The organism is Streptomyces fildesensis (assembly GCF_016107395.1).
Taxonomy (GTDB): domain Bacteria; phylum Actinomycetota; class Actinomycetes; order Streptomycetales; family Streptomycetaceae; genus Actinacidiphila; species Actinacidiphila fildesensis.
Map to the genome: position 1 here is coordinate 56,955 of NZ_JAAIKO010000026.1, position 52,234 is coordinate 109,188.

Genomic DNA, 52,234 nt, shown 5'->3' on the forward strand with positions numbered 1-52,234 from the left:
ATCGCGCCGGACAGCCAGCCCGAGGCCAACGGACTCCACGCCAGCACCCCGAGCCCGTACTGCTCGGTCACGGGCAGCACGTGGGTCTCGATGCCGCGCTGCAGTATCGAGTAGCTGGGCTGTTCGGTGACGTAACGGCGCAGGTGGTACTCGCGAGCGGCCCACTGGGCCTGCACGATGCGGTACGCGGGAAACGTCGAGGAGCCGAAGTAACGGATCTTTCCCGCGCGCTGCAGGTCGGTCAACGCCGACAGCGTTTTCTCGTCATCGGTGCTCGGGTCCCACCGGTGGATCTGGTAGAGATCGACGTGGTCGACACCGAGACGGCGCAGACTGTTGTCCAGCTCGGTGACCAGCCAGCGGCGCGAACTGCCCTGACGGTTGCGCTCGTCACCCATCGGCAGGCTCGCCTTCGTGGCCAGCACGATGTCGTCGCGACGGCCGGCAATGGCCTTGCCGACCAGCTCTTCCGACTCGCCGCCGCTGTACGCGTCGGCGGTGTCGATGACGTTGATCCCGCCCTCAAGGGCGGCGTCGACGATGGCGGTGACCTCGTCCTGGGTGGTGCGCCCGATCCTGCCGAAGTTCATCGCGCCGAGTGCGAGGGAGCTGACCTGCACACCGGTGCGGCCCAAAGTGCGGTACTGCATGACCGTGTTCCTCCATTGCGGGTGAAGCGTGGTGGCAATACAGGGCTTGGCCGTCGGGCCGCTGCGGCCCCTGTGGCCTCCGCGGCCCCTGCTCCGACATCGTGAGCAAACGGAACCGCGTTCCGATTAACGATACGGAACGACGTTCCGCTTTGGCAAGCCGGCGGCCGGCCGAGGATGTGGCGCGGGGTACGGCGGCGACCGTGATGGGCGGCCGCTGGGCGCCCCACCGCAGTCGGGTCGCGTTCCTGCCGCGCACCCACGGACATGTGTCCGAGTGGCTCAACCCCGAGTGGCCGCGACGTGTGTCCGTGAGGCCGGCGTCAGCGGTGGGTCCTAGCCTCGTCCTCTAAGGACCAACGTCATCACCCGGAGGGCAGCACCATGGCCTCGATGCCGCAGAAGATCACCACCTTCCTCATGTTCGAAGGCAGGGCAGAGGAGGCGCTGACCCTCTACACGTCGCTGTTCGAGGACTCAGGCGTCGTCGACATCACCCGCTACGGGGCTGACGGCCCCGGTGAGGCGGGCACGGTTCAGCACGCCACGTTCTCGCTCGCCGGACAGCGGTTCATGTGCATCGACAGTTACGTCAAGCACGAATTCGGGTTCACCCCGGCGGTGTCGCTGTTCGTCAACTGCGACACCGAGGCCGAGCTCGACCGCCTCTACGCTGCCCTCGCCGACCAGGGCACGGAGCTCATGCCGCTGGGCTCGTACGGCTTCAGTACCAAGTTCGGCTGGGTGAACGACCGCTTCGGCGTCTCCTGGCAGCTGAATCTGCCCGAGGGGCAGTGACCTGGCGCGTGCTGTCCTCGTCAGGGGCGGGGCGGGTTGTCCTCGCCGTACAGCGCGGCGAACTCATCGCGCGCCTCCGGCGGCGATGAGTTCGCCGTGCTGCAGCGGGACGGCCATCGACCTCTATGGCGTACTCACGCGCCCTCGTCGTCCGGGGAGTGGGGGATGTCGAGTCCGGCCACATCATGACCGAGCTGCTGCAACCCGCGGGTGACGAGGTCTGCCTCGTGCCAGAGCCGGGCGTACTCCTTCCGCAGGTCCTCGAGACCGGTCACGTACAGACCGCTGGGCTTGTCGCCGACCTGGTCCCAGGCCGCCTGGGCGGTCGCCTCGGCGATGTGTTCGTCGGTGGTCCCGGTGACCTGCCATCGGCTCAGCTGGTCCGCAGCGCCCGACGTGCCGACCGCCACCTGCCGATCCAGGTACCCGCTGACCGCCGTTCGGGCGGCGGCGAGCGCGTCCGGCGGTCCGTTCGCGGCGTTCTGCGACGGATGCGTCATGCCTCCAGAATATCGGTGATTGTCCAGTAGTGCCTGGGCGGCGGCGCCACCGCGGGCCGCTGAAGCAGGCCATCGAACGCGGTGTCCGCAAGGCCTGGCGGCCAGGACCGCGGGTGGTGGCGATCAGCGTGGGGACACCTGGTCATCGGCTGCACGCCGATCGCTGCGCGCGAGCACCGAAGCCCGGCGCCCGGCCAGCTCGTTCCCGGCGGCCGAGTGCCTGTTTCCGATGCCGTCATGCCAGGACAGTCATGGTGATCAAGAGTTCGTTGCGCGCGCCTGTCGGCCGTGGTTGGCTCGCCGGATGGAGCTTCTGTTGACGTCGAGCGGGCTGCGCAACGAGACACTGCAGGATGCGCTGCGGGACACACTGGGAAAGCCGTTCGGGTCGGCGAACGTCGCATACATTCCCACGGCGTCCCTCGCCGAGCCCGGGGACCACGGGTCGCTCGTTGCGGACATGAGCAGGCTGCACGGTCTCGGCTGGCGGGAGTTCGACGTCCTGGAGCTGAACGGCCTGCCCCGGCGGATGGTGCTCGACCGGCTGCTCCACGCCGACGTCATCTATGTCGAGGGCGGCAATCACTACCACCTCGCGCGCAGCATCACCAACAACGACCTGGCCGGCGGCTTCCTGGAGGTGCTGGAGAGTCGGGTGTATGTGGGAGTGAGTGCCGGATCGATGATCTTCAGCCGGAATCTCACCGAGCACTCCGCCGACGTGATCGGGGACGCTGCTGACCTCCATGTGCTCGGCGCGACGACCGTGGACCCGCCGTTCGGTCTCTTCGACTGGTACCTGAAGCCGCACCTGAACTCGCCGGATTTCCCGGAACGGGACGAGGCCTGGGCTGATCGCATCGCCGCGCGGGCGGACTTCCCGATCTACCTCATCGACGACGAGACGGCTGTTCGCGTCAGTGACGACAAGGTGGACGTCATCTCCGAAGGCCGGTGGCGGTTTCATCCGTGACCCAACGCTTGGTGCGGAGCCTGGGGCACGGGGTGGTACGGCGCTCAGCGCCTGATCCTGAATCCGGCATGCAAGGACCGCTCGCGGGCCTCACCACGTGGTCTGGATCAAGGAGAACTGAATCTGACGCGGCAACCGCCGGGCGGTGTTCGTGGGGCCGTGCATGGTCCGTCCGGGCACTGACCCGGCACTTCACCGAGCAGCTGGGCATCAGCCCCGGACGCTGGCTGCTGGACCGGCGGATCGCCGCCACCCGGGCCCTGCTGGAGGAGACCGACCTGCCGGTGGAGACCATCGCGCGCCGGGTCGGCCTTTCCTCGGCCGTCAACCTGCGCCGGCGCTTCCACGAGGCCCTGCGCACCACGCCTGCCGCCTACCGGCGCGCCTTCCGCGTGGACAATGCCGGGTAGGGGGCTTGTTCGGGGCGGCGGACCGTTCTGGCTCGCCGCCGGGCACGACTCGGGTTCGCCCGCAAGCCAGGCAGGCCGGTCCCCAACTACCGTTGCCCCTCATGACAGCCACCGAGATGGACATCAACGGGGAATTGATCCGGGATCTGCTGCGTGAGCAGCATCCGGACCTGGCGGATCGCCCCTTGAAGCTCGGAGCGCGAGGCTGGGACAACCAAGTGTGGCGCCTCGGCGACGACCTCGCCGTCCGATTGCCCTGGGCGACACAGTCCGCGGACGCGCTGCTGCGCAAGGAGCACGCTTGGCTGCCCATCCTCGCCCCGCACCTTCCCCTGCAGATTCCCGTCCCGCAGCGCCTCGGTGAGCCGTCCGAACGGTTTCCGCGGCCCTGGCTCGTCACGACCTGGGTGCCGGGCGAGCCTGCCGACCGCGCCCCCGCCCCGCGCGCCACGGAAGCGGCCGTCACCCTGGCCGCCTTCTTGACAGCCCTGCACCGACCGGCCCCCGACGGGGCGCCCGCGGGCCGAAACCGCGGGGGATGTCCTGATCGTCTTCGCCTTCGCCCAGCGGCACTTCGTGGAAGGGCTCGCGCAGACAGGACTGAAGGGATGAGAGGCGGGTGCGCGTCGCGCCGGCCCGTTACTCCAGGCGGCGTCTGATCGTGCGCATGAGGTCGACGGCTTGGTCCTCGGTGACGGTCTCTCCGGGAGTGGTGGATACGAAGCTGGTCAGGCGCAGGCAGTGGTCCTTGTACGGGCCGCCGACTCTCACGACCCCGTCGCTCGTGCCCTTGTAGGCATTGACATCCAGTTCGTCGGCTATGCGCGTGCCCGGTTCACCGCACTGGGCTCTGCTCTTGTTGACCTTGAGCCACACCACCCAGGTGCTGAGGGCTTGAGGCTGCCGCCAGTGGCATTCATAGCCGTAACTGCCCTCGATGACATCCGATTTTACCTTGGCGCCGATCGCCTGCTCGACCTCTGCGGTGGTCAGCAGGTCGCACGGGCTCGTCCAGGCCACCGACGCCGAGTCGGAGTCCCCGCCCCCGCAACCGGCCAGCACCACCATCATGGAAGCGGCCAGGACCGCCATCGCTCTTCGCATACTGGATTTTGGCATCGTCGCTGTTCCCATGCGGTGCTTTCGACAAGCCCCGTCCGGGACGGTGGTGCGTCGTGCTGGTCAGTGGCGGTGGGCTGTGATGATCCAGGCACGGGAGTCGAAGTACACGCCGTTGCCGGTGTCGTGGGCGGCGAGGGTGGCGCGTAGCCGCGTGCGTGCCTGCTCAGCGGTCGCGGCGTCGAGGTCGGCCAGCAGGTCCTGGAATTTCAGCAGGCGCAGCACATTGTCGAAGGCGGTGACGGTGTCCGGGCCGTAGTAGACAGGCTCGTGCACGTCGGTGAAGGTGACGTCCGTGAAGCCGGCCGCCGTCAGGATGTCTTCCGTGCTGCCCGGGTCGGCGAGGGAGAACGCGTCCCGACCGGGGGCGGGCGGGATGGGTGCGGCGGTTGCGGCAGTGAGACTTTGGCGGATCGCTGACGCCCATTCATTGCGGTCGCGGTCCTGCCAGACCAGCAGCACGAGGCGCGCTGCGGGACGCAGAGCGCGCCCGATATTGGTGAACGCGGCGACCGGGTCGGCGAAGAACATCGTTCCGAACCTGCTGATACAGAGGTCGAAATGCGTCAGTGGGAAGGGGTGAACCTGGGCGTCCGCCAGTTGGTAGCTGACGTTGGGCAGTGCCTGCTCGTCACTGAGCTGACGGGCCCGTTCGAGCATGGGTGCGGAGACATCGACGCCCAGCGCGCTTCCGGCGACGGCGGCGCGGGCCGCCTCGCGCGTGGTCTGGCCCGTGCCACAGCCGATGTCGAGCACTCGGTCGTGGGAGCCGACCCGGGCAGCGGCGCGGAAGCGCTCGTTGTACAGCCGCAACTCCGCGTCGTAGTCGAAGAGTTCGGTAGCTCCGGTCGCGTGCTCACCCGCGGCCGGCTCGGAGCTCGGCGGTGTCTGGGTTCCCTGCTGGTCGGACATCACGGTCACCGTATCCTCTCGATACCGATTTCGACATGTTGTCGGTCGTGCGGATGTCGATGTCTCAAGGCTCTACCGGGCCGTCGCGCAGTACGCCTCGCACCTGGTCCAGCGACACCGTTTCCGGTGGGAACTCCGTCAGCCACCAGGTGGCTCCCGCTGTGGCGTAGGGCGTCGGATCGGCGCCGGGTGGGAGGGCGACGGCGATGTCGTACGGGGTCGTCCGTCCCCGGCGGAGCTCGGTGACGGTGGCGACGATGTCGGCGAGCTGGTCCGGGTGTTCGAGATTGACCGGGAAGAAGCCGTCGTGCCCGGCTGCGCGGCGCAGCGGTTTGACGTTGCCGGGAAGCCCCGCCACCCACACCGGCACGCCGGGCCGCTGCACCGGCCGGGGGAGGAAGGAGATGCCGTCGACGGTGTAGTGCCGGCTGTGGTGGTGCACCGGCTTGCCGGACCATGCGGCGGTGAGGATCTCCAGGGACTCGTCGACCATCTGCCCCCGCCGGCGGTCGTCGAGTTCCTCGCCGGTCGCGCGGAGCTCGTCGGCGAAGCGGTCGCTGCCGAGACCGACGCCGAGGGTGAGGCGGCCGCCGCTGAGCCGGTCCAGCGTCGCGGTCTCCCTGGCGACCTTGGGGGGCCTGCGGCGGGCTAGAGGGGTGACCATGGGGCCGAGCCGAAGGTCCTGGGTGGCGGTGGCGATCGCGGCCAGCGTGATCCAGGGGTCGGCCACCTGCCGGATCGGCGCCCGCCAGCGCAGGTGGTCCCATACGAACACGCCGTGCCAGCCGGCCTCCTCCGCCTCGGCGGCGAGATGTGCGACCACCATCGGTTCGGCGAGATCGTCGAAGATCGGCAGCCAGAGGGCCGAACGCAACCGGGTCATGTCCGGCCGCCTGTGGTGTGCCGGATCAGAGCGGGTACGAACACGTCCCACAGCGGCATCGGGAGGTCGTGCCCCGCGCCTTCCAGGACCAGCAGCTGAGCGCCGGGAACCGTGTCGCGCAGCGCCTGCCCGTGGGGGAGTGGGAGGAACGGGTCATGGTCGCCGTGCACCACCAGAGTGGGCGCCTTGATGTCGGCGAAGCCGTGGGACGGCCCGTCGAAGGTCATCGCGTAGTGGTTGGTCAGGGTGGACGCGATGTTGCGTGTGCGGGTCACGTCCCGCTCGACCAGCGCACGCGTGGCGGTTTCGTCGAAATAGGGCGAGCCGCCCGAGTACGCCTTTGCCGAGGCGAAGACGAAGTCCACCACCGCGGCGTGATCGGCGGGGTCCGGGTCGGCGGGGGTGTTGTCGGTGAGCTCGGCCGACGGCGGTGGGAGGTGGTCGTCGCCCGTGGACGTGGAGACGAACGTCAGTGACGCGACCCGGTCGCAGTGGCCCACTCCGAGAATGAGCCCGATTCCGCCGGACATGGACCGGCACACGATGTGGGCGCGCTCGATGTTCAGGGCGTCCAGGATGCCGAGTGCGTCCCCGGCCAGGTCGGTGAACGTGTAGCCCGGGTGCCCGGGCGGGTAGCTGGTGGATCTGCCGGTGTCCCGGTTGTCGTAGCGGATCACGAACCGGTCGCCGTGTGCGAGCTGTTCGCACAGTTCGGCTTCCCACCAGAGCATGGAGGCGGCCGCACCATCGATGAGGAGGACCGCCGGGTTCGCGGGGTTTCCGAAGGTCTCGACGCACAGCTCGATATCGCTGATTTCGACGAGCTTCTCGCCGTGGGAAAGGTTGTGGGTCATGAACCCCACGCTAGGCCAGGCCATCCATCGCGAAAAGCGATAGAATCCGATCGAAGCAATCACGATCAGCGATGTCTATGAGCTCCGAGGGGCCCCGTGCCTGACGTCGAACTGCGGCATCTCACCACGCTGGCCGCCGTCGCTGACGAGGGCTCGTTCGGGCGGGCCGCCGCGCGGCTGGGGTACACCCAGTCGACGGTGAGTCAGCAGATCGCGGCGTTGGAGAAAGCCGTCGGCGGTGCCGTGTTCGACCGGCCCGGCGGGCCGAAACCGGTGCGGATCACCCCGCTCGGCGCCGTGGTGCTGGCACACGGACGCGAGTTGCTGGCGAAGGCCCAGTCGATGGCAGCGGCCGTGGACCGGTTCAAGGCCGGCGACGGCCGGGTCGACATCGGCACCTTCCAGAGCGTGTCCAACGTGATCCTGCCGCTGGTCGTCCGCCGGCTCCGGGACGAGCACCCCGGCTGCGACATCAGGCTGTTCGAGGAGGAGACCGACCGGCCACACGTCGGTGAACTCGACCTGATGTTCTTCGACGGCCGTGTCGACGGCGACGTCGAACACCTCAAATTGCTCGACGATCCCTACTTGCTGGTGGCACGCCGCGGCACTTTCCCCGACGGACCGGTGGATCCGGCCGGACTCGACGCCGCACCGATGGTGGCGCACCCACCGATCTGCGACCAGGCCCGGCTGGAGCAGGCGCTCGCACACCGCGGCGTACGGCCGCGGATCGTGTTCCGCACCGCCGGCAACGAAACCGTGCTGTCGATGGTGCGCGCCGGCATGGGTGTGGCGGTACTGCCGCAGCTCGCCGTCGGCGGTGCCGACGTCGGCTCCGATGAGTCGCTGTCCATCCACGAACTCCGGCCGGCGCTCCCGCCACGCGAGATCTTCCTGCTGTGGCAGGCGGATCGGACCCACTCCCCACTCGCGGCACGGGCGATCGAGATCGCCGTAGACGTCGTAGGCATGATCGCCGAGCGCGCGTGAGCAGGGAGGGGAGCCGGTCATGACTCGGTGTGTGACAGGGCCGCGGGTGGCGCAGTCGCCCCGCGATGCTTGATGTTGACGGGTGAGGCCTTGGCCAGTGCAACCGGGTTCAAGAAGCGCAGCGGACCGATCAGGCGGGATGCGAACAGATGCATGTGCCGGGGCGCCGATTCATCGCGCGCTGCCGCCGAGAACATCAGCCGCTCCATGGGATAGAACGGACGGGCCTTGGCGAAGTCGGCGGCCAGAAACTGGTGGCCGCGCAGCCGGCGCCGGTGCCTGCGCGCGTACATCGCGAGTGACCTGTCGAGGTGGTCCTGGCCGGCTGCGGCTGGGGCGACCGCCTCTGCCAGCCATAGCGCGGACTGCAGGGCCCACCCGCATCCCCACAGGGGATCGCCGGTCAGGACGGCGTCGCCGATGAACGCGACGCCCGGTGCGGTCGGCTTGCGGCTGTGCAGCGGGTAGTTGCCCGTCAGGTGCGTGGGCAGTTGTCAAGAGAGTCGTGGATCGGGTGATGTCGCCGCGGAGCGCACTCGCGCTCATTGCGCAACAAGAGGTTGCGGATGGCCGGTGCCGCCACTAGAGTCATGTGCAACCAATGGTTGCCTATCGGAGGGTCCGTGATGGAGTTCGGAAAGTTGGAGCGCGAGATCCGGATCGACGCGGCACCGGAGATCGTGTTCGATGTGGTGAGTCGTCCCGAGCACATCAAGATGTGGTGGTCCGATGACGCGTCGTTCGAGCCTGCGCCAGGAGCGGTCGGCGAACTGGTGTGGGGCGACCGTGCCGGGGTCGAAGCGATCACGGTGGTCGACGTGGATCCGCCCCGCAGGTTCGCGTTCCGCTGGGTCGCTCCTGAGGGTCAGTTGCCCGATGCGGACAACTCTCTCCTGGTCACCTTCGAGCTCGAGCCCTCCGGAGACGGCACGGTCGTGCGCCTGACCGAGAGCGGCTGGCGGGAGAAGGGCTGGGAAGCCGCCGTGCTCGAGGAGTCCTTCCACGACCACGAGCGCGGCTGGGACCTGTTCCTGCCCAGGCTGCAGAGCTACGCCCCTTCCGCGGTGACGCAGTGACCGTCGCCGTCGACGACGAACTCTGGTCGGCGATCGGCGACCCGAGCAGGCGCCGCCTGCTCGACCTGCTGCTCGCGGAAGGAGTCGGTACGCCGACCAGCCTGAGCGAGCGTCTCCCGATCTCGCGCCAAGCGGTCACCAAGCACCTGGGCGTCCTCGATCGCGCAGGCCTCGTGCACGCGACACCGATGGGCCGCGAGCGGCGCTACGAGGTCGACGAGGCGCAGCTGGCCCGTGCCGTCCGGCAGCTGAATGAGGTCGGCAAGACGTGGGATGCGCGACTGAACCGCATCAAGCGCATCGCGGAAGAGATCCAGCGTCAGAGACGCGACTGACCGACAGGCCGCCGGAAGAGATCACACCGCGCTGCCTGCGTCATCATCCGGAAGAACCAGTCACCTGTGGAGGACACCATGAGTGGATTGCTGCTCGGCGACAAGAACGCCGTGATCTATGGAGGCGGGGGCGCCATCGGCGGCGCCGTCGCGCGGGTGTTCGCCCGGGAAGGCGCGAGGGTCTTCATCGCCGGGCGGACGCAGGCGAAGCTCGACGCCGTGGCGCGTGATATCGCCGCCACAGGTGGAAGGGTCGAGACCGCGCAGGTCGACGTTCTCGATCAACAGGCGGTCGAGAAGCACGCCGATGCGGTCGCGGCGACGGCCGGCACCATCGACATCGCCCTGAACGCCGTGAGTGTCATGCACGACCAGGGGACCTTGCTGGCGGACCTCTCGCTGGAAGAGTTCATGCGGCCGATCGATGGCTTTCTGCGGACGTTGTTCATCACCAGCAAGGCTGTGGCACGGCACATGGGCCGCGAGCGTCCTGGCGTCATCCTGACCCTGTCCGAGCCGGGTTCGAAACTGGCGGTGCGCGGCATCCTGGGGCACAGCGTGAGCGCGGCCGGCAAGGAGGCCTTCTCGCGGGTTCTGGCCGCGGAGCTGGCACCCGACAACATCCGGGTGATCTGCATCCGTCCACACGCTGTCGTCGATGCGCCGGCAGCCGGTTCCTACACCAAGGACCTCTTCAAGCAGACCGCGGCAGCGGCCGGGCAGTCGGTCCAGGAAATGCTCGAAGGCGGGGGGATGGTGCAGGGGACGCTTCTCAAGAGGCTGCCCACGCTCTCCCAAATCGCGGAGACAGCCGCGTTCCTGGCTTCGGATCGGGCTGGAGCCATGACCGGAACCATCGCCAATCTGTCCGCCGGCGCGCTGGTCGACTGAGGCCGCCATGTCCGGTGGCGATCGCTTGCGGTCCTCGGTCGGGCGACGTGCTCCTATGGTCAAATCCCACCCCTGTTGAGTAAGGTGCACTACGAACTAGCACCTATTACCCATCAGGGGGCGGGCGGCGATGCCGGACACCAGGATCAGTGAGCTCGTGCGGATGTGGATCAGCGGCTGGGTCGTCTCCCGCGGCAGCTCGGACCCGATCGACGAGCCGTGGGGGTGGACGATCGACGTCGGGCAGCCCCAGCACGTCGCCCGGCACGTGCTGCCGGAGCCCTCCGAAGCCGATGTGCGCAAGATCGTCGCCGCGACGAGCGCGCCCGGGACGTGGCTGAAGCTGTTCGCCGAGGAGCAGGCGGTCCTGCCCTGGGCCGGGCCGGGCTGGCGGTGCGACAGTCCCGGGTTTCTGATGACCTGCCACCTGGGACCGGAGCACCCTGAGGTGCCGGCCGGGTACACGCTCACCAGTTGGACCCGGGGTGGTGTCGGCCGAGTGCTGGTCCGCATGCCTGCCGGGCACTTCGCCGCCCGTGGACAGATCGCTCAGGCAGGCGCCCATGTCGTGGTCGACCAGGTCGAGACCGCCGCCGAGCACCGGCGCCAGGGGCTCGGCGGCCTGGTGATGCGCACGCTGCAGAGCACCGCGTACGAAGCCGGTGCAAGGACCGGCGTCCTGGTCGGTACGCCCGAGGGCCGGGCGCTCTACTCCTCGCTGGGCTGGACCATGCACTCCCCGATGACGAGCCTCTGCTACGAGCCGTCGGCTGCCGCTCGGTGAGATCGCTCTCCGGCCAGGCCTCGCCTTCGGAGAAGGCCCATGCCCGATGTGCCTGGAGCGGCTCTCCCTGAGGCGGTCCACGGTCTCAGGGCCGCTCCTCGGCGTTGCCGGCGGTGTCGGCACTGCCGAGGAGCGGTCTCCAGGGCAGGGCGTCGCGCCAGCGGCCGTCGTCGCGGGCCCAGCTCTTGACCACGTCGGCCACCACGTCATGGCCGTACATGTCGAACGGGGCGGCGACGTCGGCCTGGAAGTGGGCCTGGGGCCCGCCCTCGCGGTACTCGATCAGGCAGCTCAGGTCGTCGTTGAGGTGGACCTGGATGAAGTGTTCTCCCGGCAGTGGCGGATCGACGCGTTCGACGATGACGAATCGATGAAGCAGGTTCATCTCGCTGAGCAGGTCGTACAGCTGGTCCTCGTGGGGGTCGTCCCACGTGTCCCCGCTCCAGGTCCGCGCCCGCACCCGCGTCACGATCCGCTGCCCGCACCCGTCACGTTCTGCTCGGAGTACTTCAGCAATTCATCGATGGTGATCTCGCGCTTCCCAGAGGCCCCGGAAAGGGTCAGCGCTGTGTCCCACTCGGCCCGGGAGACCTCGCCGGCCGCGTTCTCCCATTCGACGTGACTGCCGGGCGCGTCTTCCAGCAGCGGCAGTTCGCGCAGCAGCCGGGACAGGGGTGCCAGAACGCGGTCGGGGCCCTTGCTGCCGCCCTGGGTGCGGGTGTTGGTGTAGCTCAGCTTCAGGAAGGGCACCTGCTCGCGCTCCAGCTTGGTGGGCTGCAGCATCTTCCTGAACCTTTCCCACGCCTCGTCCTCGGTCTCGGTCCCGGAGAATTCGTTCCGGTATCCGGGAAAGACCGCAAGCGTCGCCTGGTGGAGCTCGGGAAGCGCCTGGGAATGGTAGTCGTGCACGGCGGGACCCACCGCGACAATGGTGTCGAACTCCCAGCCGGGATACGAGAACCCCCCGACGGCGACCAGCGGCCGGTCCCCGGCGGCGAACTCCGCGCTGTGCTCACGGGCGAACTCCAGAACGGCGCGGGCCAGCCCCGCGTCGTACCGGCCCATGACGTTCATCTGCAACGACCGGCTCTTGTCCGGGGTGAGGACAGCGTCGAAGTTGAACACCGCGCGCGACCAGTGCCAGGCGTCCGGCAGCCCCTCGACCGGTGTGGCGCCCGGGAGCGCGGACACCGTGGATGTGAGGTCCATCGTCTGTCTCCTTCTCGTTGTCCCGCCCCGTTAGGTGCAGGAGTAGTTCGGCCCCGTGTCCTGGCGGTAATTGTCCATTTGAGAGCCGCCGCGCGAGTTCTCGCTGCGGGTCATGGGCTCCAGGTTATCGACGTCGTTGTAGAAATCGGCGCGCGCGGCGCGGTCGGTGTTGAAGCCGGTCTCGTTGTAGTGGTCGACACACGGGTGCAGGTGTTCGTAGGTCAGGATCTTCGGGTCGCCGGGAATGGACTCACCGCGGGAGTTGAACCAGTCGAGTTCGCTGCGCGGGATCCGCTGGCCCTTGTTGGGCCCGTCCAGGTAGACCGGCGTGCCGCCCTGCGCGATGCCCTGCTCGGTCCATTTCGCGGTCATCGCGTCATGGGTGCTCTGGCGGTAGCTGCTCGGGAACTCGCTGTCGCGGTTGTGTCCGACCGACGGCGGGGAGTTCGGGTCGCGCATCCACAGCCCTCCAGGGCCGTTGATCGAGGCGAGTCCGAGCGGGTCGCAGAAGGTGAACGGGTTGGTGACGTAGGCGTAGTCGTTGGGGTCCGGGGACAGGCCGAGCGGGTCCGGGGAGAGGTAGCGGGCCGTATCCGGGTCGTAGTGCCGGAAGTAGTTGTAGTGCCAGCCGGTCTCCGGGTCGGCGTACTGCCCGGGGAAGCGCAGCGGGCAGTCCACCTCGGCGCCCTCGGAGGAGCCGGGGAGGGGCGTGCCCCAGGTGGTGGTGCGCAGCTGCCAGGCCAGCCGGCCGTCGGGTGAGACGAGTTCGGCCGGGGCACCGGACAGGTCGGTGACGATGGCGTGGAAGCGGACGTCGGTCACGGAAGGGTCGGAACGGCCGGGTTCCCGGTCGAGCTGGGTCAGCGGCCGGTGGGTGCCGGAGGCGTAGTCCCAGGTGGTCGCGGCGCCCGTGCTGGTGATCTGCTCGGCCAGCCGGGTGCCGTCCCAGCTGAAGCGGGTCTCCTGCGCGACCGTGCCGTCCTCGGCGAGGCGCTGCTTGGCCGTGCGGCGGCCCGCCGGGTCGTAGTGATAGGCCCACCGGGTGCCGTCGGAGGTGACGGTGCCGGTCAGCCGGTCGTCGCTGTTCCAGGTGAAGGTGCTGGTACGGGTCTGTCCGTTCAGCAGCCGTGTGTGGCGGCGGATCAGCCGGCCCTGGGCGTCGTACTCGTAGGTGGTACGGCCCGACCGGCGCAGACGGTTGCCGGTGAACTCGCGGGTGGGATCCGGTGCGCCGGTCTCCGGATCGGTACCGGCGTGGGCGGGGGTGTCGGCGTGTGTGAGGTTTCCGGCGCTGTCGTAGGCGTAGGTCTCGGTCCACCCGTGGGCGTGCACCGCGGTGACGCGGCCCTCCGCGTCGAGGTCGAAGCGCCGGCTGCCGCTCGTCAGTTCCTGAATCCCGCCGAGGAAGCCGTCGGCGCGGTAGGCGTACTCACGCTGCTGCAGGATGGAGCCGGCGGCGCTCCCGCCGTGCGACACGGTCTGGGCGCTCAGCCGGCCACTGACGTCCCAGCTCTGGGTGAGCGAGAGATCGGGTCCCAGGGCGCGGGAGGTCTCCCGGTTCACCTCGTCGAAGTCGAAGTCGATCCGGTTGCCGTCGGTGTCCAGGGTCACGGGCCGGCCTGCGGCGTCGTACGTCCAGGTGGAGAGGGTGCCGGCCGGGGTGCGCCGCTGCGTGCGCCGTCCGAGGACGTCGTAGGCGTAGGTCGTCGTGCGGCCGTTGATGGTCTCCGAGAGCGTCTGTCCGAAGACGTCGTACTCGTGGTCCACGGTGGTGGTGGCATTGGCGGCGCGGAGCACGCCCCCGGCCGGGTCGTACGTGAAGGTGCTGGTCCCGTGGACCGAGTGCTCCTTCACCGGTCGTCCCAGGACGTCCCTGACGAAGGTGGTCGTCTCGCCCGCGCCGTTGGTCCGGGCGGTCAGCTGCCCGGTCGGGTCGGGCGTGTAGCGCAGGGTCCGGCCGGCGAAGTCCGTCTCCTGGACCAGCCGGCCCGCCGCGTCGTACTCGTAGTCCCAGGTCAGGCCGCGGGGATCGGTGACGGTGGCGAGCCGCGCCTCGGTGTCGTAGCCGAAGGTGTACCGCGTGCCGTCCGCGGTGGTGCGGGTGGCCGGGTGGTGGAAGTGGGTGAAGGTGTAGCGGGCCGTGTTCCCGATCCGGTCGGTGTGCGCGACCAGATTGCCCTCACCGTCCCACTCCCAGGTCTCCAGGGCGCCGTCCGGGGTCTCGCGCCAGGCGGGTTTGCTCTCGGTGGTCCAGCCGTAGCGTTCGACGCGCCCGAGGGCGTCGGAGACGGTGTGGACGCGGCCGAACGCGTCGCGTCGGGCGGTGGTGGTGTGGCCGAGCGGGTCGGTGAGCACGAGGGGCAGCCCGGCCGGGTCGGCGGTCACCCGCCGGGTGTGGCCCTGGGCATCGGTGGTCGAGGACGGGCAGCCCCGCTCGTCGTACGTGTAGCGCGTCGTGGCGCCGCCCGGGTCGACGACCGACAGCCGGTTGCCCCGCTCGTCGTATGTGTACCGCCAGGTCGCGCCGTCCACTTCGACGACCTCTACGGGCTGCGCCCGGTCGTTGAAGACGGCCCGCATGGTGTGTCCGTCGGGCCGGGTGAGGGAAGCGACGTTGCCGGCTTCGTCGTAGCCGTAGCTGACGGTGCGACCGAGGGCGTCGGTCACGGAGTCCAGGCGGTTGTCGGCGTTCCACTCGCGGATGGTGGTGTTGCCCTCGGCGTCCGTCCGGGCGGTGAGCTGACGCAGTTCGTTGTACCGGTAGGTGGTGGTGTGGCCCAGGGAGTCCGTGTACCGGTTGACGCGGTTCTCGGTGTCGTAGTCGATGACGCAGTCGAGGAAGCCGTCCGAGCCCGTACCGCGGACACAGCGGTCCGCGCTGTCGTACTCCCACCGGTACCAGCTGCCGTTGCGGTCGACGCGCTCGATGATCCGGCCGTCCGCGTCGTACGCGAGAAGTGCCGCGTGGCCCACCGCGTCGACGACGCGGGAGAGGTCACCGTTGACGTCGTAGGCGTAGCGGCGCAGGACGGTGCCCTCGGGGCCGTCATCGGTGTCGAGCAGACGCAGGGCGGTGATACGGCGCTCATGCGTCTCGACCGCGATCCGGTAGCCGCCGCTGTGCCGGACCTCGACGGGCGTGCCGTCCTCCAGCCGCTCGATGTCGATGCGGTGGCCGTTGCGGTCGGATATGCCACGCAGCGGCAGCGCCACCAGCCCGTTGAAGGCCCCGGGAGGCGGCTCGGCCAGGGTGAAGTGGCGGGTGTGGCCGGTCGCCGGATCGGTGATGCGTATCTCTCCGCCGGGGGTGCCGTCCCAGTGCAGCGGCCAGCGCGGGCCGTGGTGCGGCAGGACCGCCATGTCGGGGCGGGGCACGGAGTAGGCCAGCAGCATCCCGTCCTCGGCGGCGAGGACGAGCCCCTCGGCGTCGGCCTCCAGCCGCTGGTCGAGGGTGGAGGTCCATGACGGGCCGAACCAGACTCCGGAGCGGTACGACGAGATGTGGGTGCGCTCGATGACGAGCTGGAGCAGGCCGGGCAGCTCCACGTCCGTCTCGGAGAGGAGCATTTCACCGGAGACCATGTCGATCGGGTCGCCGCCCTTGCAGCGGCCCTCCATCGGCTTGCCCGCGCCGATTTCATCCTTGGCGCCCTTGCGCAGGGAGTTGTAGGCGTCCCGCAGGCCCTGGCCGCCCTTGCGGAGGCTGTTGGCGACGTTCTCCAGGGCCTTGCCGCTCTTGAGGAGCGCGGGCAGGTTCTTGGCCATCTTGGCGAGGCCGCCGAGGGTGGTCAGGCCCTTGAAGCCGGGGATGCAGTCCATCGCAGCGAAGAGCACGTCCCAGAGGCCGGCTTTGCCCTGCGCGTATTTGATGAGGGTGTCGGCGAGCACCACGAGGGCTGCGGCCAGCACGATCCAGGCGAGCGGCCCGCCGATGATCATCACGATGATGCCGAGGACGGCGACGATCACCTTGCAGACGGCGACGATCTCGTCCCAGTGGTCGGCGACCCAGTCGACCGCCTTCTCCCACCAGTGCTTGTTCTTGATGCCGGCGTCCGAGGCCTCGTGCAGGGCGTGTTCAGCGGTGCTTGCGGCGGTGTCCCGCAGATGGGCTGCCTGCGCGGCGAGTTCTTTCGCCGCGTCCAGGCGCTGCTGGGCGTCGTGGACGGCGGTGTTCGCGGACTTCTGGGCGTTGGAGGCGTCCAGAGCGTTACGGGTGGCGGTGCGGACCTCTTCTGCGGACGGCGGTTCCACGCCCGGCTTGGGGTCGGCCTGGTACTCCTTGGACTTGTCGCCGGCCCGCTTCACCCAGTCATTGGCGTTGGTCTGGGTGGCTTTGGCGGCATCGAGGTCCTGGCGGGCAGCACGACCTTGCGAGAGGGCCCGGTCGGCGTCGGCCTGTGCGGTCTCCAGCTTCGGCCAGTACGTCTCCAACGCCCCGGACGCCAGCCGGTAGGACTTCTCCAGTTTGTCCAGTTCGCCGGGCAGGTCGCCGAACTGCTCGCGATACGCGTCGGCTGCCAGGCCGGCCCAGTCCTGCACCGCGTTGTTACCGCTCAGCCCGCGGACGGACCGTAGGGCCGAGGACACGTCGTCGGCGAAGTCGCCCAGTTTGCGGGCGAGTTCCTTCACCTCGTACGGGTCCCCGGGGACCGGATCCCGGTCCAGGTCCAGCACATGCCAATCCGTCGGACGATTCGCCACTTTGTGCCCCCGTGCATCCATCACCGCCGAACGTTCGACGTTTTGCTTGAGCTTGACCTTATCGACATTCGGGTGGCGGAGGCACATCCGGAAGCGAAGCCTCCACCCGACCCCCACGTCCGAGGGTCCGGAAGGTGCGGTTGACGGTCAGGAAGACTGCCGGGGGCAGCAGTTCGGTTCCCGGTCCGGCGCGCCGGTGGGCATCGAGGCGCACGTCGGCCGCAGGGAAGGCCGCGGACGGGAGAGGAACCGCGCGGGCTGCCGTCATTCCTGCGGAGCTTGGTCCGGCGCGATGTTCACGTCTTTCGTCGTGGTGATCTGATCGATCTCCGAGGTTCGTACCGTGACATTCATCGTCCAACTGCCCGCCATGGGGAGCTTGACGCTCTCCGTGCCTCAGTAACCCCCACGGTTGACGATCTTGGAATCCAGCGGGCCGATACTCTGTTTGCGCAGCGTGAAGGTGATGCGTAGTTCTGGGACGGTTGCGATGCCGCCGTCCCCGGCGAAAATGACCGCCTGCAGCGTGTTGTCACCTACGCGCGCGGGTTCAAGGGTCACTTGTACCTGTCCACGCCCGCCGTGGGTGCCCATGTCGAAGGGGACCAGCACGGTGGCAATGCCCGGGACGGTTGTCGAGGCGGCTTCGGCGGACTGCTCGATGGTTGCTCGACCGGGTTGCGTTCCGGTGAGGGCGGTGGAGATCGCCAATACCGCGATGCCTATGGCAACTTCCGTTCCGACCGTGCGGAGCAGTCGGCGACGTGGGCTGGGAGAGGCAGCCGGCTCAGTGGGATCCGGGCCGGAGCCGACGGCGGGAGGGTCGTCGTCCGGTGCCGGGAGCGAGCGGCTGCCGCCTGCCTCGTGTGACACACCGACCAGTGCGCTCACATGGGCGGACGCTCTGCCCGCCAGGACACGCGGTTCACTGGAATCGCGGATCAGCTCGCCTGTCCACTTGCGGGAATAGGTCGCGGCGGCCAGCAGCCCGAGAACGACAAGGGTCTTGAGGGTCAGCCATCGTCCGTAGGACGTGCCGGTGAGGGCATCCCATGAGCCGAGCTGACGCCAGGACTGGTAGATGCCGGTGCCGAGGAGAGCCACGACCGAGGCGAACGCGATGCGTGAGAACCGGGAAATGGCAGTGACTGGTAGTGAAGAGTCCTGGGACGAGCGTCGGAGGGCGATGAACAATGCGGCCAGACCCCCCGTCCACAGGGCCATGGCCAGGAGGTGGACCATCGCGACCGGGATCGCCAACGGCACTTGAATGCCCACAGAGGCGTGTTCCGCTGCCGCCCAGGTCAGCGCGAGGGCGAGCGCCAGAACGACGCCTGTCACGATCAGAGTCCGGTGTCCTGCCCGCTCCGGCCACCAACCGGCCGTGGCGTTCTCTTTCCCGGGTGGGTCCCGAACCGGCGTGTGGCTCAGCGTCCTTGTGGTCAGGAAGAGGAAGATGCCCGCTACGGTGAGAAGCGCGATTCTCCCACCCAGCGCCGCGCCGGGCCTGGTGTCCAGGGTCCGACGCACCGCGGCGAGCTCGAAGCCGGAGCCAGGACTGCTGCCGGTTTCATACGGGCCGCGCAGGATGAGCATGGCCAGCGTCGAGACGAACAGGACGCACCAGCCGGCGACCGCGAGCCGTTGCAGCCGACGCTGCCCTGCGCCGGCCGGCCAGCACACCAGCACGAAGGCCGTTGCACCGACAAGCAGCGAAAACCCTAGGTAGGCAACGTATCTGCCGAGGTCGTAGAGACGCCCCGCGGCTGTGTCGCCGGCCGACGACCGGGGCACGATCGCCGACGTCGCCGAAGGCTCGCCGACCGAGAAGGTGAAGGCGCCGGAGATCGGGTGGCTGTCGGCGGACACGACGCGCCACGCGACCGTGAACGTACCCCTGGGCATGTTCCCGCGGAGCGTGGTCTGCACGGTGCCGGACTTCCCCGCGGCATGCCTGGGCCGTCCCTCGTTGACGCGCCGACCGCCAGGGTCGAGCACCCGGACGGAGTCATCGGAGACCGTGACTCCCTCGGTGAAGGTGAGGGTGACGACCGTCGGTGCTCTCTTGACGATGGCACCGTCCGCCGGGTCGCTCCCACGGAGTACCGCGTGCGAGGCGGCAGAGCCGGCCCCGCCGAGCAGGACCCCCACAGCGACGCACAACAACAGGAGGATGCGCCCCAGGCTTCTACCTCGCGTTGTCCTCTCATCGCGAAGCCGTGCCCGTACCGACCGCACGGGGCGAGCGGCAACACACTGCGCGGAGACACAGAGGGAGACAACTGCGGCGAGGAGCATGCCAAGGAGTACGCACTCCGGCCCTCATCTGCTCAGTAAGCCGAAGGAGGAGTGTCCTGCGGTCACTCAGGGTCCGCGTCAGAAAGGTCTGAGGTCCTCCGGGATCCGCACGGTGATCGTGGCGCGCTTCTCGGCGGAAGTGGCCCCCTTTCGGGCGGCCCATGGCTCGTCGGAGCGCATCCACGCGGGCAGACCCGGCGGCAGGTCGGCTTCGGGGATGGTGGCGAGGTCCGCGGCTGTCAGGGTGCTGCCGTAGCGGACCAACGGTCGGTCGGTGTCGGCGGTGACCGTGCCGTGGAGGGCGTCGAGCGCCGCGTTCCAGCTGGTGAGGAGCTTGGTCATCGCCTCGACCGGGTCGGCGCCGGATGCGGCGGCGCTGTCGGGGTAGGTGGGGTGGAGCACGTGCTGGTAGGCGCCGGTGAAGGCGGCGCCTGCCGGGGTCTTGCGCCAGGTGTGGAAGGCGGTGTCGGCGAGGCTGCCCAGCGCGATGACGGCCTGGATCGGGTTGTGCCCCGTCAGGGCGTCGAGCCAGGCGTGCCGGTGGAGGGCGATGTCCGGGTCGGTGGCGTGCGCGTTGCCGGCGTGCTGGCCGTACACGCTGTACAGATAGGTGTTGATCATGACGTAGCTGGTGTCGATGCCGAGCTTGCCCAGGAAGCCCTGGAAGCGGCGGCCGGCGGTGCCGACGAGGATGCGGCGGGCGATGGCTTCGTGGGCGGCGGGGTCCTGGCCGAGGACCAGGACGCGGGCGGTGCCGTCGAGCCGTCCACGGTGGAAGATCGGGCCCCACTCGATGCGGAAGTCCTCGGCCGGATAGACCTCCGGGCCCGGGTAGGAGCGCGCCAGGGTCGCATAGGGCTCGAGGGCGTAGCCCGGGTCGAATTCATGCACGTGGGGCTCCTACTCCAGGTGGGCGAATGGATATGCCAAATGGTGACATATCGGTAGGCGCACGGCATTCTGGAAGAGGGCCATGGTATTGGCCCGAACGCTTCGACGGTCGTCCCTTGTGGGCGCAGCGAAGGGACGCACCTATGCCGCCCCCAGCCAACGCCCCGGACACCTCACCGTTCGCACTGCGCGGGCGGCTTGTCACCCTCGACCCGCACAACACCGTCGTCGCCGATGGTGTTCTGTACATCAGGGACAGCGTGATAGAGGCGGTGCAGCCTGCCGGGGCGCCCGCACCGCCGGGGTTCGAGGACATCGGTCCGGTCGTCAGCGGCGGCACGATATACCCCGGTCTGATCGAACTGCACAACCATCTGCCCTACGACGTTCTGCAGTTGTGGCCGGTGCCCAAGAAGTACAGCAACCGGTCGCAGTGGGGCGGTAGCCGGAACCCCGACTACCACCGCCTGGTGACCGGACCGATGACGGTGCTCGGCGAGGATCCCCGGCTGATGCCCGCCGTGGTGCGGTACGTCGAGGCCAAGGCCCTGGTCAACGGGACGACGACGAGTCAGGGCATCGCTCTGTTCAGCAACGCCGGGGCGCGCCGGATGTATCGGGGGATCGTTCGCAACGTCGAGCAGACCGACGACCCCGCGCTGCCGGAGGCCGGCTCCCGGATAGCCGATGTCGAGGCGGTGGACGCGGCCCGGTTCCTGGCCCGGCTGCGGCAGCCGCACCGGCTCCTGCTGCATCTGGCCGAGGGCACCGACGCTGCCGCGCGTGCGCACTTCCAGGCTCTGGAGTTCCAGCCGGGCCAATGGGCCATCACGGAGAACCTGGTCGGCATCCACTGCACCGCGCTGACGGGCGAAGACTTCCGGATACTCGCCGACCACGGCGGCTCGATGGTGTGGTCGCCGCTGTCCAACCTGCTGCTGTACGGGAAGACCGCCGACATCGCGGCCGCCAAACAGGCCGGCGTTCTCATCGGACTGGGCTCGGACTGGGCCATCTCCGGAAGCAAAGGCCTGCTCGGTGAACTCAAAGCCGCCCGTCTGGCATCCGACGCGGCTGGGGGAGTGTTCTCCGACCGCGAACTGGTCGCCATGGCCACCCGGGACGCGGCCACGATTCTGCAGTGGGACCAAACCCTCGGCTCGCTGCGGCCCGGCATGCGCGCCGACCTGCTCACCATCTCCGGCGCTGCCGGCGATCCCTACGGATCCCTGATCGACGCCGGTGACGAGGACATCCGCCTCGTCACCATCGACGGCGTCGCCCGCTACGGCACCCGCCGGCTCATGACGGCCCTGGCTCCCGGGGCGCCGCTGGAAGACACGGCCACGGGCGCCCCCGCCGATCATGTACTCAACCTCCAGCAGGATTCCGCCGACCCGATCGTCGCCGGGGTGACGCTGGCCGAGGCCACCAGCCGGCTCTCCCACGCGCTGCACGACCTGCCGGCGCTGGCAGCACGAGCCGCGCAGCCGCGGGTGACGGCCCGGCCCGACGGCGACCTGCACTGGCAGCTCGCACTCGACGAGATACGACCCACCGGCGCGGAGCTGCGCCCACGCCTGGCACTGCGCGGCAACGGCGGGCAGCCGACGGGGCCGCAGATCGCAACACGCCTTGCGCGGCAGGACGGGCTCGTCCCGCTGTCCCTCGACGGCTTGACCGCCTCGTCCGACACCGCCTTCCTCGCCCTCCTCGCCGACGAGGCCAACCTGCCCGACCACTTCGGAGCCCAGCTCTCCGACCTCCTGACCTGACGGACTTGAACGACTCGGCCCGGACTCCGTTCCTCGGATGCGAAGCGCCGGCGGTACCCGGCGGATACCTCAGTTGGCGGGAACCGGTCACCGACCACTGGTGGCAGCAGGTCTGGTTCGACACCGCCAAGCCCCAGTTCCGCGACCTCGGAAAGCTGACCGCCCGCGCGGGCAGCCTGCGCTCCGCCATCGATTCCCGCACCAAGACGGCGCTACGCATCGCCGACAGCGGTCCGCAGTCCGACCGCTTCACCTCAGCACAGACCCTGACCGCGCTGGTCAAGAAGTCCACCACCTCACGCGCCGACGCCTGGCGGACCCAGATTCAGGGTCTCCAGTCAGGTCAGACCCTGGAAGGCACCTGGGAAGGCGGAGCCAAGGACCATGGGTGAGGGGAGAGCGGACCCCAAAGGCCCCAAGGACCCGAAGGGCCGTAAGAATCCCGAGAGTTCGGAGGGCTCCGTGGGCTCCGAGGACAGCAAGGCGCGCGCGGATCGGATCCATGCGCTGATCGAACGGTCCAAAGCCGGTCGGACACCAGAGGAACCGCCGGAAGACGAAGAGCCTCGTGCAGCCAACCCGCGCGAGGCGATTCACCGCCGCATGCGCGAACTTGACGCCGACGCGTCAGAGGTTCCGGACTCCGATGACCCCGCGGCCCCGAAGGGGGACGCGACTCCCAAGGGGCCGGCCTCCCCGCCGGGCAGGGCGTAGCGCCCGGACGCGTGAAATTCCACCTCGACGCCGTGTTGTGCGTGCCCATCGCCTATGCCCCCGGTCTACTTTCGGTCCGTCCGTCCCCTCAGTCTCGGAGGCTCTATGGACTGGTCCCGGCCCATGCTCGCGGCGAGCGGCAGGCGATTCCTGGCAGTGGTCCCACTGCTCGGAGCAGCGGCCCCGCTGCTCCTCGGATGCTCGTCAGGTGGTGGCAACGACAGCCCCTCCGGCGGGACGTCCGCCACTTCGGAGGAGTCTCTCGACCCGAACGCAACCCCACCGGTGGAGGGCTCGGAAGAGTCCAGCGAGGGTCAAAAAGAACTGCGAAGCCGAACGGCGGCTTCAAGGACGGTCCCAAACCGTCCGCCAAATTCTCCGGGCAGTGGCCCAACCCGGTCAATGTGGATGTGAATAACACCACCGGAGCCGCCTACGAAGCGCAGTTGGAGTTCCATGACTGCACCCCCGGGCAGCCGGCCCAGTCGGTGAGTAGACACATCTCGGTGGCGCCGGGGGCGAGCTACTTCGACGAATTCCATCTCGCCGCCACTGCACCGCGCATTACGCACACTATGTGCGGCACCCTGGTCCAGGACGGCGGCGGCCCCGTCACCACGTTCAGCGATCCGATCCATCCGCCCTCGTCCGCCCCGCCCGTACCCTCTGACACCCCCGACAGCCCCGATACCCCGGACAGCCCCGACACCCCCGATACCCCCGATGTCTCCGAAGGACCCGCGACGTCCGACGCGAGCACACCCTGAGCCCGGCCGATCCGGCCCCCGAGCCGGCCCCCGTCCCGGACCCTGCCCCGGCCCCTGTTCCCGACCCGGGCGCCGATCCCGGCACCGGCGGGAACGGGGGCGATGCCGGTGAGCCCGAAGCGGGTCCTTCACCCTGGGCCGGTTGGCTGGGTACGCTCACCACGCTGGTCGCACCCACCACGCTCATCGGGGCGCTGCTGCTCTACTTCGGTTTCGCCTACACCGACGCGCTGTACGAGCAGTTCGGGATCGACGCGGCCACCCTGGGCTTCTCCACCCAGGACTACGCCCTGCGCAGTGGCGGCGCGCTCTTCCTGCCCATCGGGGCGGCGCTGGTCGTCGGATTGCTGGGGGTGCTCGCGTACTACCTGGTCGCGTCACTCGGCCGGTCGGACGCGCCCACCCCGCCGTACGTCCGTTGGGCTTCGCTCGCCGTGATCGCGTGCGGGCTGCTGCTCTTCCTCGTCGGGCTGCTCTGCGGGTTCGATGTGCTCTACGCCGGCTCGCTGGGGACACCGCTGTTCCTGGGCGGTGGTCTGGTGGTGCTGATGTACGGGAGACTGCTCCTCGTCAAGATTTCCGGCGGCCGGTACCCGGTCCTACGGGAGAAGGCCGCGCTGGCCATCGTTGCCGCGCTGATCGTGCTCTCGTCGTTCTGGACGGTGAACATCTATGCCCAGGACCATGGCAAAAGCGACGCTGCTTATCTGACGGACCGTCTGTGGCTCAGACCGCAGGTGGTGCTCGACACCACCGAGCGGCTGTACTTCCAGTACCCGGGAGTGCAGGAGACCGTCCTTCCCGAGGGCACACCGCAGCAACACTTCAGGTTCCGCTACCGGGGACTGCGCTTGCTTGCCCAGTCCGGCGACCGGATGTTCATCATTCCGCAGTCCTGGACTGTGGATCGCGGAAACGTGCTGATCATCCCGTTGGACGCCAACGTCCGGGTCTCCTTCCGACCCGGCTGAGCCACGGAAGACTCCGCCGGTTGTGGTCAGGTCCCAGCACCCGCTCAGTTCTTCACCCGTCGGTGCACGGGGATGTCGCGGGTAGTTCCACAGTGATGCGGATCCCGCCGGCAGAGCGCGGGGTGAGGGTGAGGGTTCCGTCGTGTGCCTGGGTGATGGTTTTGACGATGGCCAGGCCCAGACCGACGCCTGTCCGGGCGGTGTGGATGCGCTCAGTACCGCGCTGGAAGGGTTCGGTGAACGTCGAGACCAGGTGCGGCGAGAGCTGCTCGCCGGTGTTTTCGACGGTGAGTACCACGGTGTTGGGGCCGACGCTGGTGTGGACCCATACGCTGCCGTGTTCCGGCAGGTTGTGGACGATCGCGTTCTGTACGAGGTTCGTGGTCAGCTGCAGCAGGAGTGCCGGCGATCCGTTCGCCGGGGCGACGTCGCCGCTGGTTTCGAGGGTGACGCCATGCTTCTCCGCGAGGGGGAGGAGTGTCTCGGTGGCTCCTTCCGCCATGAGGGACAGGTCGACCGGTTCTCGGGTGAAGGACCTCTGACCGGCGCGGCTGAGCAGGAGCAGTGCCTCGGTGAGGTCGATGGCTCGGGTGTTGACGGCGTGGAGGCGGTCGACGAGTTCACCGGTGTCGTGGTTCGGATCGGTGCGGGCCACGTCGAGCAGTGCCTTCGAGATCGCCAGCGGGGTGCGCAACTCGTGGGAGGCGTTGGCTGCGAATCTCTGCTGTTCGGCGTTGTGCTCTTCGAGACGCGCGAGCATGGCGTCGAAGGCGTCGGCGAGTTCGCGGAACTCGTCCTTGCTGCCCGGTAGCCGGATCCGGTGAGAAAGTGATCCGTTCGTGGCCATGCGGGTGGCGTGTGTGATGCGGGTCAGGGGGGCGAGCATGTGGCCGGCGAGGATCCACCCTCCTACGAGGCCGAACACCAGCAGGATCGCCAGTACTGCGGCCGCTCTCGGCGCGAAGACGTTAAGGAGGCCGGACCGGATGGGAAAGACACCATGCGTGGGCTTGTCATCAGGGTTGATGAGCATCGCACGGTCCGGGACATAACGGAGGAGGAAAACCCACACGGCCGCGAGCAGCAAGGCACCGGCCACCATGAGGAATCCGGCGTAGCTGAGGGTGAGTTTGAGGCGAACGCTCATCCCAGGTGCCCTATCCACGGTCTTCTCCTCCGTGGACGGCCCCGGGTTGCGTGTCGATGCGGTAGCCGACGCCTGGCACGGTGGTGATGATCCAGGGTTCGCCGAGGCGTTTGCGCAGGGCCGAGACCGTGATGCGTACGGCGTTGGTGAACGGGTCCGCGTTCTCGTCCCACGCGCGTTCCAGGAGATCCTCGGCGCTGACGACACCGCCTTCGGCGGCGACGAGGACTTCGAGCACGGCGAATTGCTTGCGGGTGAGCGCGACGTAGCGGTCGTCGCGGTAGATCTCGCGGCGGAACGGATCCAGGCGCAAACCTGAGATCTCTCGTACGGGAGGCCTGGTGTGCGCACGCCTGCGGTCGAGTGCTCTGAGCCTGAGCACGAGTTCCTGTAGTTCGAACGGTTTCGTGAGGTAGTCGTCGGCGCCGAGTCCGAAGCCGGAGGCCTTGTCGTCGAGACGGTCGGCGGCGGTGAGCATCAGGATCGGCATGCCGCTGCCGGAGGCGACGATGCGTTTGGCGATCTCGTCGCCGGACGGTCCGGGGATGTCGCGGTCGAGGACGGCGATGTCGTAGGTGTTGATGCCCAGCAGCTCCTGAGCGGTGTCGCCGTCCCCCGCGATGTCGGCGGCGATCGCTTCCAGGCGTAGACCATCGCGGATGGCTTCTGCCAGGTAGGGCTCGTCCTCGACGATCAGCACACGCATGTTCTTCAGGCTACGGGTCGGCGCATATCGTCGGCGTATCGAAATCCGCATACGTGCGGGCAACACCGCGCCGCCTTGACTGGCGGTATGAGCCGAACCCCACCAACAGCGGAGACAGCGCAGGACAGCCCGGGGGATACCCGCGCGACAGGTACCGGAACGGGTGTTCCGGCGGCCGGCACGGGCGGGACCTGGCGCGCGGGCGTTCGCCGGGCGATCCTTCCCCGAGTTCTCCGTTGGGCTCGAGCAGGGGATGCCCCATTCGGCTTCCGGGCGGGGTTCTGGAAGCGCGGCCTGGTGCTCGCGGCACTGGCGCTGCTCCTCGGCCTGCTCATGCTGCTGCACGCGAAGATCCCGAATCGGACCGTGGGACTCGGCAGCCTGGTGGAGACCTTCCTGCCATGGTTCGGCGGGTTCATCCCGCTGCTGCTGGCCGGTGCGCTGTGGCGCCGCTCCGCCTCTGCGGTGGTCGCGCTGCTGCTGCCGGTGACGGTGTGGCTGACCCTCTTCGGCGGGATGCTGGTCGACAAGTCCCACGACGGCAGTGACCTCACCGTGGTGAGCCACAACGTCGGCGCCGACAACCCCGACCCGGCCGGCACCGCCCGCGACCTGGCCGCCTCCGGTGCGGACCTGCTGGCACTGGAGGAGTTCACACCGCAGGCCCTGAACACGTACGAGAAGGAACTGGCGAAGCCGTACCCCCACCACACGGTGCGGGGAACGGTCGGACTGTGGAGCAAGCTGCCACTGTCCGACACCCGGCCGGTCGACATCGAGACGGACTACGGTCCGCTGGGGGACACCAAGCCGATGGAGGTCAAGATGGCCTACAACCGGGCGCTGCGCACCACGGTGAGCACCGACCACGGGCCGTTGGCGGTGTACGTGGCCCACCTGGGGTCCGTGCGGGTGAATCCCAGGGCGGGCTTTTGGACAGGCTCGCGGGACAGAGGCGCGCAGGCACTCGGCAAGGCCATCGCCGCCGAGCGGAACGAGCGGGTGGTGCTGCTCGGCGACTTGAACGGCACCATCGACGACCGAGCGTTCGCCGGCATCACCTCGCAGCTGCGCTCGGTCCAGGACGCGGCCGGGGACGGCTTCGGCTTCAGCTGGCCGGCGAACTTCCCGGTGGCGCGGATCGACCAGATCCTGGTCCGCGGTGTCCAGCCGAGAAGTTCGTGGTCACTGCCGGCCACCGGCAGTGACCACCTGCCGGTGGCGGCCGGCATCAGCTGGTCGACCGGCAGGGGGCGGGCGTGAGGCCGACCGTCGGGCCGATCAGCGCGGCCGAGCACCTGGAGTTCGTGCGGGCCCAGCGGTCGGTCAGCTTCCTGCAGACCCCGGCATGGGGCCGCGTCAAGACCGAGTGGCGCAGCGAGTCCCTCGGCTGGTTCGACGGTCGGCGGCTGGTCGGTGCCGGGCTCGTCCTGCACCGACCGGTGCCGCGGTTCGAGCGCTTCACGCTGGCCTATCTGCCCGAGGGCCCGGTCATCGACTGGGCCGGCGACATCGACGCGTGGCTCGACCCGCTGGCGGCGTACCTCAAGGCGCACGGCGCGTTCGCGATCCGGCTCGGCCCGCCGGTGTGCACGGACTCCTGGAGCGCGGCCCAGATCAAGGAGGGTATCGCCGACCCGGGCGTCCAGCGGCTGACCGAGCTGCGGAGTCAGGGGGATGGCCAGGTCGGCGCCCACGTGACCAGCCGGCTCAGGGATGCCGGCTGGCTGCCGCAGAGCCCGGAGGACGGGTTCGGGGTCGGGCATCCGCAGTTCAAGTACGAGGTTCCGCTGGCCGGCAGGACCGAGGGCGACGTGCTCAGGGGCATGAACCAGCAGTGGCGCCGCAACATCAAGAAAGCGGCCAAGGAGGGAGTCGAGGTCACGGTCGGTGAGGACCTGAAAGCATTTCACGACCTCTACATCCACACCGCTGAGCGCGACCGCTTCAGGCCCCGGCCGCTGCGCTACTTCGAGACCATGTTCGCGGCGCTGAGCGCCGAGGACCCCGAGCGGATCAAGCTCTATCTGGCGCACCACCAGGGCGATCCGGTCGCCGCCGCCATCCTGGTCCGCGTAGGCGCCCGCGCCTGGTACTCCTACGGCGCCTCCTCCACCGGGAAGCGCGAGGTCCGCGGCTCCAACGCCTGCCAGTGGGCGATGATCCGCGACGCGCTGGCGGCCGGATGCGACGTCTACGACCTGCGCGGCGTCACCCCCACCCTCGACGCCGACGACCCGCACGTCGGACTGATCCAGTTCAAGGTCGGCACCGGCGGTCAGGCGGTGAGATACGTCGGCGAGTGGGACCTGCCGCTACGGCCGATGGTCTACCGGGCTTTCGATCTCTATATGAGGCGCGGGCGATGAGTCCGCATCTCAGGCGAGCGCGGCGGCGACCATGTCGAGGTGCGCCCCGCGGGAGGCCTTGATGAGCACCACATCGCCGGCGACGACGTGGCCGCGCAGCCAGTGGACGGCCGCGTCGTTGTCGGCCGGCACCGCCGCCCGCGCTCGACGTGCTCGCCGGTGAAGGCGACGAAGAGGCCGCCCGGCTCGACCTGCCGGCCGTCGAGCACGGCCGGCGCGGTCACCGTCACGGAGCTGTCGCCCTGGACCCTCCCGCCGACGACCTCGGCGATCTCGCCGAGGCTGAGCGGGATCATGACCGCGCGGCGCGGGGGCCGCCGAGCGGGAGCAGGCCGGCAGGGCAGAGGCTGCGGGAGGCTGTTTCGTCGAAGGGCATTCCTTCATTGAAGGCCGGGTGGTGTATCGCCGGCATATCGAAAACCCCATACGTTCCGGCAACGTCACACTGCCTTGACTGGAGGCATGACCCACAGCGAACCGGCCCACATCACCATTTACGGGTGTGGCCCGGATGAGGCCGTTCTGTTCCGAGAGCTGGCGCCGCGCTTCGGCGTAACGCTGACCATCACGGACGCACCGGTGTCCGAAGCCAATAGTGAACTGGCATCCGGATGCCGATGCATCAGCGTCGGCCACAAGACTCAGGTCACCAACGCCACTCTTCTCGCGCTTGGCCAAGCCGGCGTGACGTACCTCTCCACGCGGAGCATCGGCTGCAACCATATCGATGTGGAGTACGCGGACAGCATCGGCATTTCAGTGGAAAACGTCAGCTACTCGGCAGACAGTGTGGCCGACTACACGTTGATGTTGATGCTGATGGCACTTCGGGACATGAAATCCATCATCCGCCGCTCGGACCTGCACGACTACCGATTGAGTGACGTGCGCGGGAAAGAGCTACGTGATCTGACCGTCGGGGTGATCGGCACCGGCCGCATCGGCGCAGCGGTCATGGACAGACTACGGGGTTTCGGCGGCCGAATCCTTGCCCATGACAATCGTCCCACGGCCGTTGCCGACTACGTTCCGCTCGATGAATTGCTGCGGCGGAGCGATGTGGTCACACTCCATGCACCGCTCAACGCGGATACGCACCATCTGCTGAATCGGCAGCGTATGGAGCTGATGAAGCACGGTGCGCTGATTGTCAACACCGGGCGTGGTGCGCTGATCGATACCGAGGCCCTTGTGCAGGCATTGGAAAGCGGCAGGTTGGGCGGTGCGGCGTTGGATGTCCTCGAAGGAGAGGAAGGAATATTCTACGCCGACCGCCGGGACAGACCCATGGAGAGCAAACCGCTATTGCGGCTGCAAGAGCTGCCGAATGTGGTCATCAGTCCGCACACCGCCTACTACACGGACCACGCCCTGAGCGACACGGTGGAAAACTCCCTCACCAACTGTCTGGCATTCGAAAGAAGGAATCAGCATGGCTAGGTTGAAGGTCGGAATCATCTTCGGGGGACGGTCCGAAGAGCACCCCATCTCCGTCAAGTCCGCGCGAGAGGTGGCACGACACCTCGATATCGAAAAGTATGAGCCCTTCTACATCGGGATCACGAAGAGCGGTGCCTGGAAGCTCGGTGACGGGCCCGACGCGGATTGGGAGAACGGCAACTGCCGCCCTGCTGTGCTGTCACCGGACAGCAGCGTGCACGGACTGCTGGTCCAGGAGCAGGGGCGATACGAGACGATCCGCCTGGACGTCGTGTTGCCCGTTCTGCATGGCACACTCGGCGAAGATGGCGCGATGCAGGGTCTGCTGGAGCTCTCCGGCATCCCCTACGTCGGCTGCGACGTCCAGAGTTCTGTTCTGTGCATGGACAAATCCCTTGCCTACATCGTCGCCGGAAGCGCGGGAATCGCCACGCCGAACTTCTGGACCATCACGGCGGACGAAAAGATCGATCCCGGCCGGCTCACCTATCCGGTCTTCGTGAAGCCGGCCCGTTCGGGGTCGTCCTTCGGCGTCACCAAGGTATCCCGGGAAGGAGAACTCCTGAGTGCGGTGGACGTCGCACGGCAGTACGACTCGAAGGTCTTGATCGAAGAGGCTGTCGTCGGCAGCGAGATCGGATGCGCCATCCTGGGGAACGATCAGGATCTGGTCGCGGGCGAGGTGGATCAAATCGCTCTCTCCCACGGCTTCTTCAGGATCCATCAGGAGGACCAGCCGGAGACCGGTTCCGACAACTCAGCGGTCATCGTTCCCGCCGCCATCCCGGAAGAGTCACGATTGCTCGTTCAGGAGACGGCAAAGGCCGTATACCGCGCCTTGGGATGCAGGGGACTGTCGCGGGTGGACATGTTCCTCAAGGACGATGGAGAAGTGGTCCTCAACGAGGTCAACACCTTGCCAGGCCTGACCTCGTACAGTCGCTATCCGAGAATGATGGCGGCCGCAGGGTTGCCACTTTCCGAGGTGATCGACCGGACGGTGTCTCTGGCATTGGCGGGAAAAAGGCGATGAAGGCTGACTTCGTCTTTGTGGACGAGCTTGCGTCCGGAATACGCTGGGACGCCAAGTACGCCACGTGGGACAACTTCACCGGTAAACCGGTGGACGGGTATATGGCAAATCGAGTTGTCGGTACGAGGGATTTGTGCGCAGCCCTGGAACGAGCGCGGGAGAAGGCCCAATCCCTTGGGTTCGGTCTGCTTCTCTGGGACGGTTATCGCCCCCAGCGCGCCGTCGACTGCTTTCTGCGCTGGTCGAAGCTTCCGGAGGACGGCCGGACGAAGTCACGACACTATCCGAACATCGGCAGGGCCGAGATGTTCGAGAGGGGATATGTGGCCGCGAAGTCGGGCCACAGCCGGGGCAGCACCGTTGACCTCACCCTCTACGACTTGTCCACCGGTGAACTCGCTCCCATGGGCGGCGACCATGACTTGATGGACGACATCTCACATCATGGAGCAAAAGAGATCGGACACGTCGAAGCGAGAAACCGTCAGAACCTTCTCTCCATCATGGAGGCCAGCGGTTTCAGCGCCTACGATTACGAGTGGTGGCATTACACTCTCCAGGACGAACCTTATCCCGACACCTATTTTGATTTCCCCATCGCGTAGTTCGTCCGGGCCGACAGGGCCGACGGATTTCGGACGCAGCGCACTAGGACAGGGTCCGGACGACCACGGACGCCGCTTCCGCGATGAGCTTGTTGTCATAGGGGGCGTCTGCTGTGCCGCGATTGGTCATGATCGCCATGACGATGGGCGCGGCGTTGGGGGGCCACACCACGGCGATGTCGTTGCGGACGGCGTAGACACCGCCTCCGCCGGTCTTGTCACCGACTGTCCAGCCTTTGGGGACGCCGGCCCTGATGAGCTCGTCGCCGGTGGTGTTGGTCCGCAGCCACTGCGCGAGCTGTGCGCGCTCGTCCTTGCCGAGCGCGTCTCCCAGGACGAAGGCCCGCAGGTTGGCGGCCCATGCGCGGGGTGTGGTGGTGTCCCGTGTGGCGCCGGGGGTCCATTCGTTGAGTTCCGGCTCGCGGCGCTCCACCCGGGTCGCAGTGTCGCCTGCCTCGGCGAGAGCGGCCGCCAGGCCCTTCGGCCCACCGAGCGCAGCGAACAGAAGGTTGGCCGCGGTGTTGTCGCTGTAGCGGACGGCGGCGTCACACAGCTCACGCAGAGTCATCCCGGTCTCGACGTGCTTCGCGGTGACCGGAGAGTTGCTCAGCAGGTCGGCCCGGGAGTACTTGACCACCTTGCCCATGCCGTTCAGGGAGTACTTGCGCAGGACGGCAGCGGCGGCGAACGCCTTGAACGTGGAGGCATAGGCGAACCGTTCCGTATCCCGGTAGGCCACTTCCCTCCCGTTGCCGGTGTTCACCGCGTAGATCCCCAGTCGTGCACCGTATGTGCGCTCGAGCCGCTGGAAATCGCCGGCGGACGGCTTCCCGGCCGGATCCGGCCGGGAAGCCGTGGTGGACGGAGCCGGTGAAGCCGGGGTATCGCCAGAGCCGCAAGCTGCCAGCGGGAGGACGGTGAGCACGGCGAGTCCGCCGAGAACGGCACGTCGCGCACGGGTGTACGGCATGGTCAAACCTCCGACAAGCGTGCTGCGATTTCTAAGCGAACAGGTGAATGCCCAGTGCTGTGACGACCGGTCATCGAGGCGGTTGCCGCGGCGGACATCACCCGTTGAGGCCGAGTAGTTCAGCCGGGTCCTCCCGTGGCCGGGCGCGGTCGGCAGCCATGGCCAGGGCATCCAGCACGGGTCGGACGAGCGGGTGCTGCTCCGCTCCGCGCCGGACCGCCGCGAACACCCGGCGGGTCGCTGGATCCCCGGCGACCGGTAGCACCACAACCTCCGGCAGATCCACTCCGCGCAGCGCGGAGCGCGGCACCAGAGCCACCCCCGCTCCGGCCCCGGCAAGGGCGGCAACGGCCCTGAAATCGTCCGAGGAGTGCGTTACGCGGGGCTGGAAGCCGGCGAATTCGCAGGCCAGCATGACCACCTCATGGCAGGGGTTGCCGGGGTAGGGGCCGATCCACGGTTCCTCCGCGAGATCGGCGACCCTGACACTGGCACTGTCGGCGAGCCGGTGGCTTCGCGGCAGGACCGCGTCGAAGGGCTCCGCGTAGAGCGGGACCCTCGACAGCCGCTCGTCGTCCTCGCGTGGCGCGCCCCGGTACTCGACCGCCACGGCCAGGTCGGCGTGCCCGTCCAGCACCATGGTCAGGCTGGCGTCGCCCTCGGCGTCGCGCACCCGGAGCCTGATGCCGGGATGGCTGGTGCCCAACTCCGTCATCGCCGGGGCGACCACGGTGGCGATCCCGGTGGCGAAGGACGCCACCGTCACCTCGCCGGCGTGCCCTGCCGCGTAGGCGGCGAGCTCGGCCTCGGCCCGCTCCAGCTGGGCCAGCACGGTGTTGCCGTGCGCGGCCAGGATCTCCCCCGCCGCCGTCAGCCGGACCCCGCGGCCGTCGCGGACCAGCAGCTGGTGACCGACCTCCTGTTCGAGGGCGGCCAGCTGCTGCGAGACGGCGGAGGGAGTCAGATACAGCGCGGCAGCCGCGGCGGTCAGCGTCCTGTGGTCCGCCACGGCCCGCAACGTGCGCAGTCTGCGGGTGTCGATCACCCGGTCATTCTGCCAGTGCCGCTCGCGCGGCCGAGAAGGCGGCCACCGCGCGCTCCACGTCCGGCGCCGAGTGGGCCGCGGACAGCTGGACCCGGATCCGGGCCTTGCCGTGCGGGACCACCGGGTAGGAGAACCCCACCGCGTAGATGCCGTGCTCCAGGAGCTGGTCGGCGATGCGTCCGGCCTGCTCGGCGTCGCCGATCATCACCGGGGCGATCGGGTGGTCGCCCGGCAGGATCTCGAAGCCCTCCTCGGTCATCCGTCGCCGGAACAGTTCCGTGTTGGCGTAGAGGCGGGCCCGCAGCGCGGCGCCCTCGCCGGTGGTGTCGTCCTCCAGCAGGTCCAGGACCTTGATGGAGGCGGCCGCGATCACCGGGGCCAGCGAGTTGGAGAACAGGTAGGGGCGGGAGCGCTGCCGCAGCAGCTCCACGATCTCCGCCCGGGCCGCCACGTAGCCGCCGGACGCGCCGCCGAGCGCCTTGCCCAGCGTCCCGGTGACGATGTCGACCCGGTCCATCACGCCGTGCAGCTCCGGGGTGCCGCGCCCGCCAGGGCCGACGAAGCCCACCGCGTGCGAGTCGTCGACCATGACCATCGCGCCGTAGCGCTCCGCCAGATCGCAGATCTCCTCCAGCGGGGCCACATAGCCGTCCATCGAGAACACGCCGTCGGTGACGACGAGCGTGCGCCGTGCTCCGGCGGCCTCCTTCAGCCGCTGCTCCAGGTCAGCCATGTCGCGGTTGGCGTAGCGGAAGCGGCGTGCCTTGGACAGCCGGATGCCGTCGATGATGCTGGCGTGGTTCAGCGCGTCCGAGATCACCGCGTCGCGTTCGTCCAGCAGCGTTTCGAACACGCCTCCGTTGGCGTCGAAGCAGGAGCTGTAGAGGATGGTGTCCTCCATGCCGAGGAAGCGCGACAGGCGGGCCTCCAGCTCCTTGTGCACCTCCTGCGTTCCGCAGATGAAGCGCACCGAGGCCATGCCGTAGCCCCAGCGGTCGAGTGCCGACTTGGCGGCGGCCACGACCTCGGGGTTGTCGGCGAGGCCCAGGTAGTTGTTGGCGCAGAAGTTCAGCACCTCCCCGGGGCGTCCGCCCGCGGTGACGTCGACCGAGGCGCTCTGCGGGGTGCCGATGACCCGCTCGGGCTTGTGCAGCCCGGCCGAGCGGATCTCATCGAGGGTGGCACGGAGGTCCTCGCGGACGGCGTCGAGCATGATGGGGTCTCTCCTTGTTCCTGCGGAGGTCTGATGGTGCGCGGGCTGGTTCCGGCGGAGGCCGCTGGAGCGGGAGCTAGGCGGTCCAGTCGAGGATGACCTTGCCGCAGCGGCCCCCGGCGGCGTCGTCGAAAGCGGCGTCGAAGTCCTTGTACGAGTAGCGGCCGGTGATCACCGGGCTCAGGTCGAGCCCGCCTTCCAGCAGCACCGACATGGCGTACCAGGTCTCGAACATCTCCCGGCCGTAGATGCCCTTGAGGGTGATCATCGAGGTGACGATCCGGGCGAAGTCGACCGGGAACTCCTCGGCCGGCAGGCCCAGCATGGCGATCCGTCCGCCGTGGGTCATGTTGGCGATCATGTCGCGCAGCGCCTCGGGCCGTCCCGACATCTCCAGCCCGACGTCGAAGCCCTCGCGCAAACCGAGCCTGCGCTGCCCGTCCGCGATGGTGGAGCTGCTGACGTCCAGAGCCAGGCTCACGCCGACCTTCTCGGCCAGCTCCAGCCGGAACGGGCTGACGTCGGTGATCATCACCTGTCGGGCTCCGGCGTGCCGGGCGACCGCTGCGGCCATGATGCCGATGGGCCCGGCCCCGGTGATGAGTACGTCCTCGCCCACGAGCGGGAACGACAGCGCGGTGTGAACGGCGTTGCCGAAGGGGTCGAAGATCGCCGCGACGTCCAGGTCCACCGGTACCCGGTGCACCCACACATTGGTTGCCGGCAGCGTCACGTACTCGGCGAACGCCCCGTCGCGCCCGATGCCCAGGCCCACCGTGCTGCGACACAGGTGCCGCCGTCCGGCCAGGCAGTTGCGGCACTTTCCGCAGATGAGGTGGCCTTCACCGCTGACCAGGTCGCCCGGGGCCAAGTCGGCGACGCCGGCGGCGACTTCCACGATCTCGCCGACGAACTCGTGGCCCAGCACCAGCGGGGTCCGCACGGCCTGCTGCGCCCAGCCGTCGTAGTCGCGGATGTGCAGGTCGGTGCCGCAGATACCGGTGCGGAGCACCTTGATGAGCACTTCGCCGGGTCCGACTTCGGGCTCCGGCACGTCCATCAGCCACAGACCCGGTTCTGCCTTCGCCTTGACCAGTGCCTTCACGGCGGAGCCCCTCGGAATCGGTACGACGCGCATCCGCCGCGAGCACGGCGGAGACCCCAAACCTTGCCGTCCGCCCTGCCCATCGGTCCATCGATGGTTTCTTATGCGGGTCCACAGCTCAGCTTCACAATCACGGCATGATCACTGAGGGTGCCGGGCCTGGTCGTTTCCACGAAACCAGGCGAGAACGATGGTCGCCGTGGACGAACCGGGGCTGATTCCCGGGGTCTACTTTGGGCGAATGGACGAATTGCACGACATCGGGAGTTGGCTGCGGGAGCGGCTGCCGCAGCTGTTGGCCGAGCACGGTGTGCCAGGGGCTGCCGTGGCCATCGGCGCGGGCGCGAAGACGGTCGAAGTGGCCGCCGGGGTACTGAGTACCGCGACGGGGGTGGAGGCGACGGTCGACTCGGTGTTCCAGATCGGGTCGATCACCAAAGTGCTCACCGCGACGTTGGTGATGCAGCTGGTCGGCGAAGGCAGAGTAGCTCTCGACGCTCCGGTGCGGACCTACCTTCCCGGGTTCCGGGAGGCAACCGTGCGGCAACTGCTGTGCCACACCTCCGGTTTCGAAGGGGATGTCTTCACCGACACCGGCAAGGGCGACGACTGCCTGGCCACGTACGTGGACCTGCTGGACGAGGTGCCGCAGAACTTCGAGCCCGGCATGATGTTCTCCTGCAACAACGCGGGCTACTGCGTGCTGGGACGCATCGTCGAGGTCGTGCGGGGCAAGCCCTTCGACGCGTGCATGCGTGATCACCTGTTCACGCCGCTGGGCATGACGCACGCGGCGAACGACCCGTACGAAGCGATCGTCCACCGCGCGGTGGTGGGCCATCTCGACGGGAAGCCGTCCGCGGTCTGGGCGATGGCCCGCTCGAACGCGCCGGCGGGGTCGATGCTCGCGATGACTCCCCGCGATCTGCTGGCCTTCGCCCGGACGCACCTCGCGGAGGACGACCTACAGGCCATGCGGCAGCCGCAGGTCGCGCTGCCGGACATCGGCTGGGGCACGGCCTGGGGCCTGGGCTGGGAGCTCTACGGCCTACCGGGCGGCCTGGTCTTCGGTCATGACGGCAACACCATCGGCCAGTCGGCGGTCCTGCGCGTCGTGCCCGGCCGCGACCTGGCAGTGGCGATCTTCACCAACGGCGGTGACCCCAAGCCGCTGCGGAAGGAGATCCTCGGCCGCATCCTGGAGCTGCCCGGGGACCCGGTCCCGGACCCGGCAGTCCGCCTGAACGCGCGGCGCTGCGTCGGCACCTATCTGTCGAGCACGGGCGAGACCAGGGTGGGTGAGGACGAGCAGGGCAGGCTCTGGCTCGAGCATGTGCCCCTCGGCATCACGGCGGAGCTCGGTGACGAGAGTTACCGCACGGAATTGGTCGCCTGGCGCGGCGATTCCCTCCTCCCCGTCGAGCCCGGCCATGGACCGGTGGCGTTCCTGGGCGACGACGGCGAGGGGCGGGCACGCTACCTGCACACGGGTCGCGCCGACGTTCGTTCGTCCGGACGAACGCGGGGCTGAACACTCGCCGTCCCGGACGAACAGCGCACGCGCCGCGGCCCTCAATATCGGCGAATGGATGTGCGCAAGAGTTTGACGCTCCGGGACCTGTCGGTCGAGATCCGGCGTGGCGACCCGGGAGCGGTGAGGCGGCTGCCCGTGGCGTCCTCGCGGCTGCCGTCGGCGAGCGGGGTGCGGCCCCAGTGGGCGATGGAGGCGATGCGCACGCCGAGGCGGTGCAAGGTCGAAAAGAGCTCGGTGGAGGCGCCGACGCCGGGGGCGCTCTCGAGCGCGAGCACCAGAGCGAGCTTGTCCTGGACAAGGGCGGCGTCGATGTCCGCGCCGGTGAGGCACAGCGCGACCTGATCGGCGTTCTCCTCGGCCCGGACGTGGACACACTCGATCATCCGCAGCGTCTGCCGCAGCGCACCCTCAGGTTGGTACGGCGCGTCGATGAACACGGGCAGTACCTGCAGGTCGATTCCTCCCGCTTGCAGCTGCGGCAGCCAGCGCTCCCTGAAGAAGGATCCCCAGCGCTTCGGGGGCCGGGCGGCGACTGCCGTCAACAGATCGTTGTGGGCGTCGGCGACGACAGCGCGACGGTGCAGCTCCTCGAACATCAGCGGCCTTTCCGGGCAAGGGGATGAGGGTCGGATCCGGAGAGTAGGCCCCCTTCGAGCTGCACGATTGGTGTCGACGGATGAAACGGAACTCCGGTTCTTGAAGCGCGGCACCACTCCGTGGCAGCGGTCCGGACCCGAGGGCAAGGACTTCATGCGTCCGCCCGCACGGCCGGGGAGTGCTGACGCTTCGTCACCCCTTGAGGGGTATACGGATGTCAGGCGGCGCATCGCAGTGCGGCGCGGCGGGATCGTCGCTCTCCTGCGGCAACAAGGCTGCTGCGGCTGCCGAATGGGCCCACCGGGACGCCGCCGACGTCCGTGAACCTGCCCCTGCCGAGGTGGCCGGCGAGAGACGGCGTCGTCGGCCTGTGCACTCGGGCGATCTTGGAGTTCTCGGAGTGGCGTGGACCACAGAGACGTTTCTCACAGGCCGATCTGCCCGAAAAAGGTAGATAACTCCTGAAGTGGAGTGCAAAAGTACTCACTTGGACATGAAGTGATGAAGTGACCCATTTCATATGCTCCGTGGCATTCGATCATCCTGCGTAGAAAGGTGCGTACTGTGACCGCTTATCTGTGCCCTCCCGCGGTGATACACGGCGAGCATGCCGTGGAGACCAGCCAGATCCTGGCGGAAGTACGTGACCGGCATCAGCACGCGCCGTGGCTGCCGCGGATCGACGGCATCGCGGCCAGTACCGGCATCGCTTCCCGCGGGTGGATGGTGCCGTTGGCCACCGCCGTCGCGTCCAGCGCCGGGAGCGGCCTGCGGACCCCGGGCGTCGCACCGGCCCGGCAGGCACTGATCCGCGACGGATTCAGCGAGCAGGAAGTGGACCGCGCGATCAGCGCGCTCGAGGCGATACCGGCGCCGCAGACCGTGCAGGAGCGCACCGCGCCCGCCTGGGAAGCCGTGCAGGCGTACGGGGAGCGGGCAGCGCGCGGGGCACTGCAGATCGCAGGGCTGGACGCCGCCGACGTCGACTGCCTGATCACCAGCCACTCGACCACCCCGGCTCTGCCGGGACTGGACATAGCGGTGGCCGACCGGCTGTCGCTACGCGATGACGCGCTTCTCCTCCCGGCCACGCAGTGGGCGTGCATCGCGGGGACCCGCTCCCTCGCGCTGGCGGCCGACCTGGTGGCCGCGGACCCCGACCGGGTGGTTCTGGTCGTGATATCGGAGGCGCTGAGCACCACCTACCAGCCCGCGGACGACACCCTGGAGTCCTTGATCGTCCGGCTGCTGTTCGCGGACACCGCCGTCGCCGCGGTGGTCACCGGCCGCCCCAGGCCGCAGTCGGTGCTGCGGCTGGACGCGGCCTGGCACCACACCCTGCCCGGCACCCGGGACCTGCACCGGCTGGACACCCGTGCCGACGGCACGCACTTCGTCATGGACCGGCGCGGGCCGCGCGCCGTACAGGACACGGTCGTCGCGATGTGGGAGTGGCTGCGCCTCCGTCACCAGGACGACGCCAACCCCTGGCATCCCGATCTCCTGCTCGCGCACCCCGGCGGGACCCGCGTGCTGGAGTACATGGAACAGACGATGCCCGACGGGTGGCCGACCGACGTCCTGGCCTACAGCCGCGACAGCTACACCAGCGGCAACCGCGGCGGTGCGGCCGTGTTCGACATCCTGCGACGCGCGCACGACGCCGGCCAGAGCGCGGGAAGCCGTACCGTGCTCTTCGCGGCGGCGCCCGGACTCACGGCCACGGCCGTCGAGGCGGAGTGGCTCTAGGTGTACTGACCCCCCGGTGGTGCTACCTCGCGAGTTCCGCCCAGACGACCTTGCCGGTGTCGGTCCACCGCACCCCCCAGCGGGTGGTGAGCTTGTGGACGACGCGCAGGCCGCGCCCGCTGTCGTCGAGCAGGCCACCGCGGCCCAGCCGCGGCCGGCCGTTGCTGGTGTCACCGACCTCACACAGCAGGCTGTGACCGGTCTTGATCAGCCGCACCGTGATGGGACCGGTGGCGAAGCGGACGGCGTTGGTGACCAGCTCGCTGATCACCAGCAGCGCGCTGTCGCGCGGGGCGCTCTTGGCGTGCCATTGCCGTAGGACGGCAGAGGCCAGCGTGCGGGCCCGGGCGGCGGCGTCGTCGCGCGCCGGCAGACGCCAGGCCGCGGTGTCCCGTTTACGACGCCCGGCCATGCGGGCGAGCAACAAGGTCACGTCGTCGCGCAGGCGGCTTCGCGAGGCGAACTCGACGACCAGGCTCCTCGCGACCTGCTGCAGGTCGTCCCAGGGATGCACCTTGCTCACCGCGTCCGTCAGCCGGTCGATGCCCTCGTCGATCGAGACCGCCGGATCCTCCACCAGACCGTCGGTGTAGAGCGCGAGCAAGGACCCGGGGGGAGCGGCGAAGGTGTGCACATCGAACGGCTCCCGCAAGGCGAAGGCGGTACCCAGGCCAGGATGGGGGTGCGTCGCGAGAGTCCTGGCGGACCCGTCGGGGAGGACGAGGATCGGCGGGAGATGGCCCGCGCTGGACGTGACCACCTGATGGCCGACCGGATCGTAGACCGCGATGCAGCAGGTCGACCCGAGCGCGCTGTAGCCGGCCGCCAGGCCGGCGTCCGCGTCGTCCAGGAGCGTGACGGTCTCGTCCAGATGCGCCAGCACCTCATCGGGCGCCAGCCCCGCCGACAGCAGCGCCCGGGCCTCCATGCTCAACTGGCCCATGGCTGCCGCGGCCCCCAGACCGTGCCCGACGACATCGCCGACCACGAGTGCGGTACGGCCGTCCGGCAGGGGAAAGCTGTTCACCCAGTCACCGCCGACGCCCGCGCTGTCGGGGGTGGTGGGCTGGTAGACGCTGGCGACCTCGATGGTGTCGCTGCCGGCGCGCGGCAGCAGCCGGCGCTGCAGCGCCAGTACCTGAGCGTGCTCGCGCTGGTGCTGGCGGGCCAGATCGACATGGTGGGCGGTCCTGGCCACCAGCTCCTGCAGATCCAGCAACTCGCTGTCGTGGAAGGGGCGGTCCGGCCGCCGCCAGACCTCCGCCACGCCCAGCACGATGGGCGGTGCGCCATCGGAGCCTTCCAGGACCAGCGGTATGCAGGCCACACTCGCCGGCCGGTCGACGGGGACCAGAGCACGCACCAGTCGCGGATCGCCGAGCACCCGCTCGATCGCCTCCCGATCGGGAATGACGAGGGCCTGCGCGACGTCGTCACGCGTGACCGCGAGGGACAGCAGACGGCTCGCCTCGTTGGGAAGGTTGTCGCCGGGCGTCAGATAGCCCTCGGGCCAGGCCCTGTCCGGCATAAGAGCAGCCCGCCGCAGCCGGATGCGCCCCTGAGCCTGCTCGGTGACGGCCTCGCCCGTCCACACGGCGTAATCGAGGTCGACGGCGGCCACGTCTCCCCAGACCAGCAACGACTGGGCCAGGGACTGCGCCGTCTCACCGATGTCCAGCGACGTCCCGATGGCGGTCTCGGAAGCGTACAGATGCAACCTCTTGGCCATGGCGATCAGGGAGACGGTCAGGCCCTCCTGGGGCGCCGCGGCGGGCAGGATGCTCATGGATACCACCAGCTCCGACCCGTCGTCCCGCCGCAGACGCTGGACCCGGGCGACGTGCGCCTCCCCTGTCTCGATGACCTGCCGCAACCGCCGGATGACCGTCGGGATGTCGCCGGGAGGCAGCAGATCGGCGAACGCCGCTCCGACGGTGACCCCCAGCCCATCGAAGGCGGGGGCGTCCAGGTTGCAGCGAGTGATTCTCAGTTCCCGGTCCAGATTGACGGCGCCGAGGATCTGCTCCTGGCCGGTGGTCGCGCGGTCGCCGTTCGGTGACCGAGGATCGGAGTGGTCGCCCTGCGGGGCGGCGGGATCGGCTGCGGCTGCCGGTCCGTCCCGCGGAATGTAGTCCCCCAGGGCACGGCTGACCTGCTCGAACGGCGACGAGGGCAAGGGGGATGATGTGGAGTCCATGCGGCTCTCTCAGCTCGCTCGCCGACCCCGGCACATGACCGGAGGCGTACCCGAGTCTCTCGTGCGGTGAAGCCCCGAGATCCCCTACGCACACCCATTGAATAACACTCGCGCCCTCTTCGCCTGCAAGGGCAGATCGCGCGATGAGAGCGGACGGTCACAGAGCGTATCCGCACACGTCCGCCGTGGGCTGGCGGTCACCCGCCCGGCGGTCGACGACGGCCGCGCTCTGCCGCCCCGGCGGCAGAGCGCGGGTGCACGAGCAGGGTGACGTCAGATCTGGTCGGCGAGGTCTGCCACGGCCTCGGCGCAGCCCCACGACAGAGTGACACCCGCACCGCCATGGCCGTAACAGGCGATCACGGGGACGGGAAAACCGTCGACGTGTTCCAGGCGAATGGTGTCGCGGGCCGGGCGGAGCCCCGTGGCGCGCGAGAGAACGGGCAGCCCGGCCAGCGCGGGCATGAGGGAGACCACCCGGCGAAGGATCGCCTGCTCGATCTCGGCCACGGGTTCCGTGGCCCATGAGCCGACCTGCGCCACGCCGCCGCAGACGATGTCTTCACGGCGGGGAACGATGTAGGTCAGGCCCCCGGGGTTCTCGGTGTCAGTGATCCACTCGGTGATTCCCGGGTTGGCCAGGCGGACGATCTGCCCTTGGACGGGATACATCGAATCGTCGTCGAGGAGGGCTCCGGAACCCATCCCGGCGGCGACGACCACCAGGTCGGCATCGCCGGCGAGGTCGTCGACGGCCGTGACCTTGCGCTCGACGAACGTCACCCCGAGGCCCGTGCAGCGCTTCTCCAGCCACGGAAGGTAGTGCGGCATGGATATGACGGGCACGGTCGCCCGCACCCCCGCCACCGCGCCGGAGGGCAGCTCGTCCGCGGCGGCCTCGTGGTGGAGGGGGACCGCATCGGTCCATGAGCGGTCCTCCCCGACGTGTCGCTCGACCACGAGGCCTTCCCGGAGATCGACACCGGCGGCACGGTCGGTGGAAAGCTGCTCGAACCGCGCGCGGGCCGCGAGCAACCAGCCCATCAGCGACGGCGATGTCCCGCTCCGGTAGGGAAACCACACGGCCGCCGCGACGCTGGACACACTCTCCTCCGCCCGCTGATCAGCGATCACCGTGACGGCATGGCCGCGCAGGGCCAGATCGTGGGCGATGCTCAGACCGACGATCCCCGCTCCCACGACGTTGACACGTTTCGACACCACCGCGGCACCCCCAATGCCTCGAATCCGATACGGACTTCACTGCGCGATGTTCCTCATCGTCGCGCTCAAGTCACTGCCGCTCGCCGCAGCCGGCCGCGTGATCACGATATCTTCCGGGCCGGGGACACGCTTGTTCTTCCAGATCTTGTCGGCCACGCTCGCCAACAGGTCGTCGATCTCGGGGTCCGCAGCCTTTCACCACAGCGTTCCGCGGCGGCCGAGGTCAGGGTCCGCCTGGGGTGAAGGTGCCGAGGGGCAGTTCCAACTCGATCCAGACCACCTTGCCGTGGCGGGTGGCGCGGCTGCCCCAGCGGTGGGCGAGTTCATTGACCAGGTGCATACCGCGGCCGCCCTCGTCCTCCTCGGAGACGCGGCGCACCCGGGGTACCTGGTTGTCGGTGTCGGCCACTTCGAGCGTGAGGACCCGGTCGCGGAAGAGCCGTAGCTCGGTGGGCATTCCGGTGTGCAGCAGGGCGTTGCTGACGAGCTCACTGACCAGCAGTTCGGCGACCTCGCTGAGCGACTGCAGCCCCCAGGAGCACAGCCTCGCCCGGGTGAACCTCCGGGCCTCGCCCACCACGGCCATGTCGCCGGACAGCGGCAGCATGGCGATCCAGTCGTCACGTACCGGCATTGCCCGCGCCATGATGATGGCGATGTCATCCTCGCTGTCCTTGGCCGACAGCGCGTCGAGCACGGCGTCGCAGCTGGCCTCCAGGGACGGTCCGCGGTTGGCCACGGCCTGCGAGAGCAGCAGCATCCCCTCGTCGAGGTCCCGGTCGCGCCGTTCGATCAGTCCGTCGGTGTAGAGCACCAGAACACCGTCCTCGGGGAGGGTGATCTCCACGTTCTCGAAGGCAACGCCGCCGACACCGAGCGGGACGCCGGGGGGCAGGTCGATCAGCCGCGTGGACCCGTTCGGGTCCTGCACCACGGGTGGCGGATGTCCGGCGCAGGCGATGATGCAGCTGCGGTCGACGGGATCGAACACCGCGCACACACAGGTCGTGAACTGCCCGTCCCCGATCGCCGACGCCGTCTCGTCCAGGCGCCGGAGCACCCGGTCCGGGGACATGTCCAAGGTGATCAGCGTGCGGGCCGCGGTGCGCAGCTGGCCCATGGTGGCGGCGGCGCGGATGCCGTGGCCCATCACGTCGCCGACGATCAGGGCGACCCGTCCACACGACAGCGGCACGACGTCGAACCAGTCGCCGCCGACCTCGCTGACGACGCTGCTCGGCAGGTAGCGGTAGGCGATCTCCAGGCCCGGTGTGAGGTGGACCTCCTGCGGCAGCAGGCTGCGCTGGAGGGTGAGCACGGTGTCGCGTTCACGCCGGTAGAGGCGCGCGTTGTCGATGCAGACCGCGGCGCGGGCCGCCAGCTCTTCGGCGAGCGCGACATCGGCCACCGTGAAGGGCTCCGGATTGCGCATCCGGATGAACTCGGCCCCGCCGAGCACCACACCGCGGGCGGGCAGCGGCACCATCAGATACGAGTGGACGCCCGCGTCGAGGCCCGGCTGGACGCGGTCGGGGTGCGCCACGATCCGGCGCAGGGCGGCCTCGTCCACCTGCGCCACCAGGATGGACCGGCCGGTGCGCAGGCTCTCGGCGTAGAGCTTGGCCGACCGGGAGGTCCCGCCGACCTCGTCGGCCGCCCCGATCATGCCCGACTCGTTGACCTCGCCGACCGCGACAGCACGCAGCAGAACCCTTCCGTCGGTCGGTGACGTCGTCTGGTCGCCCTCCTCGTCCCCGCCCTGGACGACCGATTCCAGCAGGTCGACCGTGGCGAAGTCCGCGAACCGCGGGATCACCAGCTCCACCAGTTCTTCCGCGGTCCGCTGCAGGTCGAGTGTGGTCCCGATCCGGGAGCTGGCGTCGTTGAGCAGTGCCAGCCGCTCCTGCGCGGCGTGGGCCTCCTCCAGCGCCTGCTGGCGGGCCTTGGACGCGTCCCGCTCACGGGTGTAGAGCAGGGCGTTGTCGATCGAAACCGCGGCACGGGCCGCCAGCTCTCCGGCGAGTGCCAGATCTTCCTCGTCGTAGGGCCGGTCGGTGATGGTCCGGTAGAACGAGACCACTCCGACCACCGCGTCGCGTGCGATCAGCGGAACCACCATGAAACTGCGGAGACCCTGCTCGCGCGACGCGGCGTTCCTGATCGGATCCTCGGCGAACCAGCTCAGCCCCTCTTCGTCCATCCGGGGTACCAGCACGGGCCGACGGTGCGCCAGGCTCCAGGCGTACGGCGTGGTGGGATGGAACCGGTGGACGTCGCCGACCGGGGCCACCGGCACCATCCCCGCACCGTCGGTGGTGTGGAAGGCCAGGCGGCGCAGGAGCGCCGACCGGTCGGGCGGGCCGGGGACCTCCTCGCCGCGCAGCAGAGCGTCCACGACCTCGACCACGACCGTGTCGGCGAGCGTCGGAGTGGCGACCTCGGCCAGTTCGCGCGCTGTCTGCGTCAGGTCCAGCGTGGTGCCGATGCGGGCGGACGCCGCATTGATCAGCGCGAGCCGCTCACGGGCCGCGTTGGCCTGGCGCAGCGCCTGTTGCCGGGACTCCCCGGTCTCGTGCTCCCGCCGGTAGAGCAGGGCGTTGTCGACGGCCACCGCGGCCCGGGAGGTCAGCTCGTCACCCAGCGTGACATCGTCCTCGCCGAACGCCTCCATGCCGCCGCGCCGCGAGTACACGACCATGCCCAGTACGGCCCCGCGCACGACCAGCGGAGTCACCCGCACCGTCCGGGACACCCGGGTCTGGTAGGCGTGGACCCGTTCGGCGGCCTCAACCGGGGCGAGCGGGGGGAGATCCACCGAGGGCACGATGACCGTCCGGTGCGTCGCCATCGCCTCGGCGTACGGCGAATCCCGCGGCACCCGGTGGACCGCGTCGACCGGCAGGTCCCGTACCGGATAGCCGGGGTCGGAGCTGGCGATCGCGAGGCGGCGGACCTGCTCCGCCCCGTCGGGTGCCGAGGAATCCGCGTTCTGCCCGGTGATCAGGCGCTCGAGGACGAAGACGCCGCTCACATCGGCCAGCCGGGGGACCATGGTGTCGGCGAGTTCCTGCGCGGTCCGTCCCAGATCGAGTGTGGTGCCGATCCGAGACGTGGCGTCGACGAGCACTTCGAGCCGTTCACGCGCTGTGGCGGCCCGCGACTCGGCCTGGAAGCGCTCGGTGACCTCGATGATCGTGGAGCTCACCCCGAGGATCCGACCGGTCCGTTCCTCCAGCCGGAAGTAGGAGGCCGACCAGGCACGTTCCTTCGAGGGGTCCGCGGGCGTGATGCCGTGGGACCGGGCGTCCACGACCGGTTCGCCGGTCTCCAGCACCTGCCGCATCACCGCCTCGATCTCCTCCCCGTTGAGCCCCGGCAGCACCTCGGTCAGGCGCCGGCCCAGATGCTGATCCGCGGGCAGGCCGTTGATCCGGGCGAGGGCGTCGTTGAGCCGTACGAAGCGCAGGTCGGTGTCGTAGACGGCCATGCCGACGGGTGACTGCGTGAAGAAACTGTCGAGGACGGCCAGGTCGGACTCGATGCGGCGGATCTCCCTGACGTCCGATGCCACGGCGAGGACGAGGGGACGGCCGGACTCGGTCGGGATGGGATGGGTACGGAACTCCAGGTTCACCGAGTGGCCGTCACGGTGCTTCACGGGGAAGACCCCGGACCACGCCTCGCCGCCCAGAATGCCGGCGAAGAGGTCCATGACGCGCGGCTGCTGTTCCACGTCCACGAGCAGGTGGGAGGCGAAGGCGCCGACGGCCTCCTCGGCTGTGTAGCCGAGCAGCACCTCGGCGTCGGCGCTCCAGTGAATGATGCGTCCGTCGTCCTGGATCAGCGCTGTGGCGATGGGAATGAACAGCAGGCCGCGTGACAGCGCCTCGCCGCCCGCCGCGTCGCGTCCCACGTCCGCACCAGTCGTCGGCCCGTCCATTTGCCTCTCGATTGCATGGTCAGGAGACCGCCCGGAGGTCATTTTTCCGCTCTGCCATCTTCCCACGTCCGCCGCCGCTCGCTCGCGGAAGAGCGAAGACTGCTCCTGGCTGTGCCTTTCACCCCGGTGGGTCATGCGTGTCCGGATCGCCGCTGGTCAGCCAGGTGATTCTGCGAGTGGGGGGCGAGGCGGCGCGGGTGCCGTCCGGGCCGACCGACGCGGTGGGTCCTGGGGGTGTCGTGTCGGGCGCCCTGGCGTGGCTGAGGTTCACGTTGCCCGGATTCAGCAACGACGGGTGACGTCTCATTGCCGGTCGCTGTCCTTACCTCCTTGATCACGGCGGGAAGAGAGTGAGGTCCAGCGGATTTCGGCGGGCAACGGTGGGGGAGTCGAGCGATGACCACGATGAGGATCGGCGCTGAGCGGGCGGCGGGCGGATCGCCGTCGTCCCGACGGGGGGCCGGCCGGAACCGGCTGGTGGGTGCGGCGCTGATCGTGTTGTCCCTGGTATCGGCACTGACCTGCGCTTTCGTCTTCACCAGCTGGCTGCCCACCGACGGTGCCCTGTATCGGGAGTACCGGGCGGCCGAGGTGTGTTCCGTGCGCACGGTGATACCGGCGTCGGAGGACTGTCTGCGGGAGCTGAGCTTCACCGTCGAGGGCACCCACAAGACCGCCAAGAACATGCGGGCGACCCTCCTCGGCCCACGGCCCTTCGGGAGGGTGGTGGTGCCGTTCAGTGACTCGGGGCCGACGCTGAGTGGGCTTCAGAAGGGGGACCGGGTCACGGCAACTGTCTGGCGCGGCGTGGTGGTCATGGTCGCCGAGGGGGACGCCCGGCAGCATTCCGCCGACGCGCCTCGCGACGAGCCGCAGATGACAGCCGCCGTCGGCACGTTCGCGGGGCTGCTGGCGGCGTTGGCATTCATGTTCGGTGCGATGCATCTGGTCCGCCCGCGTGATCCCGGACTGTTCACCTGGCGCCCGTACGGCAAGTGGCTGCTCATCGTCACCGGGGCGACCTGCGTCGTCGTGGGTCTGGGCACCGTGTGGACGGGCCTGCCGTGGCTGCTCGTGCCCACGGTCTGCGGGGTGGTCGTCGCCGGTACGGCATGGCTCCTCCACCGAGACCTGCGGCTCGGACGCGCGAACGCGGCAAGCCGGCCCGCCCAACACCTGTCGAGGCAGGCGCAGTGAACAGGAACGGATCGGCGACCCACCCCCGCTCACTCTTGAGGAACGGTACTTTGCCGTGTACCGGCTCTTCATCCGGCCTGCCGGCAGGCCGGGATGTCGGCCGACCGACAGCTCCGGGGGGTCTGTATGCGGTGGATCGGCAAGCGGCGGAACGGCACACCGGAGTCCGGTGATCCGGCGGCCGAGGTGCTCGCGCGGCTGCGGGAGGGCAGTGCCTCGGCCGAGCAGGACGGCCGGGAGGGCAGGCCGGGCAAGGCGGTGAAGCGGTATCGCGAACTGGTCGTTCGTGCGACGGCCGCGCCCGGGCCCGACGACCCCGCCACTCTGGCCATGCGGCACCAACTCGCCCACTGGACAGGTGAGTCGGGCGACGCGGAGGGCGCGGTGCGGCTGTTCGCGCAGCTCCTCTCCGACCGCGAGCGGCTGCAGGGATCCAGGCATCAGGACACCGGACTGGCCCGCCACCAGCTCGCCCACTGGCACGGCCGGGCAGGGCGAGCCGACGAAGCCGTACGCCGTTACGAGGAGTTGCAACGTTCGGCCGAGCAGGAGGGCCGTACCGAGGCCGCGCTCAACCTGCTCTGCGACATGGGCCACTGGCAGCAGCAGGCCGGCGACAACGCCGCCGCGCTGCGCACCTACACCCGGATGCTGAAGACTGCCGAGAACGAGCTCGGCGGTCGGCACGCACTCACCGGTATCGCCCGCCAGCGCTATGCGGAACTCGCCGGCGGGCTGCCCTTCGGCCACGAGCGAGGGCACGACAGTCTGCAGGACCTGGTCGCGGCGGCCGCGGAGGTCGAGCGGAGCGGCGACCTTTCGCGGGCGAGCCGCATGTACGGCCAAATCGCCGATAAATGCGCGCAGTTGTACGGCGCGGGCAGCGACCGGAGACTCGGAGCTCTGGTCTCGCAGGCGAAGGCGGCCATGCGGACGGAGGACCTGGACGAAGCCGTCGTCTGTTTCGGGCGCGTGCTCGCGTGCATGGAGCTGCGAGGAGAGGGCCCGGGCTCACCCGAGTACGACGTGCTGTCCGAGCAACGGGACGGACTCGCCCGGTCCACCCGGGAGACAACGCTCCACATCGGTGACACGGCGGGAACCCTGCTGGCCAGGCAGGTGGAAGCGGCACCCGCCACGGCCTTCGGGCTGCTGGCCCGGGAGAACCGCGCCCGGCACCTCACTCGGGTCTTCCCGGTCAGCGACGGAACCGATGATCCGCAACCGCACAAGGTGAGCATCGAGCAGTGGCTCGGCGTGATCCAGCGCCTGGCCGACCAGGGGTGCGAGGCCCGATCCTTCTACTTCGCCCGCGCGGACCGTCGACCGACTCCCGAGGAGATCGCCCTGTGCGCGCGGCTGGGGCTGCTCGGCGTCTACGTCTCCAACGAGGGTGCCGGCAATGTGAACGTGGAGGCGTACTCCTTCCGTGGGGGCACACCCCAAGTGGTGTCGATCGTCGTGGTGGACGAGGAGCAGGCGGCGCCGGAACCCGCGCCGGCCCGCGGCCCGGGCGGTGCCACGGCCGTCCATGCCGAAGCCGAGGCACTGGGGGAGTGGCGGCAGGTGGGGCGGGCCACGTCCGCGCGGACAGCGGAGGATCCGGCGGCCTTCGGTTCCTACGAGGTCCTGGAGCGCGTCGGGGAGGGCGGGTTCGGCCGCGTCTACCTCTGCCAGGATCCCGACGGCGTCATGGTGGCGGTCAAGACCCTGCACGCGGAGTACGCGGCCGACTCCTCGATCCGGGAGGGGTTCACGCACGAGGTGCAAGCGGCCCGTCGAGTCAGTGGCCGGTTCACCGTGCCGGTGATCGCAGCCGACACGAGCGGCGGGACCCCCTGGATGGCGGTGCCGTTCGTGGCCGCACCTTCGCTGCAGGAGGTGGCCGAGCGGTGCGGCGCCCTGGATGCCGCCACCGTCCGGGGTATCGGTGCGGGCATTGCCACCGCGCTCACTGCCATCCACGCCGAGGGCATCGTGCATCTCGACCTCAAGCCCGCGAACGTGCTGCTGACCGAGGACGGCCCCCGCGTCATCGACTTCGGCATCGCGCAGATCGAGCGGCTGACCGAGCCCCGGAGCGGCTTCGCCGGGACGTACGCCTACGCCTCGCCGGAACAGATACGGGAGCACGAGCAGTTCACCCCGGCCAGCGACGTGTTCTCCCTCGGCACGCTCCTCGCCCGCCTCGCCCTGGGGCGCCTTCCCTGGGGCAGGAAGGTCCTCGCCGTGATGACCAACATCTGCGACGGCACGCCCGACCTGGCGGGTCTGCCGGCCGAACTGGAGGAAGTGGTGCGGTCGTGCCTCCAGACCGATCCGGCCCGGCGGCCGACCCCCGCCGCGGTCGCTGCGGCCCTCGCGGCAGGCTCGGCGGGGGCACCTCTCGGACCGGAGGTGGAACGGTTCGCCCCGCCGCCCCTGCCCGCCGAGGCGACCACCATCATCCGGGAGCACGCGACCCTCCCGGCCACCCGCCACTTCGAGACGCTCGTCCACACCCGGGTCGCGAGGCCGGACGACACCACGGTCGCGGCACGGCCGACGATGGGCGGCGACACCAGTGACACGCCGCGCGAGGACCGCACTCCCGACACCGCGGCTCAGGACCTCGAAGCCCAGGTCCTCGCCTGGGAACGCGAAGGCGGCTCGAAGCCGACCGGGCAAGTACGCCGGGAATGCGGCGCCTTCGCCGCGGAGGCGCGCTCCCGGCTGGGCGAGGATCACCCCCTGGCCCTGCGCCTCAAGGTCTCCCACGCCATGCTCGGCTACGACGGGACGGACGGGACGGACGGGACTGCGTACGCCGAACGCGTCGTGGACGAGGCCGCCGTACGTCTCGGCGACGGCCATCCCACGGTCCGGGACGCCCGTACGCTGCTGGCGGCGCTGAGGTCCGCACCGCCGGGCTGAGTTCTCCCTGCGGCATCCTGGGAATCCGGGCATGGCCGGACGCCCGCCGGGGGCGTGGCCCCGGCGGGCGCCGGCTGCTGGAGCGGTTGCGTGCCGGGGTGTTCACGCCCGGTGGCGGACCAACTGGAGCAGTTCCGCGTTGTGGTGGCGGCGGGCCCAGGCGATGAGGGCGAAGGGGATGATCAGGATCAGTGGTGTGGCCGCGTAGTGGCCGTCCAGCGCCGTCACGTTGGTGATGAACGCACCGATCATCAGGCCGATGAAGGCGGTCGCGGCAATGCCGGACAGAACCGGGATCAGCAGGGCGATCCCGCCGGCCACCTCAAGGCTGCCGACGAAGTACATGTACCAGTCGCCGAAGCCGATTTTGTCGAAGCTCTCCGCGGCGGCGCTCGCCGCGAACAGCTTGGGCAGCCCGCTCGCGACGATGAAGAACAACGCGAGCACGACTTGCAGCGTACGAAGCGCGATGCGGGCCTTGCGGCCCGGAGCGGCGGCGGTGCGGGACGTGTCAGTGGCGGCGGTGGCGGTCGTGGTGGGCAGGGCTGCCTGGGACATCGTGATCTCCTTTGCGGGAAGCACCCGTTGTGCTTTCACAGAGGTAGACGGCACCGCCCCACCGAACTCATCGGCCGCGGCGAACTTTCGTGTGGGCGGCGCGTCTCAGCGTTTGTGGCGCTGGGCCTGAGCTTGAAATTTAACCTTTGTGGCCTTTAAGGCGATTGCGTTCAGTGATGCTCTCG

The 52,234-nt window shown here is 69.1% G+C and carries 44 protein-coding genes and 3 pseudogenes (1 of these 47 running past the window's edge); 22 read left to right on the forward strand and 25 right to left on the reverse strand.

The features are described 5' to 3' along the window. Positions 1–650 carry the 5' portion of an aldo/keto reductase gene (locus tag C6N31_RS27635; protein ID WP_198358499.1) on the reverse strand. 370 nt of this gene lie to the left of the window's left edge, so the window shows 650 of its 1,020 coding nt (coding positions 1–650); its start codon is at positions 648–650; the stop codon falls past the left edge of the window. A gap of 393 nt (positions 651–1,043) precedes the next feature. Between C6N31_RS27635 and C6N31_RS27640 the strand changes: the two genes are divergently transcribed. Beyond that, entirely contained in the window at positions 1,044–1,448 is a 405-nt protein-coding gene (locus tag C6N31_RS27640; protein WP_232485746.1) for a VOC family protein, read from the forward strand. 134 nt (positions 1,449–1,582) lie between these two features. Here C6N31_RS27640 and C6N31_RS27645 read toward each other — a convergent pair whose 3' ends face one another. Continuing rightward, positions 1,583–1,948 (reverse strand): hypothetical protein, encoded by a 366-nt coding sequence (locus tag C6N31_RS27645; protein WP_138351814.1) that lies wholly within the window; start codon positions 1,946–1,948, stop codon positions 1,583–1,585. A gap of 304 nt (positions 1,949–2,252) precedes the next feature. On the opposite strand from C6N31_RS27645, the gene C6N31_RS27650 reads away from it, so the two are divergent. The 3 genes and pseudogenes from C6N31_RS27650 to C6N31_RS27660 all read left to right on the forward strand — a co-directional run. Beyond that, complete coding sequence (locus tag C6N31_RS27650) at positions 2,253–2,921, forward strand: Type 1 glutamine amidotransferase-like domain-containing protein (protein ID WP_138351813.1); 669 nt, start codon at positions 2,253–2,255, stop codon at positions 2,919–2,921. Positions 2,922–2,989: 68 nt separating this feature from the next. After that, positions 2,990–3,331 carry a helix-turn-helix domain-containing protein gene (locus C6N31_RS27655; RefSeq protein ID WP_381588392.1) on the forward strand — a complete coding sequence of 114 codons (342 nt, stop codon included), beginning with the start codon at positions 2,990–2,992 and terminating at the stop codon, positions 3,329–3,331. 101 nt (positions 3,332–3,432) lie between these two features. Further along, positions 3,433–3,960, forward strand: a pseudogene (locus tag C6N31_RS27660) (phosphotransferase); the annotation flags it as partial. A 10-nt stretch (positions 3,961–3,970) separates the two neighbouring features. Here C6N31_RS27660 and C6N31_RS27665 read toward each other — a convergent pair. From C6N31_RS27665 to C6N31_RS27680, 4 genes are all read right to left on the reverse strand, one after another. Beyond that, entirely contained in the window at positions 3,971–4,450 is a 480-nt protein-coding gene (locus tag C6N31_RS27665) for a hypothetical protein (protein WP_198358500.1), read from the reverse strand. A gap of 63 nt (positions 4,451–4,513) precedes the next feature. Continuing rightward, a complete protein-coding gene (locus tag C6N31_RS27670; RefSeq protein WP_138351811.1) occupies positions 4,514–5,362 on the reverse strand; it encodes a class I SAM-dependent methyltransferase in 849 nt (282 codons plus the stop codon). A 64-nt stretch (positions 5,363–5,426) separates the two neighbouring features. Next, positions 5,427–6,245 carry an LLM class flavin-dependent oxidoreductase gene (locus C6N31_RS27675; RefSeq protein ID WP_198358501.1) on the reverse strand — a complete coding sequence of 273 codons (819 nt, stop codon included), beginning with the start codon at positions 6,243–6,245 and terminating at the stop codon, positions 5,427–5,429. Further along, positions 6,242–7,099 carry an alpha/beta fold hydrolase gene (locus tag C6N31_RS27680; RefSeq protein WP_138351809.1) on the reverse strand — a complete coding sequence of 286 codons (858 nt, stop codon included), beginning with the start codon at positions 7,097–7,099 and terminating at the stop codon, positions 6,242–6,244. Before C6N31_RS27680 ends, C6N31_RS27675 begins: the two co-directional genes overlap by 4 nt. Positions 7,100–7,195: 96 nt before the next feature. Here C6N31_RS27680 and C6N31_RS27685 point away from each other — a divergent pair, with 96 nt between their 5' ends. Next, entirely contained in the window at positions 7,196–8,092 is an 897-nt protein-coding gene (locus C6N31_RS27685) for a LysR family transcriptional regulator (RefSeq protein WP_198358502.1), read from the forward strand. Between the two features lie 17 nt (positions 8,093–8,109). On the opposite strand, the gene C6N31_RS44245 is transcribed toward C6N31_RS27685, so the two are convergent. Continuing rightward, positions 8,110–8,385: a hypothetical protein gene (locus C6N31_RS44245; protein WP_232485747.1), complete on the reverse strand. Its 276-nt coding sequence runs from the start codon at positions 8,383–8,385 to the stop codon at positions 8,110–8,112. Between the two features lie 333 nt (positions 8,386–8,718). On the opposite strand from C6N31_RS44245, the gene C6N31_RS27695 reads away from it, so the two are divergent. The 4 genes from C6N31_RS27695 to C6N31_RS27710 all read left to right on the forward strand — a co-directional run bounded on the left by C6N31_RS27695 (position 8,719) and on the right by C6N31_RS27710 (position 11,178). Then, entirely contained in the window at positions 8,719–9,168 is a 450-nt protein-coding gene (locus C6N31_RS27695) for an SRPBCC domain-containing protein (RefSeq protein WP_138351807.1), read from the forward strand. Next, positions 9,165–9,503: an ArsR/SmtB family transcription factor gene (locus C6N31_RS27700; RefSeq protein ID WP_138351806.1), complete on the forward strand. Its 339-nt coding sequence runs from the start codon at positions 9,165–9,167 to the stop codon at positions 9,501–9,503. Before C6N31_RS27695 ends, C6N31_RS27700 begins: the two co-directional genes overlap by 4 nt. A 78-nt stretch (positions 9,504–9,581) precedes the next feature. Next, a complete protein-coding gene (locus tag C6N31_RS27705; protein ID WP_138351805.1) occupies positions 9,582–10,394 on the forward strand; it encodes an SDR family NAD(P)-dependent oxidoreductase in 813 nt (270 codons plus the stop codon). A gap of 130 nt (positions 10,395–10,524) precedes the next feature. Beyond that, positions 10,525–11,178: a GNAT family N-acetyltransferase gene (locus C6N31_RS27710; RefSeq protein ID WP_198358503.1), complete on the forward strand. Its 654-nt coding sequence runs from the start codon at positions 10,525–10,527 to the stop codon at positions 11,176–11,178. 85 nt (positions 11,179–11,263) lie between these two features. Here the strand turns inward: C6N31_RS27710 and C6N31_RS27715 are convergent, their stop codons facing one another. From C6N31_RS27715 to C6N31_RS27735, 5 genes are all read right to left on the reverse strand, one after another. After that, positions 11,264–11,638, reverse strand: coding sequence for a hypothetical protein (locus C6N31_RS27715; RefSeq protein ID WP_187144697.1), 375 nt, complete (start codon positions 11,636–11,638; stop codon positions 11,264–11,266). A gap of 5 nt (positions 11,639–11,643) precedes the next feature. Continuing rightward, complete coding sequence (locus C6N31_RS27720) at positions 11,644–12,387, reverse strand: hypothetical protein (RefSeq protein ID WP_138351802.1); 744 nt, start codon at positions 12,385–12,387, stop codon at positions 11,644–11,646. 30 nt (positions 12,388–12,417) lie between these two features. After that, the gene (locus C6N31_RS27725) at positions 12,418–17,091 is read right to left on the reverse strand and encodes a DUF6531 domain-containing protein (RefSeq protein WP_307811556.1); all 4,674 of its coding nucleotides are present in this window, start codon (positions 17,089–17,091) and stop codon (positions 12,418–12,420) included. 396 nt (positions 17,092–17,487) lie between these two features. Beyond that, a complete protein-coding gene (locus tag C6N31_RS27730; protein WP_306665029.1) occupies positions 17,488–19,389 on the reverse strand; it encodes a copper resistance CopC/CopD family protein in 1,902 nt (633 codons plus the stop codon). 78 nt (positions 19,390–19,467) lie between these two features. Continuing rightward, complete coding sequence (locus C6N31_RS27735) at positions 19,468–20,280, reverse strand: uracil-DNA glycosylase family protein (RefSeq protein WP_198358504.1); 813 nt, start codon at positions 20,278–20,280, stop codon at positions 19,468–19,470. 143 nt (positions 20,281–20,423) lie between these two features. Between C6N31_RS27735 and C6N31_RS27740 the strand changes: the two genes are divergently transcribed. From C6N31_RS27740 to C6N31_RS27755, 4 genes are all read left to right on the forward strand, one after another. After that, entirely contained in the window at positions 20,424–22,055 is a 1,632-nt protein-coding gene (locus tag C6N31_RS27740; protein WP_138351798.1) for an amidohydrolase family protein, read from the forward strand. A gap of 5 nt (positions 22,056–22,060) precedes the next feature. Further along, positions 22,061–22,447, forward strand: a complete 387-nt coding sequence (locus C6N31_RS27745) for a hypothetical protein (RefSeq protein ID WP_138351797.1) — start codon at positions 22,061–22,063, stop codon at positions 22,445–22,447. Positions 22,448–23,179: 732 nt separating this feature from the next. Continuing rightward, positions 23,180–23,536: a hypothetical protein gene (locus C6N31_RS27750; protein WP_138351796.1), complete on the forward strand. Its 357-nt coding sequence runs from the start codon at positions 23,180–23,182 to the stop codon at positions 23,534–23,536. A gap of 353 nt (positions 23,537–23,889) precedes the next feature. Further along, the gene (locus tag C6N31_RS27755) at positions 23,890–24,507 is read left to right on the forward strand and encodes a hypothetical protein (RefSeq protein WP_138351795.1); all 618 of its coding nucleotides are present in this window, start codon (positions 23,890–23,892) and stop codon (positions 24,505–24,507) included. 52 nt (positions 24,508–24,559) lie between these two features. On the opposite strand, the gene C6N31_RS27760 is transcribed toward C6N31_RS27755, so the two are convergent. Both C6N31_RS27760 and C6N31_RS27765 read right to left on the reverse strand, forming a co-directional pair. Further along, a complete protein-coding gene (locus tag C6N31_RS27760) occupies positions 24,560–25,654 on the reverse strand; it encodes a sensor histidine kinase (protein ID WP_138351794.1) in 1,095 nt (364 codons plus the stop codon). Positions 25,655–25,664: 10 nt separating this feature from the next. Next, positions 25,665–26,360: a response regulator transcription factor gene (locus C6N31_RS27765; protein WP_138351793.1), complete on the reverse strand. Its 696-nt coding sequence runs from the start codon at positions 26,358–26,360 to the stop codon at positions 25,665–25,667. 87 nt (positions 26,361–26,447) lie between these two features. On the opposite strand from C6N31_RS27765, the gene C6N31_RS27770 reads away from it, so the two are divergent. Both C6N31_RS27770 and C6N31_RS27775 read left to right on the forward strand, forming a co-directional pair. Further along, the gene (locus C6N31_RS27770; RefSeq protein WP_138351792.1) at positions 26,448–27,623 is read left to right on the forward strand and encodes an endonuclease/exonuclease/phosphatase family protein; all 1,176 of its coding nucleotides are present in this window, start codon (positions 26,448–26,450) and stop codon (positions 27,621–27,623) included. Further along, a complete protein-coding gene (locus C6N31_RS27775) occupies positions 27,620–28,729 on the forward strand; it encodes a lipid II:glycine glycyltransferase FemX (protein ID WP_187144696.1) in 1,110 nt (369 codons plus the stop codon). Before C6N31_RS27770 ends, C6N31_RS27775 begins: the two co-directional genes overlap by 4 nt. A 9-nt stretch (positions 28,730–28,738) precedes the next feature. On the opposite strand, the gene C6N31_RS45255 is transcribed toward C6N31_RS27775, so the two are convergent. Both C6N31_RS45255 and C6N31_RS44250 read right to left on the reverse strand, forming a co-directional pair. Beyond that, entirely contained in the window at positions 28,739–28,861 is a 123-nt protein-coding gene (locus C6N31_RS45255) for a hypothetical protein (protein WP_269287348.1), read from the reverse strand. 11 nt (positions 28,862–28,872) lie between these two features. Then, positions 28,873–29,025 (reverse strand): annotated as a pseudogene (locus tag C6N31_RS44250) (UDP-N-acetylmuramoyl-tripeptide--D-alanyl-D-alanine ligase); the annotation flags it as partial. Between the two features lie 166 nt (positions 29,026–29,191). On the opposite strand from C6N31_RS44250, the gene C6N31_RS27780 reads away from it, so the two are divergent. The 3 genes from C6N31_RS27780 to vanX are packed head-to-tail and all read left to right on the forward strand — an operon-like array spanning position 29,192 to position 31,807. Continuing rightward, complete coding sequence (locus tag C6N31_RS27780) at positions 29,192–30,169, forward strand: D-isomer specific 2-hydroxyacid dehydrogenase family protein (protein WP_138351790.1); 978 nt, start codon at positions 29,192–29,194, stop codon at positions 30,167–30,169. Next, entirely contained in the window at positions 30,162–31,202 is a 1,041-nt protein-coding gene (vanA-Sc, locus tag C6N31_RS27785; protein WP_138351789.1) for a D-alanine--(R)-lactate ligase VanA-Sc, read from the forward strand. Before C6N31_RS27780 ends, vanA-Sc begins: the two co-directional genes overlap by 8 nt. Beyond that, complete coding sequence (gene vanX, locus C6N31_RS27790) at positions 31,199–31,807, forward strand: D-Ala-D-Ala dipeptidase VanX (RefSeq protein ID WP_198358505.1); 609 nt, start codon at positions 31,199–31,201, stop codon at positions 31,805–31,807. The genes vanA-Sc and vanX overlap by 4 nt, the downstream gene beginning before the upstream one ends. Before the next feature lie 43 nt (positions 31,808–31,850). Here the strand turns inward: vanX and bla are convergent, their stop codons facing one another. The 4 genes from bla to tdh all read right to left on the reverse strand — a co-directional run bounded on the left by bla (position 31,851) and on the right by tdh (position 36,140). Continuing rightward, a complete protein-coding gene (bla, locus tag C6N31_RS27795; RefSeq protein WP_198358506.1) occupies positions 31,851–32,777 on the reverse strand; it encodes a class A beta-lactamase in 927 nt (308 codons plus the stop codon). A gap of 97 nt (positions 32,778–32,874) precedes the next feature. Beyond that, on the reverse strand, positions 32,875–33,822 hold the full coding sequence (locus C6N31_RS27800; RefSeq protein ID WP_164292264.1) for a LysR family transcriptional regulator: 948 nt from the start codon (positions 33,820–33,822) through the stop codon (positions 32,875–32,877). Positions 33,823–33,826: 4 nt separating this feature from the next. Then, positions 33,827–35,035: a glycine C-acetyltransferase gene (locus tag C6N31_RS27805; RefSeq protein WP_138351785.1), complete on the reverse strand. Its 1,209-nt coding sequence runs from the start codon at positions 35,033–35,035 to the stop codon at positions 33,827–33,829. A gap of 76 nt (positions 35,036–35,111) precedes the next feature. After that, on the reverse strand, positions 35,112–36,140 hold the full coding sequence (tdh, locus tag C6N31_RS27810; protein WP_138351784.1) for an L-threonine 3-dehydrogenase: 1,029 nt from the start codon (positions 36,138–36,140) through the stop codon (positions 35,112–35,114). Between the two features lie 241 nt (positions 36,141–36,381). Here tdh and C6N31_RS27815 point away from each other — a divergent pair, with 241 nt between their 5' ends. Continuing rightward, positions 36,382–37,671, forward strand: coding sequence for a serine hydrolase domain-containing protein (locus tag C6N31_RS27815; RefSeq protein WP_138351783.1), 1,290 nt, complete (start codon positions 36,382–36,384; stop codon positions 37,669–37,671). 113 nt (positions 37,672–37,784) lie between these two features. On the opposite strand, the pseudogene C6N31_RS27820 reads toward C6N31_RS27815, so the two are convergent. Continuing rightward, positions 37,785–38,270, reverse strand: a pseudogene (locus tag C6N31_RS27820) (membrane dipeptidase); the annotation flags it as partial. Between the two features lie 565 nt (positions 38,271–38,835). Here C6N31_RS27820 and C6N31_RS27825 point away from each other — a divergent pair. Continuing rightward, positions 38,836–40,020, forward strand: a complete 1,185-nt coding sequence (locus C6N31_RS27825) for a beta-ketoacyl-[acyl-carrier-protein] synthase family protein (RefSeq protein WP_138351782.1) — start codon at positions 38,836–38,838, stop codon at positions 40,018–40,020. A 22-nt stretch (positions 40,021–40,042) separates the two neighbouring features. Here C6N31_RS27825 and C6N31_RS27830 read toward each other — a convergent pair whose 3' ends face one another. From C6N31_RS27830 to C6N31_RS27840, 3 genes are all read right to left on the reverse strand, one after another. Further along, a complete protein-coding gene (locus C6N31_RS27830; RefSeq protein WP_138351781.1) occupies positions 40,043–42,217 on the reverse strand; it encodes a SpoIIE family protein phosphatase in 2,175 nt (724 codons plus the stop codon). A 273-nt stretch (positions 42,218–42,490) separates the two neighbouring features. Further along, positions 42,491–43,438 (reverse strand): FAD-dependent oxidoreductase, encoded by a 948-nt coding sequence (locus C6N31_RS27835; protein ID WP_198358507.1) that lies wholly within the window; start codon positions 43,436–43,438, stop codon positions 42,491–42,493. A 226-nt stretch (positions 43,439–43,664) separates the two neighbouring features. Next, complete coding sequence (locus C6N31_RS27840) at positions 43,665–47,354, reverse strand: SpoIIE family protein phosphatase (RefSeq protein WP_187144694.1); 3,690 nt, start codon at positions 47,352–47,354, stop codon at positions 43,665–43,667. A 423-nt stretch (positions 47,355–47,777) separates the two neighbouring features. Between C6N31_RS27840 and C6N31_RS27845 the strand changes: the two genes are divergently transcribed. Together C6N31_RS27845 and C6N31_RS27850 are read left to right on the forward strand one after the other, a co-directional pair. Next, positions 47,778–48,578 carry a hypothetical protein gene (locus tag C6N31_RS27845; protein ID WP_198358508.1) on the forward strand — a complete coding sequence of 267 codons (801 nt, stop codon included), beginning with the start codon at positions 47,778–47,780 and terminating at the stop codon, positions 48,576–48,578. Between the two features lie 126 nt (positions 48,579–48,704). Then, positions 48,705–51,491, forward strand: a complete 2,787-nt coding sequence (locus C6N31_RS27850) for a protein kinase domain-containing protein (protein WP_187144693.1) — start codon at positions 48,705–48,707, stop codon at positions 51,489–51,491. 102 nt (positions 51,492–51,593) lie between these two features. Here C6N31_RS27850 and C6N31_RS27855 read toward each other — a convergent pair whose 3' ends face one another. Further along, positions 51,594–52,049, reverse strand: coding sequence for a DoxX family protein (locus C6N31_RS27855; protein WP_138351776.1), 456 nt, complete (start codon positions 52,047–52,049; stop codon positions 51,594–51,596). Positions 52,050–52,234 lie beyond the last annotated feature (185 nt).

Bases quoted from the DNA above. Each gene is read 5' to 3' on its own strand.
- C6N31_RS27640 (WP_232485746.1), top strand. From the start codon at position 1,044: ATGCCGCAGAAGATCACCACCTTCCTCATGTTCGAAGGCAGGGCAGAG.
- C6N31_RS27645 (WP_138351814.1), bottom strand. From the start codon at position 1,948: ATGACGCATCCGTCGCAGAACGCCGCGAACGGACCGCCGGACGCGCTC.
- C6N31_RS27650 (WP_138351813.1), top strand. From the start codon at position 2,253: ATGGAGCTTCTGTTGACGTCGAGCGGGCTGCGCAACGAGACACTGCAG.
- C6N31_RS27655 (WP_381588392.1), top strand. From the start codon at position 2,990: ATGCAAGGACCGCTCGCGGGCCTCACCACGTGGTCTGGATCAAGGAGA.
- C6N31_RS27665 (WP_198358500.1), bottom strand. From the start codon at position 4,450: ATGCCAAAATCCAGTATGCGAAGAGCGATGGCGGTCCTGGCCGCTTCC.
- C6N31_RS27670 (WP_138351811.1), bottom strand. From the start codon at position 5,362: ATGTCCGACCAGCAGGGAACCCAGACACCGCCGAGCTCCGAGCCGGCC.
- C6N31_RS27675 (WP_198358501.1), bottom strand. From the start codon at position 6,245: ATGACCCGGTTGCGTTCGGCCCTCTGGCTGCCGATCTTCGACGATCTC.
- C6N31_RS27680 (WP_138351809.1), bottom strand. From the start codon at position 7,099: ATGACCCACAACCTTTCCCACGGCGAGAAGCTCGTCGAAATCAGCGAT.
- C6N31_RS44245 (WP_232485747.1), bottom strand. From the start codon at position 8,385: ATGTACGCGCGCAGGCACCGGCGCCGGCTGCGCGGCCACCAGTTTCTG.
- C6N31_RS27695 (WP_138351807.1), top strand. From the start codon at position 8,719: ATGGAGTTCGGAAAGTTGGAGCGCGAGATCCGGATCGACGCGGCACCG.
- C6N31_RS27705 (WP_138351805.1), top strand. From the start codon at position 9,582: ATGAGTGGATTGCTGCTCGGCGACAAGAACGCCGTGATCTATGGAGGC.
- C6N31_RS27710 (WP_198358503.1), top strand. From the start codon at position 10,525: ATGCCGGACACCAGGATCAGTGAGCTCGTGCGGATGTGGATCAGCGGC.
- C6N31_RS27720 (WP_138351802.1), bottom strand. From the start codon at position 12,387: ATGGACCTCACATCCACGGTGTCCGCGCTCCCGGGCGCCACACCGGTC.
- C6N31_RS27730 (WP_306665029.1), bottom strand. From the start codon at position 19,389: ATGCTCCTCGCCGCAGTTGTCTCCCTCTGTGTCTCCGCGCAGTGTGTT.
- C6N31_RS27740 (WP_138351798.1), top strand. From the start codon at position 20,424: ATGCCGCCCCCAGCCAACGCCCCGGACACCTCACCGTTCGCACTGCGC.
- C6N31_RS27760 (WP_138351794.1), bottom strand. From the start codon at position 25,654: ATGAGCGTTCGCCTCAAACTCACCCTCAGCTACGCCGGATTCCTCATG.
- C6N31_RS27765 (WP_138351793.1), bottom strand. From the start codon at position 26,360: ATGCGTGTGCTGATCGTCGAGGACGAGCCCTACCTGGCAGAAGCCATC.
- C6N31_RS27770 (WP_138351792.1), top strand. From the start codon at position 26,448: ATGAGCCGAACCCCACCAACAGCGGAGACAGCGCAGGACAGCCCGGGG.
- C6N31_RS27780 (WP_138351790.1), top strand. From the start codon at position 29,192: ATGACCCACAGCGAACCGGCCCACATCACCATTTACGGGTGTGGCCCG.
- vanA-Sc (WP_138351789.1), top strand. From the start codon at position 30,162: ATGGCTAGGTTGAAGGTCGGAATCATCTTCGGGGGACGGTCCGAAGAG.
- vanX (WP_198358505.1), top strand. From the start codon at position 31,199: ATGAAGGCTGACTTCGTCTTTGTGGACGAGCTTGCGTCCGGAATACGC.
- bla (WP_198358506.1), bottom strand. From the start codon at position 32,777: ATGCCGTACACCCGTGCGCGACGTGCCGTTCTCGGCGGACTCGCCGTG.
- C6N31_RS27805 (WP_138351785.1), bottom strand. From the start codon at position 35,035: ATGCTCGACGCCGTCCGCGAGGACCTCCGTGCCACCCTCGATGAGATC.
- C6N31_RS27815 (WP_138351783.1), top strand. From the start codon at position 36,382: ATGGACGAATTGCACGACATCGGGAGTTGGCTGCGGGAGCGGCTGCCG.
- C6N31_RS27830 (WP_138351781.1), bottom strand. From the start codon at position 42,217: ATGGACTCCACATCATCCCCCTTGCCCTCGTCGCCGTTCGAGCAGGTC.
- C6N31_RS27845 (WP_198358508.1), top strand. From the start codon at position 47,778: ATGACCACGATGAGGATCGGCGCTGAGCGGGCGGCGGGCGGATCGCCG.
- C6N31_RS27850 (WP_187144693.1), top strand. From the start codon at position 48,705: ATGCGGTGGATCGGCAAGCGGCGGAACGGCACACCGGAGTCCGGTGAT.
- C6N31_RS27855 (WP_138351776.1), bottom strand. From the start codon at position 52,049: ATGTCCCAGGCAGCCCTGCCCACCACGACCGCCACCGCCGCCACTGAC.